Below are 57671 nucleotides of genomic sequence, written 5' to 3' on the forward strand. Positions count from 1 at the left end.
TGGGGGATCACCATGGCACCAATGCGTTGGAGCGGATTTGGCGGCTTTGCGCTGCTTACGGCGGCACTGTCGCTGAGTGCCTGCACGAACGCCCCAGGTAGTCGGGGGCCCACCGAAGGCACCGAATACTGCGACGTGATCCAGGACTATGTCCTGCCCGACGACTGCACGGAATTCGCCAAGCAGGCGGCGCGGCAAACCGACGGCACGGCGGCGTTCAACGCGCCCAATCCGCTCGAACGCGGCGAGAGTTTCACGGTGTGGCTGGCGGTCGCCGCCGATCCGCCGAAGCCTCATCCCACGCCTGCACCCTCCCCGACACCGGCTCCCAGCCCCAAACCAAGCCCTGCCCCCAGCGAGGACGCATCGGCCGCGCCCGTGGCTGAGGCGACCGACAATGCCGCGCTCGTCACCCCGGCCCCGCCGCCTGCGACCACTGCCGACCTTGCTCCAGCGCCCGAGCGGGTCGTCGCGCAGATGCCCGGCCATGTGCAGCACTTCAGCGTCACCGTGGGCGAATTCGTGGCGGCGGACCTGCAAGGCGACGACTCCTTCGAAATCAAGCCGCTGCGCGACCGCACCCAGCGCGTCCACCTCGGCAAGCCCTATCCTTCGACGGTCTGGGGCTGGCAGGTCACGCCCAAGCGCGGCGGCGACCACATGATGACGATCACTACCGTAGTGCAGGTCAAGGACCGGCAAGGCCAGTTCTGGGACGTGGTGAGCACGCCGCATTCCTATGGCTTCCACGTCAAGGTGGGCGTGGTCGGCTGGATTCAGGACACTTTGGAAAGCGCGCCGTTCTGGCTGAAGCTGGTCACCGGCGTGGTCGTCGCGCTGTCCGCGCTGATCGTGGCGGTGACCGATCTGCGCAAGAAAGTGCTGGCGCTGTTCGGCATCGGCTCAGGCAAGTCCGAGCCGCCCGATCAGCCTTCCGGCGGCAAGCCGTAACGGTTTTCCTTGGCCCGCCCCGGCTGCGCCAGCAACAGGACAAGCACGCCTACCGCGCCGAGAAAGAGCAGGCTGTTGAGCGCCAGCAGGCCGAACAGGCCCATGTCCGGCTGAGGCGCGGCGAAGATCGCGGGCATCCTTGCAAAGGAGAAGAACAGGAACGGCAGCGGCAGCAATCCCCATGCCCCGCCGCGCCCGGCGTCGTGCAGGCGACGGACGATAGCGGCGGCCAGCAGGACGATGGCCAGCGCGGCAATGCCCTCCATCGCCGCAAAGATCGGCGCCGGGTCCGGCATCAGTTCGGGGTGATTGCCCTCGATGCGGATCTGGTAGCTGCCCGGCCCCGACATGACAGTCGCCTGATCGGGATGCTCGTGAGCGAACTGCTGCATCCGGGTCATGGTGGAGAGCATCATCGGTGCCACCGCGATGACACCGATCACGAACGTCAGCCCGATCACCACGGCGACCCATGGCCAGAACTTCGCACGCGCTTCGCGGCCGGAAAATTTCGCCAGTCGCACCACATGATAGCCGATCATGACGTTCCCCCGATGCTTAGGTGCCGGAAGAGTATCGTGACGGCCCGCACTCCACAAGTCAGCCGAGACGAACCGCAACCTCCCGGCACACGCGCGTCATGCGATCGGCCCAGAGCGCCTGACCGGCCGCGTCCTCGATCTGATCCTGCCGGATCTCGATGCCGAGATAGGGGCGGCCATGCGCCTCGGCATGGCGGTTCATCGTCGCGTTGAGCACTTTGCCCGAATAGGGCAACTGGTCGCCCACCACGAGGCCTTCGGCCTCCAGCAGCGGAATCGCGATCCGCGCGGCGCGGTCATCCTCGTTGTAGAGCACGCCGACATGCCACGGGCGGGGATTGTCGCAAGTCGCCAGCGCGGGCGTGAAGCTGTGGAGCGAGAGGATCAGCGCCGGCTCGGCCGCCACCAGCCGGGCTTCGAGACCGTCGTGGTAGGCGTGGAAATACCGCGCAAGGCGGGCCGAGCGGCCTTCGGTGCACAGCACATTGCCGGGGATCGCATGGCCGTCCGACACTTCAGGCAGCAGCCCCGGCGCATCCAAGTCGCGGTTGAAGTCGCAGACAAGGCGGCTGACATTGGCGAGCCATGCGGCAATGCCGCCGTTTCCGCCCTGCTCGACCATCCGCTCCGCCACGCCGGCCACGCCGATGTCGATGGCGATGTGCCGCTCCATCAGTTCGGCGGGAATGCCAAGGTCGATCCCCTCCGGCACGCGGTTGGAGGCATGATCGCCAACGATCAGGATGCCGCCCGCTTGCGGCGTGCCCAGCAGGCGCCAGGCTTCGGTGATGCGCGCTTCGGTAATCAACGCAGGCTCCCGGACAATTGCCACCAATCGGGGCGGACCGCCGCCACCCTTGCCGCCGCTTCGCTTAAGGCTTGCTGACTCTCGTAGAGCGCGAAACAGGTCGCGCCCGAACCGGACATGCGGGCGAGGAAAGGCGCGGTCTCGCGCAGAGCCGCCAGCACGTCCGCCACCGCCGGGCAGATTTCGATGGCGGGAGCTTCCAGATCGTTGCGGCCGGACAGCGCGATGTCACGCAGTGTGCCGCCCGGCATGGGCCCCCGGTCGATCCGGTCCCAGGCCTTGAACACCGGGCCGGTCGGCACCGGAAGGCGCGGGTTGACCAGCAGCACCGGACAGCCTGCGAGGTCATTTTCGGAAACTTCAGTGAGGTCGGTGCCGGTGCCGGTGCCGATGCAGGGCCGCGAGAGCACGCAGGCGGGCACATCGGCGCCCAACTTGGCAGCATGGGCGTGCCAGTCCTCGGGCAATCCGTGCGCGCGCTCGACCATGCGGAACACCGCGCCCGCGTCGGCCGAGCCGCCGCCCAGCCCAGCGGCCACCGGCAGCCGCTTTTCGAGATCGACGGACCAGCCTTTGCCATGGGGCAATGCGGTGAGCGCCTTGGCGACGATATTGCCGAAAGGATCGTCGATCTTCGCCGCGAATTCGCCGTGGGTTGTCAGGCGGTCGGCTTCGGCGGGAACCGCCGTCAGTTCATCCCCGGCATCGACGAAGGCGAACAGCGTTTCCAGCTCATGATAGCCATCCTCGCGCCGTCTGCGGACGTGGAGCGCGAGGTTGATCTTGGCGTAGGCGGTTTCGGAAATCATCGCCTTGTCCATGCCGCTATGCGAACGGAGAGGCAAGGTGGCCCTCGTTTTCGGACTTCCGAATGTTTTTGAACACCCGAACATCCCGCCTTTTGTCATCCTGAACTTGTTTCAGGATCCATCTGGCCGCCTGCTCCGAAGCGTCGTGTCACCAGCGGAACTCTCGGCTGGCTATCTCCCGTTCCGCCCACGCTGCACGATGGACCCTGAAACAAGTTCAGGGTGACGATGAAGATGGGCCGCAAGAAAGATTCGCCGCAAATAGAAGCCGAAAAGGGGGAAGGCTCAGCCTTCCCCCCATCGCCGATTACATATTCGGGTAGTTCGGACCGCCGCCGCCTTCCGGCGTCACCCATTCGATGTTCTGCGTCGGGTCCTTGATGTCGCAGGTCTTGCAGTGGACGCAGTTCTGCGCGTTGATCTGCAGCTTCATGCCCGAACCGTCCGGATCGACGAATTCGTAGACGCCCGCCGGGCAATAGCGCGCCTCGGGACCGGCATAGACCGGCAGGTTGATCCGCGTGGGAACCGTGGGGTCCGTCAGCTTGAGGTGGACCGGCTGGTCTTCCTCGTGGTTGGTGAACGAATAGGACACGCTGGTCAGGCGGTCGAAGCTGATCACGCCGTCCGGCTTGGGATAGGCGACCGGCTTGTAGAGGTCCGCGCGCTGGAGGGTGGAAGCGTCGGTGTGGTGCTTCATCGGCTTGGCCACACCGAAGCCGAACAGCGTGCGCAGCCACATGTCCGCGCCTGCCAGCACCGTGCCGATCTCGCCGCCCCACTTGGCGACCAGCGGCTCCGCATTCTGGACGAGCTTCAGTTCCTTGGCGATCCAGCTTTCGCGCACGGCGGTATCGTATTCGCCCAGCGTATCCTGCTCGCGGCCCGCCTTAATCGCGGCGGCAATCGCCTCGCCCGCAAGGATGCCGCTCTTCATCGCGGTATGCGTGCCCTTGATGCGCGGCACGTTGACGAAGCCCGCCGAGCAACCCGCCAGCACGCCGCCCGGGAAGGCCAGCATCGGCACCGACTGCCAGCCGCCCTCGTTGATGGCGCGCGCGCCATAGGCCACGCGCTTGCCGCCTTCGAGAATCGCGCGGATTTCCGGGTGCTGCTTCCAACGCTGGAATTCCTCGAACGGATAGACGTAGGGATTCTTGTAATCGAGCGCGGTCACGAAGCCGAGCGCCACCTGGTTGTTCGCCTGGTGGTAGAGGAAGCCGCCGCCCCAGCTGTCGGTCTCGCTCATCGGCCAGCCCTGCGTGTGGATCACGCGGCCGGGGACGTGCTTGTCCGCCGGAATGTCCCAGAGCTCCTTGATGCCGATGCCGTAGATCTGCGGCTCGCAATCGGCCTCCAGATTGTACTTGGCCTTCAGGCGCTTGGTCAGGTGGCCGCGCGCGCCTTCACAGAACACGGTGTACTTGCCGAGCAGGTTCATGCCCGGCTGGAAGTCGTCCTTGGGATTGCCCTCGCGGTCCACACCCATGTCGCCGGTCTGCACGCCGATCACGGCGCCGGCATCGTCATAGAGGATCTCGGCAGCAGGGAAGCCCGGGAAGATCTCGATCTCCAGCGCTTCGGCCTGTTCGGCCAGCCAGCGGCAGAGGTTGCCCAGCGAGCCGGTGTAGCTGCCCTTGTTGGACATCAGCGGCGGCATCACCAGATGCGGCAGCGAGAACTTCTTCTTCTTGGTAAGGTGCCAGTGCCAGTTGTCCGTCACCGGGGTTTCGGCCAGCGGGCAGCCGTCTTCGCGCCAGGTGGGCAGCAGCTCGTCCAGCGCCTTGGGATCGATGGTGGCGCCCGAAAGGATGTGGGCGCCGATCTCCGAGCCCTTTTCAAGGACGCAGACGGAAAGTTCGGGATCGACCTGTTTCAGACGGATCGCCGTGGCAAGGCCGGCTGGCCCGCCGCCGACGATGACGACGTCGTAAGGCATCGATTCACGTTCAATCATGGCAACCCTCGTAGTCTGGCCCCGTAATCTGGCCCGGTTCTGGCCCCAACAGCCCCTGAAATTCACGATTCACGCACTTAAACGCGCGATTAATTCGTGTTGTGCCTTGATTGGTGGAATGCGACAGGTCAAGACCCACGCGATGGATCAGGCCCCAAATCGGCAATTTCTGGACGATATCAAATCCGATATCACCGCCGCGCTCGACTGGTGGCGCGAGGCGGGAGTCGATTGCGACTTCCTCGACGAACCGCGCGAATGGATCGTGCCCGAGGAAGAGCAGGCCGAAGACGGCAGTCGCCGCCCGCCGCGCCGCCGCCCGCAAGTGGTGGACGAAGCCCCCGCCGCGCCCACCAGCATCGACCCCAAGCTGCTGCCCGCCGACCTCGACGCCTTCCGCGCATGGTGGATGACCGAGACCCTGCTCGACGATGGCGGCCCTACCGGCCGCCTGATGCCCGAGGGTGAGGCAGGTGCCGAGCTGATGATCGTGGTGGAAACGCCCGAGGGCGAGGACCGCGAGCGGCTGCTCACCGGGCCGCAGGGCAGGCTGCTCGACGCGATGCTCAAGGCTTTCGGCATGCGGCGCGAGGATGTCTACCTGGCCAGTGCCCTGCCCCGCCCCGATCCGGTGCCCGACTGGCGCGCGGCGGCCTCTCGCGGGGTGGGCGACGCGCTGGCGCGGCACATCGCTTTGGCCGCTCCGAAGCGGCTGATTGTGCTCGGAGGCAACGTTCTGCCGCTGATCGGCCACGAATCACCGCAACGGGCTGCCGTTTTAAGACAATTTCACCATGAAGGAATGACTATACCTCTGTTGGCAGGATGGGGGCTTGCTGCGCTGCTGCAAAATCCGCGCGCGAAAGCAAGTATCTGGAGGGCCTGGCTGGAGTGGACGGCACCCTGAGGGAGCATCCATCCGGCCACGAAATTCGGGGTCAGGTCGCAGGATGCGGGGAATTGAAGTGAAACACATTGCCAAGGCAGCGCGCGCCGCGGGGGTGGCTGCGCTAGCTGTCGCCACGCTGGCAGCCACGCCGGCATTCGCCAACAGCGCAGCGGTGGAATACTTCCGCACCCGCGCAGACAACACGGCGGTCCCGTCACTGCTCAGCCAGGACGATCGGGATTACTACAAGCAGGCCTTCGCCGCAGTGGACGCCAAGGACTGGGCGACCGTTCAGAAGATGCTGACGGACCGTCCGGACGGCCCGCTCCACCAGCAGCTCCGCGCCGAATACTTCCTGGCCTCGGGCTCGCCCAAGATCGAGCTTAGCGACCTCCAGACCTGGCTGGCTCAGGGCACCGAGCTTCCCGGCGCCGACCAGATCAGCCGCCTGGCCCTGAAGCGCGGCGCCGCCAGCGTGCCCACCGTCCCCAGCGAACAGGCTTTCGCCCGTCTGCCGACGATGACCAAGCGCGTGCGCCCGGCCTCGATCGACGATGGCACGATGCCCGCCGCGATCTCGGCCAGCATCAACGAGCGCATCAAGAACGACGATCCGACCGGCGCGCGCACCCTGCTCGACGGTATCGACGCTTCGCTCAGCCCTTATGCGCAGGCCGAATGGCGCCAGAAGGTCGCCTGGGCCTATTATATCGAGAACCTTGACGCGCAGGCCTATCAGGTGGCGCAGCTGGGCGCGATGGGCGCCGGTCCGTGGGTGGGCGAATCGTGGTGGACCGCCGGACTTGCCGCCTGGCGTCTGGGCGACTGCGACGGCGCCGCCGACGCCTTCGACAAGACCGCGAAGAATTCCGAAAACGCCGAGCTCAGCAGCGCCGCGCACTATTGGCGCAGCCGCGCGCTGGTCCGCTGCCGCAAGCCGGAGATGGCTGCCACCGAACTGCGCCTTGCCGCCGCGCGTGACGAAACGCTCTACGGCATGCTCGCCGCCGAGCAGCTGGGCATGAAGCTGCCCGAACAGCACGCCGCCGCCGACTTCACGCAGGCCGACTGGCAGGCACTGCGCAATACCCCCAATATCCGCGCCGCCGTGGAACTCTCCGAAATCGGCGAGGACGGCCTTGCCGACGAAGTGCTGCGCCATCAGGCGCGCATCGGCGATGCCTCGCAATATGTGCAGATCACCCGCCTTGCCCGCGATCTCGGCCTGCCTTCGACCCAGCTGTGGATGGCCTACAATGCGCCGACCGGCGGCCGTCCGGAACCGGCCAGCCGCTTCCCGACGCCGAAGTGGACTCCGGCCGGTGGCTGGAAAGTCGATCCGGCGCTCGTCTATGCGCATACGCTGCAGGAATCGATCTTCCAGACCAGCGTCGTCAGCCCCGCCGGCGCGCGCGGGCTGATGCAGATCATGCCCGCCGCCGCGCGCGACCACGCCGCCGCGCTGGGCGTGTCCGGCACGCCGGGCGACCTCAACAAGCCCGAGGTCAACCTCGCCTTCGGCCAGCAGCACTTGCAGACGCTGCGCGACGCGCCGGGCACGCAGGGCCTGCTGCTCAAGGTCATGGCGGCCTATAACGCGGGCCTCGTGCCGATCACCCGCTGGAATACCGAAGTGAACTGCGGCGGCGATCCGCTGCTGTGGATGGAATCGCTGCCCTACTGGGAAACGCGCGGCTACGTGAACATAGTGCTGCGCAACTACTGGATGTATGAGCGTCAGGCCGGCGGCCCTTCGGAAAGCCGCATGGCGCTTGCACAGGACCTGTGGCCGACTTTCCCGGGCCTCACCGGCTCGCAGGGCGTCCACATGGCAGCGAACGGAGCGATTGTGCGTGGCCATTGATCCCGAACGTCAATTCAAGCCCATCAACATCGCCCTGCTCACCGTTTCCGACACCCGTGGCCCCGAGAATGACACCTCGGGCGACATTCTCGAACAGCGCATCCGCGATGCCGGCCACCGGCTCGTCACCCGCGCCATCGAGAAGGACGATGCCGCTCGCCTCGCCAGCCGCTTCAACAACTGGATCGACGACCGCGAGATCGACGCCATCGTGACCACCGGCGGCACCGGCCTGACCGGCCGCGATGTCACGCCCGAAGCGATCGACCGGGTGAAGGATCGGGACATTCCCGGCTTCGGCGAACTGTTCCGCTGGCTATCCTATCAGACCATCGGCACCTCGACCGTCCAGTCGCGCGCCTGCGCGGCGGTGGCGCGCGGAACCTACATCTTCGCCCTGCCCGGCTCCAACGGCGCGGTGAAGGACGGGTGGGACGGCATCCTTGCCGAACAGCTCGACAGCCGGAACCGCCCCTGCAATTTCGTCGAACTGATGCCGAGGCTCAGGGAAGTCTGAGACCCGCCTCCTTCAGGCAAACAGCGGCAGGCGTGCCGCTTCCTCGTCTGACAGGTCAATGCCCATGACTTCGCGCAGAGTGCGGGCGTAATCGGCCGCATCGGCAATGTCGCGCGTCTCGCTGGCGCCGTTCCGGTAGAGCGAAAGCTGGCGGTCCGTCATTGCCGCGAAGCCGTCTTCCAGCACCACACTGGCCACGCAAAGCGTGGTGAAGCGCGTGTTCGGGCGGGTCGAGGTCCAGTGGTTGCCCATCTCGAGATCGTCCTGCGCAACCTCGCTGAGGTCGAAGATGTATTGCGGCTGCCAGTCACCGTGCGGCGCGCTGCGTCCGTCGGTGGCGCTGGCCGGCCCCGCGCGTTCAAGCCGCCATTCGCCGCCAAGCGATCCGCGCTCGCCGCTGCGCAGCAGGCGATGCCAGGCACCGTCCGGCGTCTGCGCCTGCGCGCCGTCCTCCAGCGGCATCGGCGGCACGAAGCTGCCTCCGAAACCGGCATCGGCAATCCACGCCGCGCCCTGCATGTTCACCAGTAGCAACGTATGCGTGCGGGGCGGCGCGGCATGTTCAGCCAGCCCCAGCAACACGCGCGCCAGCAGCGGCCGGTTGACGAGACCGATGGCTGACAGAACGTCTGAAAACAGCCGGTTCTGCTCGAAACAATAGCCTCCTCGCCCACGCATGACGAGCTTGTCGAAAACGCTGGCGCTGTCGATGCGGATGCCCTCGCCCAGCGGGATGGCCAGGTTCTCGAAGCCGATGGCGAGGCGATGCGCCAGTTGCAGCGCTGCGAGGCCTTCGGGATCGGCGGCAGGTGCGGCGTCGAGGCCGATACGAGCGAGGTAGCGATCGAGGTTCATCATCGCTCTAGAGCACCTCGTTCCATTGCCGGGCAAGCCTGTTGATAAGTTTGTCGATATAGCAGGCATATCCTGTCGGGAAGCTGTCGGTAGATGGTGCACAAGCCGGGATAACTTTGCGCAGGTTTGTGGATATATCGGACATAATCGGTGGACTGGTTGTGGGTGTGTTGTGGGCGGCCGGTGGGTAAGTGCTCCGGAATGCGGATCGTTACTTCTCAAGAAAAGCGAGGTCCCCGCCTTCGCGGGGACGACGGGAATTGGGGTTGTAGCGCCAGGGTCCGTTGGGCTCGCCGGTATTGCGGCCCCCTTGCCCGTCATTCCGGCAAAGACCGAGAGCGGCGTCGGCAAACGCGCCATTCACTTAACGTGCTTTCGTTCAAGCGCCGTGGCGGTTGAAAGCGACCCCAGCTTTCTCTGAGACGACGGAGAATGAACAGCGAGCAAGTGCCCAACCACCATTCAACTAACCCCCGTCATCCCCGCGAAGGCGGGGATCCCGCTTCTTCTGTGCAAGGTGCAACCAGCGCCCCGAATACACTCCGGCGAAGACGACGTCCGTTACTGACTCGCAAGCTCAAGCAAGAACGGCACCAGCTTCGGCCAAGAACGGAACAGCGTGTGCCCGTTTCCGCCCGAATGCGTCTCGACCGAACGCTCGTTCCACTCGTCGTTGCCCCATGGCGGATCGATGAACCGCGAATGCGGGATCATGCGGTGCACCCATTCCGACGTGGCCCGCGTGTGCGAAAGATCGCTGGTGCCTGAGCGGAACACCAGCACCGGCATCGTCAGCCGCGCAAAGTCGCGCTGGGTCATGCCGGGGACCGGGCTCACCGGCGAAGGCACGTAGGCCGCCGCCCATTTCTGCATCACCGCGATGAACTTGTCCGGATCCTGCGACAGGATGAAATCGCGCGCCTGCGGGCTTTTGGCGAAGTTTTCCGCCCAGCTCGTTGCCGAAAGGACAGCCTCCATGCCGCCCCGGCTGGCCAGCGTCCCCGCCTCGCCGCAATAATAAGTGGCGAGCTGCATGAGCCCGATGGGATCGCCCGAGATCCACCAGAGCGCAAGGTGCGAGCAGATTTCGGGATCGCGCGCCGCCGCGAGCATCGAGACGCGGCTGCCGCCCGATCCGCCCGCAATCACCGTCGGGCCAAGGTCCAGCTTGCGGATCAGGCCAGCCAGCGCCTCTGCCTGCATCTCGGATTCGCTCTCGCCCAGCAGGCAGGCATCGGATGCGCCGCAGTTCGGGCGGTCGTAGATCAGGACCCGGCGGCCCGCCGCGACAAGGCCCTCGGCCATCTCGCGCAGGCCCGGTACCTCCATGGTGAAGCGCCCGCCCGGCGTCAGCGCAACTGCCGGGTCGCCCTCCTTGCCGAGCAATTCGTAGGCAATGCCGATTCCACCCACGTCGATCCGAGGCATCCGCGTTCTCCCCAATGCGCCCTTCGCGGGCGTCGCGAACGGGATGCTCTGCCGCCCCACCGACGCGCGCAAGACAGCCGCCGCGAAACCGCCACGGCGTTGCGCTGCGCGGGGCCGCGTGGACAGCCTTGTGGATAAGGTCGGCAGAAACCGGGCAAAGCCTGTGCATTCATCGGGATAAATGCGGTCGCAAGTGCACCGGATTTGCCATCAGCTGGCGCCCGAAAGCAGCCGCAATGTGTTGATTCTTCGGGATCTCACGGACCGCGCCGACACGCCGGAATGTCGCCATTCCAGCGTGTCGAAATTACATGGCGTTCGGGACTGAAAGCCCGGAACGCACCTGCTCAGGTAATGACGTCAGGCGCCGTGCGTCCGGTGTGGCGCGCGATCCCGGCGATGGCGTCGGCAGCGGCGATCTGATGCTCCAGCATCGCGGCGGTCTCGGCGTCGAGATGGCCGAGCGGCTGCTCGTAGCGTTCAAGGTAGACGCGCAACGTCGCCCCTTGAGTGCCCGTGCCCGAAAGGCGGAAGACCACGCGGCTGCCATCCTCGAAAAGCACGCGGATGCCCTGGTTTTCGCTGACCGAGTGATCGACCGGATCGGTATAGGCAAAGCTGTCGGCATGCGCGACGGTCAGCGGACCGAACGTCTTGCCCGGCAGCGCAGGCAGCGCGGCCTTGAGTTCGGCCATCAGAGCATCGGCGTTTGTCTTGTCGATGGCTTCGTAATCGTGCCGCGCGTAGTAATTGCGGCCAAAGCGCGCCCAGTGAGACTTCGCCAGTTCGTCCACGCTGATCCCGCGCACGGCGAGGATGTTGAGCCAGAGCAGCACGGCCCAGAGCCCGTCCTTCTCGCGCACGTGGTCGGAGCCCGTGCCCGCGCTTTCCTCGCCGCAGATCGTCGCCTTGCCGGCATCGAGCAGGTTGCCGAAGAACTTCCATCCGGTGGGCGTTTCGTAACACGGAATGCCGAAAGCCGTGGCCACGCGGTCGGCTGCGCCGCTGGTCGGCATCGAGCGGGCAATGCCGGTCAGGCGGCCGCGATAGGCGGGCGCGATCTCGATATTGGCGGCCAGCATGGCCAGCGAATCGGACGGCGTGACGAAGCGCCCGCGGCCGATGATGAGATTGCGATCGCCATCGCCGTCCGATGCCGCGCCGAGATCGGGCGCGTCGGGCCCCATCATCAGATCGTAGAGGTCTCGCGCGTGGATCAGGTTGGGATCGGGATGATGCCCGCCGAAGTCCTCCAGCGGCGTACCGTGCACCACCGTCCCCTGTTCAAAGCCGAGGCGTTTTTCGAGGATCTCGTGCGCATAGGGCCCGGTCACGGCCCCCATCGCGTCGAAGCGCATGGTGAAGCCGGAAGAGACCATCGCGCGGATCGCGTCGAAATCGAACAGCGTCTCCATCAGTTCCGCATAGTCGGCGACCGGGTCCAGAATGGCGACCGTGGTATCGGCCACGCGGACTTCGCCCAGCTTGTCGAGATCGATGTCGTCCGCCTTGACGGTCAGCCAGCGGTCGATCGTCTCGGTCCGCGCGTGGATCGCACCGGTCACGCTCTCCGGCGCGGGGCCGCCATTGGCGATGTTGTACTTGATGCCGAAATCCTCGTCCGGGCCGCCGGGATTGTGACTGGCCGAAAGGATTAGGCCGCCGCTGGCGCCGTACTTGCGGATCACGTGGCTGGCCGCGGGGGTCGAGAGAATGCCGCCGCGCCCGACCAGCACGCGCGCATAGCCATTGGCGGCGGCCATGCGGATCGCCTGCTGGATCACCTCGCGGTTGTGGAAGCGTCCGTCGCCGCCGATCACCAGCACTGCGCCCGGTGCGGGCCTCACCACATCGAACACCGACTGGATGAAGTTTTCCGCGTAATTGGGCTGTTGGAACACCCGCACTTTCTTGCGCAGGCCCGAGGTCCCGGGCGCCTGACCTTCATACGGAGTGGTGGGTACGGTCACGGTCCGGATCAAGGGCGTGTCTCCAATGCAGTGGGGGGGGGGAAGTGTGCGGCAGGAATGTGAAAGCCGTAGGAATGCCGGAAGCGGAGCCAAGCGATTTCGAAAGCTGGGCAATTCCGCCGGATAGAGAGTGTCTGGAAGTAACGGAAGACAGTCTGGTTCCATCGCCCACAATGTCAAATACCCGAACGGGGCATTTCGGCGGAATGATGGGTCCCGCGCGATAAACGCCTTTCAGATCAATCCTCTCTCGCGAAAACTCACGGTCCGGTTCCAGCCTATCACGACGTGATCGTCGAGTTCGAGGTCGAGCGCGCCCACAATCTCGCCGAAATGACGGGTTGCCCGGATGTCCGCCGCGCTGGGCTCGGGATTGCCCGAGGGGTGGTTGTGCGCGATCACCAGCCGCCGGGCGTCAAGGTCGAAGGCACGGCGTACCGTGCGGCGCAGCGGCAGCCTCGCCGTGTTGCAATGGGCCCCCGCATAGAAATCCTCGGCGATGAACAGACCCTCCGCCGTCAGGAACAGGACCAGCACGCATTCCTCGTGACGCGGGCCGAGCCTGCGGACGAGGTATTGGCGCAGTCGTGGATTTCCCGGCTCGGTAGGTTCGCCGTAGAGCGCTTCGCGGGCAGCCAGCATATTGATGTCACGCGCCACGATGATCGCTGCCACCAGCATATCCTCGTTGCAGTTGCCCCCCCTGATTGCGTCAGCGAGAGCCGTGGGCGACGCGCAGGTAATCCCGCGCAGCGACCCGAACGACTGGATCATGCGGCGGGCGATGTCCTCGGCCTGCCCTTTTGCAAAGGGCTGGAGGATGTGCGCCAGCAGCGATAGCTGCCCGCTGTCTTCTGCCGCCGCATGTGCGACGCAAGACCAATCCCCATCGCGATCGTCTGTGCGTAGGAGGGCATGATGCTCATCGCCAGATAGCCCGTCCCCGCCAAATCGTGGGCCAGCAGCGGATAGAAATGACTTGAGAGCGCCACCATCTGCGCGCCCCCTATCCACAGCGGGTAGCTCCGGTTGGCGCTGAGAGCGACAGTAACGAAGACTGCAAGGCCGATAACGTCGATCGCGAAATGACCAAGGTTCACTCCCATGACCATCACGGCATGCTGTCCGGTGATCAGGTGATAGATCCGGTCGAACACAAGCATGCCGAGAAGGGTTGTCGTCAGGATGCGTTCCGGCGCTGCACCACGGCGCAGCGCCAGAACGAACAATACCAGGAGCACGGCGTGAAGCACGTAGGCCCGCGCATCCCAGATCAGCATGGCAGCCCCCCGCCGCCATGCGAACCCGATCGCGCGGGCCTTGCGATCCCGCCGGACCTGATCAGGCGACCTGAAGCAGCGGCGCTTCTTCGACCAGAGTGCCCGATGCGGGGCAGGCTTCGGGCTCGTCGATGATTGCCTTGACCTCGCGGCCGGCGTCGAGAAGCGCACGGTGAACGCGGATCATGTCGTTCTGGCATTCGATCAGCGAGCGCTGCGACTTGGCAAGGCGCAGGATCGCGGTCTGGCCCGTGAAATTCGCCACGCCGTCCGCCTGGCGTGCCAGCAGCATCGATTCCATCAGGCGGGCAGAGGCAAGGAGCGCCGAATCGAGCGAAAGCTCGGCTTCGGGGAGCTGGCGGCTGATGCGGGCAGTGGCTGCGGAAATCGTCATCGACATAAGGACCCTCCATCGACGCCTTCGACCCGAACGAGACGCCTGACATTGTGAGCGATCGAGGCTGGCTCACGAGAGCCGGCTCAGCGCCGTGGCAAGATCCAGTCCAAACACCGCAACAAGCAGCAGGCCGCCGGCGATGAGGACCATGGCTGCCATGCGGTTGAGACCTGCATCGGGACCATCGAGCACCTCGGGAACAAGCCGGTCGACCGGTTCGGCGTGCCAGGGCGCCTCCACTCTGAAGGTCACTCCATCGGCAAGCCTGAGGCGGTCGCCCTGCTCGTCCTGCCCCCATTCTTCGGCGGCAACGTCGATTGGCGAAACCTGAGGATTCTTGTCTGGTAGAGGATTACAGGCTGCATCCGGCAGCTTCTGGTACTGGCGATAGACGCGCGCCAGCTCCGCGCGCGGCGGCGAGCCGGTGCGATTGCGAACGCCTTCGATGCGCTGATTCACCGCGCTTTCGGAAATCCCGAGTTCCCATGCGATTTCCTTGCTCGTGCGATTCTCCGCCACGAGGCTCAACACCTCATGCTGTTTCTCGGTCAACAGCGGCAAGACTTCCAAAATCCGCCGAAACTGCGCCGATTCCGGTTCGTGCGCCCAACAATCGATTTCCATCGAACCCGTACTTCCCCGTTCCAACGGGGCATCCCCCACCCCGCCGGTCCTTTCTTGCTACATATATGTCGGTAACCAATTGGTGTTCAACCCGGCGCACTGGCAAATGCCATCGAGCGAGCGGCTTTTCCGGCAGCTTAAATGGGACCTTTTCCAGACCAATCGCCGAAACGGCGCGCTCGGCCGCCAGAATTTCCTGCGCGGGCCTTAACTACGTTCGCAAACCCAATGCTTTAGCCGTGCCCGTGCACCGAATTCGTCAGTCTGTAACAACTGCGACGGGACCATTACAATTTCTTACCATTCGAGGATTTGCCGGGAGGCACTCTCCATCTAGCCCGGAAAACATGAGGACCTCCGCTATCGCCCGCACACGCGCCCTGCCCGCACACCACAGTGCGCTTTACCTTGCGCTGGCCTCCACGGCGCTGGCCGTGCCGGTGGAGACTCGCGCGCAGCAGGCTGCGACGGCCGCGCCCGCTGCGGCACCGAAGTCCTCCGCTGCCAAGAGCAATTCCGCCGCCAGCTCGAACGAGACTGTCAGCAATGACGAGATCATCGTCACCGGACAGGCGGTTCCCGGCGCGGTGATCGGCGACATTCCGCCGGAGAACCAGATCGGCCCGGGCGAAATCGCATCCTACGGCGTCGATTCGATCAGCGACCTGCTGAACGAGATCGCCGACCAGACCGCCAGCATTTCCGGCCGCGATTCGTCGAGCGGGCCGGTCGTGCTGGTCAACGGCAAGCGTGTCTCGGGCGTCAACGAAGTTGGCGACCTGCCGGTGGAATCGGTGCTCCGGGTGGACATCCTGCCCGAGGAAGTGGCCATCAAGTATGGCTACGACGCGCAGCAGAAGGTGGTGAACATCATCCTGAAGCGCCGCTTCCAGTCGCGCGTGGCCGATCTGGGCGGCGGCCTTTCGACCAAGGGCGGCGGCGGTCAGGGCTCGGGCGCGTTCACCTATACGCGCATCCACGACAACGACCGCGTGAACCTGACCGGCAAGATCAACACGCAGGCCGCGATTCTGGAAAGCGACCGCGATATCCAGCCCGATCCCAACAGCGGCATAACCCCGGCGGCCGGGCTTTCCGACGACCGGGCCTATCGCACGCTTCAGGCCTCGACGCGCAACTATGCGCTTGGCGCTAGCCTTGCGCACGATCTGGGCGGTTCCGCAAACCTCTCGTTCAACGTCAAGGGCACGTACAAGACCAGCCGCTCGCTGGGCGGGCTGGCCGACGGCGAACTGACGGTTCCCGCCGACAATCCCTTCTCGGACGGCACCGCAACCACGCTCAACCGCTATCTTTCGACCGATCCTTTGAACCGGTCGACCAATACCGGCGATGTCACGGCCGGATCGACTTTCAACGTCGACCTGTCCACCCGCTGGAAGCTCTCGGTCATCGCCAGCTACGAGCACACCGAGACGGATACCCGCACCGAGACGGGGTACGACACCGCCGCGCTGCAAGCCGCGCTCGATGCCGGGGATCCCACGGTCGATCCCTATGGCACGCTGTCACCCGGCCTGCTGGGGAATATGCTGACCAATCGCGCCAAGTCCAACAGCGACACCGGCAGTGCCAGCGCGCTGATCTTCGGCAAGCTGCTCAAGCTGCCAGCCGGCGACATGGGCGTGAGCCTGAAACTGGGCGGCGACTTCACCTCGCAATCCTCGACCACCATTCGCGAAGGCTCGACGATAGACGGCGACGCCAGCCGCACCAACGGCAGCGCCAAGCTCAGCGTCGATATTCCGCTGACCAGCCGCACCAAGGGCTTCCTCGGCGCGATCGGCACGCTCAGCCTCAATCTCAACGGCGGCATCACGCAAGTTTCGGACTACGGCACGCTCGGCACGTTCGGCTACGGGCTCAACTGGACGCCCGTGAAGAACGTGACGGTGATCGCCGCAGTCAACGAGGACCGCAGCGCGCCGACCGTGGCGCAGCTCAGCAACCCGGTGATCACCACCACCAACCAGCGCGTCTTCGACTATGTGACGGGCGAGTCGGTGCTGGTGACGACGATCACCGGCGGCAACCCGAACCTCAAGGCGGATGACCGCCACAGCTTCAAGCTGGGCATCAACACCCAGTTGACCAGCGAGCCCAAGCTCAACTTCAGCGCCAGCTATGTCGACAGCCGCAATCGCAACGCCATCATGAGCCTTGGCGGCGTGACCGAGCAAGTCGAGGACGCGTTCCCGGATCGCTTCATCCGCGACGATTCCGGCACGCTCACAAGCGTCGATTCCCGTCCTGTGAACGTTTATCGCCAGCGCACCGAGCAAGTGCGCTGGGGTTTCAACTTCTCGGCCCAACTCCGCAAGCCCAAGCGCCCCGAGCGGCGCCCCGGGGAGGGCCCATGGGGCGGCCGTCGGTTCGGTGAGCAGGGCGAGCGGCCTGCCGGTGGTCAAAGACCCGGGCAGACGCCGGGCCAGCAGGCCGGAGTGCCCCAGCCCGGTCAGCCCGGCGCCGACAACGAGATCACCGTCAACGGCCAGCGCGAGGGCGAAGGCCCCGGCGGCGGCTTCGGCCCTCCAGGTGGACCGCCGCCAGACGGTTTCGGCCCTCCCCGCGACGGTCCGCCGCCAGACGGCTTCGGACCGCCTCCCGGTGAAGGCGGTCCCGGTGGCCCGGGCGGCCCCGGCGGCGGCAGACCCGGCGGCTTCGGCGGCCCGGGTGGGCGCGGCGGACGCGGGTTCTCGGGCGGGAGCGACAACGGCATGCGCCTGCTCGCCTCGGTCTACCACACCTGGGTCCTGCGGCAGGACGTGCAGCTTACCGAGGACAGCGAGACGATCGACCTCCTTCACGGCGGCACGATCACCGGCAACGCGACGCCGCAGCACAAGGTCACCGCCAGCCTTGGCGTAATCGACAACGGCCTTGGCTTCCGGCTGGAGGGCAACTGGCAGAGCGCGACCCATGTCGAGGGCGACGGGCTCTCCTCGTCCACCGGCAACCTGCACTTCTCGTCGCTGTCCACGCTCGATCTCAGGCTTTTCGGGAACCTGCAAAACCGTTTCCGGGGCAAGGCCTGGGCGCGCGGCACCCGTGTCAGCCTCTCGATCGAGAACCTGTTCGACCAGCGCCAGCGCGTGACCGATGCCACCGGCGCCACGCCTTATGCCTATCAGAAGGACTATCTCGACCCGATGGGCCGGACTGTCCTGCTTTCGGTGCGGCGGATTTTCTGACGGTGTGATGGGCGGTGGGCTCTCGCCCGCCACCCATTTTCCGAACCCGACTTTAGTCATTGCGAGCGCAGCGAAGCAATCCAGGGGCGGTTTACGCCGCTCTGGATTGCTTCGTCGGCTTCGCCTCCTCGCAATGACGAAAGGCGGGGTGCGAGAATAAGGCGGGGCAAGAGGGATCCCGCTTCCTTCTTCCAACGCCACGGCAAAGAAAAAGGGCGGGAGAGCCTCGCTCCCCCGCCCTTTTCTCAATCCACTCGAAGCGAGCCTGAAGCAGGCCTCACTCCTCGCCCATGCGCAGCGCGGCGATGAAGGCTTCCTGCGGAATCTGCACGTTGCCGTACTCGCGCATACGCTTCTTGCCTTCCTTCTGCTTTTCCAGAAGCTTCTTCTTGCGCGTGATGTCGCCGCCATAGCACTTGGCGGTCACGTCCTTGCGCATGGCCGAAATCGTCTCGCGCGCGATCACCTTGGCGCCGATCGCCGCCTGGATCGGGATCTTGAACATGTGGCGTGGGATCAAATCTTTCAGACGCTCCACCAGCGCACGACCGCGCGGTTCGGCCTGGCTGCGGTGCACAACCATCGAAAGCGCATCGACCGGCTCGTTGTTCACAAGGATGTTCATCATCACGAGGTCACCCTCCTGAAGCCCGATCTGCTCATAGTCGAAGCTGGCATAGCCGCGGCTGATCGACTTCAGGCGGTCGTAGAAGTCGAACACCACTTCGTTGAGCGGCAGTTCGTAGGTCACCTGTGCGCGGCCACCGACGTAAGTCAGGTCCTTCTGGATACCGCGACGGTCCTGACAGAGCTTCAGGATCGAGCCGAGATATTCGTCCGGCGTGTAGATCACCGCCTTGATCCACGGCTCTTCCATGAAGTCGATCTTCACCGGATCGGGCATGTCGGAAGGATTGTGCAGTTCCTTCACGGTGCCGTCGGTCATCGTCAGCCGATAGACCACCGAAGGCGCCGTGGTAATGAGGTCAAGGTCGTATTCGCGGCTCAGTCGCTCCTGGATGATTTCCAGATGCAGCAGGCCGAGGAAGCCGCAGCGGAAGCCGAAGCCCAGCGCCGCGCTCGATTCCATCTCGAAGCTGAAGGAGGCATCGTTGAGGCGCAGCTTGCCGATCGATTCGCGCAGCTTCTCGAAGTCGTTGGCGTCGACCGGGAACAGGCCGCAGAACACCACCGGCTGCACTTCCTTGTAGCCCGGCAGAGCCTGCGTAGCGCCGCCCTTCACCGTGGTGATGGTGTCGCCGACCTTGGCCTGTTCCACTTCCTTGATCTGCGCGGTGATGAAGCCGATTTCGCCCGGGCCCAGTTCGGGCAGATCGATGCGCTTGGGCGTGAAGCAGCCGACGCGGTCGATCAGGTGCTCGGTGCCGCCCTGCATGAACTTGACCTGCAGGCCCTTCTTGATGACGCCGTCGATCACGCGCACCAGAATGACGACGCCGAGGTACGGATCGTACCACGAATCGACCAGCATGGCCTTGAGCGGTTGATTGCGCTCACCCTTCGGCGGCGGGATCTTGGCGACCACGGCTTCAAGGATCTCGGCAATGCCGATTCCCGACTTGGCGGAGGCGAGCACTGCTTCCGAGGCGTCGATGCCGATGATGTCTTCGATCTCAGTGCGAACCTTCTCGGGCTCGGCAGCGGGGAGATCGATCTTGTTGATGACGGGCACGATCTCGTGATCGTGCTCGATCGACTGATAGACGTTGGCCAGGGTCTGCGCTTCCACGCCCTGCGCCGCGTCCACCACCAGCAGCGCGCCTTCGCAGGCGGCAAGGCTGCGGCTGACTTCGTAGGCGAAGTCGACGTGGCCCGGGGTGTCCATCAGGTTGAACTCGTACGTGAGCCCGTCCTTGGCGGTGTAGTTCAGGCGCACGGTCTGCGCCTTGATGGTGATGCCGCGTTCCTTCTCGATGTCCATGTTGTCGAGCACCTGGGCGCTCATCTCACGTTCGGAGAGGCCACCGGTCGACTGGATCAGACGGTCGGCAAGCGTGGACTTGCCGTGGTCGATATGGGCAATGATCGAGAAATTTCGGATCTGGGCGAGTTCGGTCATGGAGCGCCGTTAGCAGCGCTTTTGGCCGCTGTCAGCCTGCCTTGCGCATTGGCCCCGAATCGCTTGCCTCGCGAAGGGTGCGCGGAGCGGTGAAAAGCACCGCTCCGTGGGCATCCAGCTCCAGCGGCGCCGCGAATTCGACGCCCATGTGATCTTCGCGGCACCAGCGCGCATGGGCCAGAACCACGTGATCGTCGGACAGATGCAGCGCGAAGCAAGTCTCGACCGGCACGTTCCACAGCCCTTCCACCAGCGCGCCGGTCTGCGACACATTGCGGATTGTGGCATGGTAGATATGGCCGCCGTGCTCCAGCATGACCTTGCGCAGCATGGTCTGGCGCGGCGCACGCGCCGAGCGCGGGCCCTGCGCGGTGGCGCCAAGGCCCAGCGCCAGCCGCGCCGCCACGCCGACGCCGTCCAGCGGCCGCTCGTAGATATAGCCCTGCACGTGGCTGCACCCGAGCAGGCGGACGAGGTCCAGCTCGTCCAGCGTTTCCACGCCCTCGGCCGTGGTCTCCATATTCAGCGCCTCGGCAAGGCTGACGATCGAGGAAATGATCGCGCCATTGCGGCTGCCTTCAATGGCGGCGCCGCGCACGAAGCTCTGGTCGAGCTTGATCTTGTCGAACGGCGCTTTCTTCAGATAGCCGAGCGAGGAATAGCCGGTGCCGAAATCGTCGAGCGCCAGACGCACGCCGATTGCCTTGAGCGCAGCGAACATCGCCTCGGTCGATTCGTCCTCCCCCAGGAAGACGCTCTCGGTGATCTCCAGTTCGAGCCGCGAGGGCGCGATTCCGGCGTCCGCGATGGCGCGGGTGACGATCGAGGGCAATGCCGGGTTGGAGAATTGCAGTGGCGAGACATTCACCGCCACGCGCACTTCGTCCGGCCACGCCGCAAGATGGCGGCAGGCAGTGCGCAGCGCCCATTCGCCGATCTCGGCAACCAGCCCGGTCTCTTCCGCCACCGGCACGAAGCGGGCGGGCGAAAGATAGCCGTGGCGCGGATGATTCCAGCGCAGCAGTGCCTCGAAACCGGTGATCCGCTCGGTCGTGGTGCGGATCTGCGGCTGGTAATGGAGTTCCAGCGTGCCCAGCGCGATGGCGTCGCGCAGGTCCTGTTCCAGTTGCTGGCGTTCCTTGACGTCAGAATGGAGATCGTCGTCGTAGAAGTAATGCCGCCCGCGCCCACCGCCCTTGGCCGCATAGAGCGCGAGGTCGGCATTGCGGATGATCTCCTCCGCCGTCACGCCGTTGTCGGGGCAGAGCGAGATGCCCACCGAGGCGCCGATGGTCACTTGCGCGCCGTCGATCGGATAGGCCTGCGACAGGTTCTCGATGATCCGCCGCGCCAGATGGGCAAGGCCCTCATGCTGGTGATGGCCGGGAAGCAGGACCTGGAACTCGTCACCACCAAGGCGCCCGACACGGCCCATGGCGCCGACGGTGCCGGTCAGCCGCTCGGCCACTTGCTTGAGCAGCGCGTCACCGGCCGGATGGCCCATGGTGTCGTTGACTTGTTTGAAGCGGTCGAGATCGAGCAGGAACACCGCGCAGGCGCGGCTTTCGAGGCGCGGCGAGGTGAGGATCTTCTCCAGCCATTCCGCCATCTGATAGCGGTTGGCGAGCGCGGTCAGCGAATCGAAACGCGCCAACTGCGTCACATGCTGCTGCGACTTGCGGGTCTCGGTCAGGTCGGTGCCCGAACCACGAAAACCCAGGAAATTGTGGAACTGGTCGAGCACCGGACGGCCCGAGATCGACCACCAGCGCTCATCCGCCTCGCCCGTCGCGGCGCGTACGGTCAGATCCTGGAACGAGGAGCGCGTGGCGAAGTGGAAGGCCAGCGTGCGCTCGCTCTCCTGCTGCCCGCCGGTCTCGACATGGAACAGGCTGGCGAACGTGCGCCCGGCCGCCTCTTCCTGCGTGCAGCCGAGAAGCTGGGCAATGCGCGGCGAGACGTACGTGACCAGCCCGCGCCGGTCGCTCTCCCAGAACCAGCCCTGCCCGGTGTCTTCATATTCGCCGAGCAGTTCCTCGGCGCGGTGCTGGCGCAGGGCCTGTTCGGCGCCGCGGGCCGATTCCGCCGCAGCCGTCCGCATCTGGCGTCTGGCGACGACGAGGCCCACGGCACTCCCCGCGACGATGAGGCCGAACGCATGAAACGAAGTCGACGGCAACGAAGCCCCACACCACAGGGCCACGGTCGCGGTCACGATGGACGTCTGCCGCCCTTCGAGCAGCACGGTCGCCAGCAGCACGGTCAGCACGAAGACCGAGATCGTCACGCTTCCGCCAAGCTCGGGAGAGGACAGGGTCCAGTCCGTCGCGGCGGTGCCGAAGAGTGCCATCGGCAATGCGATCGCCAGCAGCATCAGCGGGTAACGCTTCCAGCTATCGTGCGCGCAGCGTTCCTCGATACGGGCGAGCCACGGCGCGGCAAGGCAGCCAAGCGCCGCGAACAGCGTCAGCAACGAGGGCCCGGGCCCCGGCGCAGCCCGTGCCACCAGCCCCATAATGACCAGCGCGCAGATCATGCACGGCGCCATCAGTTCCCAGCGGCGGGCAATGAAATAGAACAGCGGGTCGCTGCTTCCCCCCTTGGGCCGCAGCAGCGCGAAATTCCCGGCGGCACTGCGCGGGGCAGTCGCTTCCAATACCGGCTCGTCGACGGCGAGAATGTCCGGAGCACTATCGTGTGAAACAGTCAGCTCCGATTCGCCGGCCGCATCGACGCGCAGCGGCGCAGAGGCGCGCGAATCCGGCACGCCCTCGCCAGCGGTCGGCCATCGCCGTCTGGAACCTGTTTTCGCCATGCCCTCGCTATTGCAGGCGGGGCCATTTCAAAAGGGTTAAGCCCGCGCCAATCGGTGACCGCAAAAATCCGAATTTGCTGCGCCTCACAGGGGATAACACTTATCCCCTGACGGGCCCGCGACGGGCACCCGCCCACTTGGGACAGAGCGCAGCCAAGTGGCCGTTTTCGCTTGCTCCGTTCCCTGCCCCATGCTTGCTTGCAAAGTGACGGGGCGCACGCCCGGTGCGCCCTCTCACGGGAGAGCAAGTCCATGCGGCATATCGCGATCGTGGGTTCGGGGCCGGCCGGCTACTACACCGCCGAAGCAGCGCTCAGGCAATGGGGCGACGGTGTGCGCGTCGATATCTTCGATGCCCTTCCGGTACCCTTCGGATTGATCCGCAGCGGCGTGGCCCCCGATCATCAGTCGATCAAGGGCGTCTCCCGCCGTTACGAAACGACCGCGCTTTCCGAAAATGTCCGCTTCGTCGGCAATGTCTATATCGGCCGTGACGTGACCGTGGCCGAACTGCGCGACCTTTACGATGCCGTCGTGCTCGCCACCGGCGCGCCCAACGACCGCAAGCTGGGCCTTCCCGGAGAGGATCTGGCCAATGTCTTCGGCTCGGCCGCCTTCGTCGGCTGGTACAACGGCCATCCGCAATTCTCCGGGCTCGCCCCGCAGCTTTCGAACGACACGGCGGTGGTGATCGGCAACGGCAATGTCGCGCTCGACGTGGCGCGCATCCTTGCCAAGTCGAAGGAGGAGTTCGCGGGCTCCGACATCGTCCGGCACGCACTCGATACCTTGCTGGGGTCGCAAGTCCGCCGCATCGTCATCCTCGGGCGGCGCGGGCCGCACCAGATCGCGATGACGCCCAAGGAACTGGGCGAGCTGACCCACCTCACCCGCGCCTGGCCGCATGTCGATCCCGCCGACTTGCCGCCCGCCGCCGAAGACGCCGCGCTCGAACCCGGCCAGCGCAAGGCGGTGAGCCATTTGCGCGCCTTCGCGGCGGTCGAATCGGAGGCCGAAACGGGCCCCGAGCCTGAAGGCGGCCGCGTCGTCATCGATTTCGACTTCTTCGCCGCCCCGCGCGCCATCCTGGGCGAAACCCGTGTCGAGGCGGTCGAGGTGGAGCGCACCCGGCTGGAAAACGGCAAGGCAGTCGGCACCGGAGAGACCTATCGCATTCCCGCCGGACTGGTGATCGCCTGCATCGGCTACCAGACCTCGCCGATTCCGGACGTGCCCTATGACGACAAGCTCGGCCGTTTCGCCAATGAGGACGGCCGGATCGCGCCGGGGCTCTATTGCGTCGGCTGGGCCCGGCGCGGCCCCACCGGCACGATCGGCACCAACCGGCCCGACGGCTTCGCCATCGTCGAGAAGATTTCCGACGACCTTGGCGGCTTCCGCGCCGATGGCGCCGGCAAGCCCGGCCGTCCCGGCTTCGACGCGCTCGCGGCCGAACGCGGGATCGACTACGTCAAATTCACCGACTGGCAGAAGATCGACGAGGCCGAGATCGCCAATGCCCGCGACGGCGCCCCGCGCGAGAAGTTCGTCGCGGTGGAACATATGATAGAGGCCGCCGGCAAGCACTGACGCGTTCTGCCGGTGGCTGCCGATCCAGCGGCCACCGGCAACAAATGCGTAATTTTCACTGGACCGTCCCGCCGCCGCAGCTATCCCCTGCCACTCTTGCGAACAGGGGGTTACGCACGATGACGATGAAGCATGTCCGCACCGCAATCGCGGCGACATTGATCCTGGCCATGTCTGTGGGGACAGTCGAGGCCAAGCCCGCGCCGGTGATCGGCCAGATGGCGCCGGACTTCGAAATCACCCTGATGGACGGCAGCAAGGTCACGCTCGCACAGCTTCGCGGGCAAGTCGTCGTGCTCAATTTCTGGGCGACGTGGTGCGTGCCCTGCCGCAAGGAACTGCCCACGCTCGATCACTACTACAAGATCCAGCACCAGCACGGCCTCAGCGTCTTCGCGATCACCACGGAAGACTCCGCGCCGCTCTATCTGCTGAAGGACCTGTTCAAGGCCATGGCGATCCCGGCCGCGCGCAAGATCAAGGGCCCGTATGGACCGCTCACCGGCGTTCCCACCAATTTCGTCATCGATAGGAACGGAAGGCTGCGTTACGCCAAGGCTGGCGCCTTCGATCTTGACGATCTGAACGCGGTTTTGGTGCCGCTGCTCCAAGAAAAGGCTGTCGTTACCGAAGCGAGAGCCGAAACCGCTGCAAAAGCCCGCCTGTAAAGCGCTTTAACATTGCATTTTGATGACAGCATTTGAAATTAAATAGTTGTTATTATTATGATTTCTTAGAACTTGTCGTCTACTTAGCCATCCGAAATCAACCGGGGCGATATCGAAACCCCGAAACTTCGGGTGCATGATGTCATCTTGGAAACCGGCGATCGGCCGGCTGCTTTCGTCGCTGGAAACGCGTCTTGTCGGCGCGCTTGCACTTATCGTCGTGGCGACCGTGCTGTTGCAGGTCGTCACCCAACGCGAAGCCTTCGGGCTGCGCCATGAGGGCGAGGCGCTTGTTCACGCATCGGCCATTGCCGAGAACGCGGACCAGTTCGCCGAAGCCGTGGGCAAGCTGCGCATGGCGACCAATCGCGGCCTTGTCGCCAGCGACGATACCGCCGACGAACTGACCGACGCAGCCATCGCCATCGGCGACCGGCTCGGCAAACTGCGCAACAGCGGCATGGCGCTCTATGACCTGCCGGAAGCCTCCGATCCTTTCGCAGATCTGGACAAGCACATCGCCGCCATTCTCGAAATCCAGTCCCGCCACAACGCCGGCCAAGGCCTGATCGACCGGATCGAGGCGCGCAACAATGCCATGGCCGGCCTTGCCGCCCGCATCGTCGAGCGCGCCCATGCCGAGCGCGAGGCCGCGCAGCGGCGGCTGGTCGCGTCGATCGGGCGCTGGCAGATGCTGGTGCTCGGCACCGGGCTGGTGACGATCCTGATCGTCTCGCTGGTGCTGTTCGACATCCTCCGGAACATCCTGCCCGCCGTGCGCCGCATGCACGGTTCGCTGCAACGCCTTGCCAATGGTGACCTCGATATCGAGATCGGCTCCTTCCGCCTCAAGGAACTGAAGGACCTGTCCGGCCCGCTCGAAACCTTCCGGCGCAATGCCAAGGCGGTCAAGAATCTGGCCTTCAGCGACCCGGCCACCGGCCTGCCCAACCGCCGCGCCTTCCAGGAAGACGTGACCTGGCTGTTCAGCGCCGCGCCGGACCGCCGCTTCGCCTGCATGCTGATCGACATCGACCGTTTCAAGCACATCAACGACGATTACGGCCACGCCGCCGGAGACGATCTGGTGCGGCTGATCGGCGCCCGGCTCAAGGCCAATCTCGGCGACGGCAGCATCGTCGCCCGCGTCGGCGGGGACGAGTTCGCCGTCTGCATCGAAATGGCAGAGGGCGAATCCGCCACAGTGCTGGCCTCGCGCCTCACCGATTCGGTGCGCACGCCCTTCAGCCTCGGCGAATATTCGGTGGCGATCACCGCTTCGATCGGCGTCGCCGAAGTGGAAGCCTCGGACGAGGCCGACATCGACGAGATCCTGCGCAATGCCGACATGGCGCTCTACGCCTCGAAGAAGAACGGCCGCAATTCCGCCACCGGCTTCGCGCCGCAAATGGCCGAGGAGCGCGCCGTCGACCGGGCCCTTGAAAAGGACCTCGAAACCGCCTTCGAAAGAGGCGAGTTGCGCATGGTCTACCAGCCGATTCACCCGGTTTCCGACACCGTGCAGGAAGTAGAGGCGCTGGTCCGCTGGAAGCATCCGGATCTGGGCGAAGTGCCGCCTTCCACATTCATCCCCGCCGCCGAGCGCAGCGGCCAGATGGTGCGGCTGGGCGAATGGATCATCCGCCGCGCGCTGGCCGATTTCGCGCGCTGGCCCGACATGACGATGAGCATCAACCTCTCGCCGCTGCAACTCCAGCATGACGGGTTCAGCGCCTTCCTGCTCGACGCCTGCGGCCGCCACGGCATCGCCCCGCAGCGCCTGTTCCTGGAAGTGACGGAATCGCTCTCCATCGAACGCAACACCCGCGCGCTGCTCACGCTCAATCTGCTGCGTAACCTCGGCTTCCGCATCGCGCTCGACGATTTCGGCACGGGCTATTCCTCGCTCTCGATGGTCAAGAGCTTCAAGTTCGACCGCATGAAGCTCGACCGCAGCCTGGTGATGGACCTTGGACAGGACCCGGCCTCGGTCGCGGTGCTGGAAGCGGCGGTGACGATGGCCCGGCATGTCGGCGCCGAAGTGGTGGCCGAAGGCATCAGCGAGGCCCACCTCATCGACGCCACCAAGGGCGCGGGCTGCACGCATCTGCAAGGCTACTTCTACAGCCAGCCGATCGAAGCGGACGAAGTGCCGCACTATTTCGCGGTAGAGCCCGATATGCGCAGCGAAGTAGCCTGAGCAAGACCATGGTCAATGGCCGGGGCGCCAACCCGCCCCGGCCCATTCCCGGTTTACGGGATCGATCGCGTTCGGTTACCTTCGTCGCAAGTACGGCCCCCTCAGAGAGGAAGCAGTCATGCTTGGTATTGCGATAGTCCTGCTTGCTCAATTGGCTACGCCGCCTGCCTCGCCTTCACCTCCCCCGCCGCTGCCACCTCCGCTGCATTCGGGCTCCCTCGCCATGACTTGTCCGGTGGGCGGCGAAAAGTTCACCGCCGCCACGGTTCCGGTCTATTCGATCATGGGTCGCCGCCCGGACGGACAGCCTTATTCGGAGGTGCCTTTCCCGCATCCGATACCCGAATGCCCTGGCAACGGCCTTGTCGTCTTTGCAGACTTCACGGCCGCCGAGACGCAGGACCTTGCCCGGTGGATCGCGACGCCGGTCTATCAGGCGATGCGCACCACCGAATCTCCTTTCTATCGCGCCTATTGGCTCGCCAGAAAGATAGGGCGGCCCGACGCCGATGCGCTGGAACTGCTGCTGCCGGCGATCTGGAGCGCCAAAGGGCAGGACCGCAACGATTCCCATCGCCCCTTTACCACGCGCTACCAGCAGGTTCTGGTCAACGCGGTGAACCAACTGCCTGCAAGCGTGCCTGCCGACGACCGGATCTGGCTACAGGCGCAGGCCGCGAATGCCCTGCGCGAAATGGGTGAATATGCGAAAGCCGAAAGAATGCGCGGGCTCGCTGCCTCTTCGCCAACGACGCGCCCTGCGCTCACCACTTACCTCCAGGACTTGCAGAAAGTCATCGCCCGGCATGACCGCTCGGATGAGCCGCTCGACATGATACCCGATGTGCAGGCCGCGATCCTCTGCAAGAACAGCCCGCCGAAAGACGCCTTCGGCCGGGCCTACTGCGCCCAACCCTCAATCGCGGGAATATTCAAGCAAAGCACGTAAAGCCCCTTTCCGCAGCCTCACCCCGCATTTCCGATCCGCAACGAAAAAGGCCGGAGCTTTCGCCCCGGCCCTCTTTTCCTTTGCGTGCCGATCGAAATCAGACGCGCATCGGCATCAGCACGTAGAGCGCGGGGCTCTTTTCATCCTGACGGATCAGCGTCGGCGCGCCGGCGTCGGCAAGGTGTAGTTCCACCGTGTCGCCATCGATCTGGCCGAGGATGTCCTTGAGATAATTGGCATTGAAGCCGATTTCGAAACCATCCGACGAATAGTCTGCCGGCACTTCTTCCGCCGCCGTGCCGTTGTCCGGCGAGGTGACCGAAAGCGTCACGCGGTCCTGCTCCAGCGCCATCTTCACAGCGCGGGTCTTTTCGGTGGCGATGGTCGCCACGCGGTCCACGCCTTCGAAGAAGCTCTTGGGATCGATGCGGAGCAGCTTGTCATTCCCGGTCGGGATGACGCGCGTGTAGTCCGGGAACGTGCCGTCGATCAGCTTGCTGGTCAGCACAACGCCATGCTCGCCGCCCAAGGTGAAGCGCACCTTGCTGGCCGAAAGATCGACCAGCACATTGGTATCGAGCGCTTCTTCGAGAAGCTTGCGCAGCTCGCCCACGCACTTGCGGGGCACGATCACGTCAGGCATGCCCTCGGCGCCGTCGGGACGGGCCAGAGTGAAGCGGGCGAGGCGGTGACCGTCGGTGGCGGCGGCCTTCAGTTCCTCGTCAGAGACGTGGAGGAAGATGCCGTTGAGATAGTAGCGCGTTTCCTCGGTCGAAATCGCGAAGCGCGTGCGGTCGATCAGCTGCGCCAGCGTTGCCGCCGGAATTTCGAAGCTGGTCGGCAGCTCGCCCTCGGCGATCATCGGGAAATCGTCGCGCGGCAGCGTCGGCAGCTGGAAGCGGCTGCGCCCGGCCTTCACCACCATGCGGTTATCGGCCGCATCGAGGCTGACCTGGCTACCGTCCGGCAGCTTGCGAGCGATGTCGAACAGGAGGTGCGCGGAAACCGTGATCGCGCCGGCCTGCTCTACCGAGACCGCGCCAAGGGTTTCCACCACCTGCAAGTCGAGGTCGGTCGCCATGATGCGCAACGACCCACTGCCCGAAGCCTCGATCAGTACGTTCGAGAGAATGGGAATGGTATTGCGCCGCTCGACGACGGACTGCACGTGACTGAGGCAGCGCAGGAGCGTGGAACGTTCGATGGTGGCCTTCATGTCAGCCTCAGGTCCCCCTTGGTCGGGCTTGGGACGCCCCCGCGAAGGCGGGAGATCCCGAATTTCAGGACGAATATCTCTAGCGTACGTAAGGCTTGCGGCAAGCGAGTAATGCCCCCCGAAAGGCGAAACTGGGGATAAATCGGGGGTTTCTCGTGACTTTTCGCCCCGGCGCCGCAGCCCGCCGCATTCCGGCGCCCCGATGACGCTCGCCGCTTGCCCCCAAGACGCGTTCGGAGCATGTTCACAAGTACCCCCAGCCACGCCGAAATCGTGGGAGACGAACCACTTGTCTGACCATCTGCGCATCGAACGCAAGGATGAGAGCGGCGAAATTCGCCCGATCACCCTGCCTGAATGGAAAGAAGCCGTGATCGGCATCGAGGGCGTGCGGCTTGCCGATGGTGACGCCAACGCGCTCAATCCGGTTACCCGCGAGTGGGTCGTCATGCCGAACCGTGGCGGCGATGTGGAAGTCTGGCGCGATGGCTATGGCGGCTGGCTGCGCGCGCTCTGGTGGTCGCCCAACGGCACCGTGAGCTTTGCAGCGCCCGATCCCGAACCGGACGGCCACTCGATCCTGGCCGTCGCGCGCGATCTCGCCGGAAAGCTGGGCGCGGATATCGTGAGCGCGGACCGCACCGTTCACGATTAGGATTCGAGCATTTTCCCGAGACAGATCGACTGCGGCCGATCCGCATAGCGGCCATACGGTGCGATCTCGACATAGCCGTGACGCTCGTAGAACGAGACCGCACGGGCGTTGACGCGCCGGGTGGAGAGCCATGCAGCGCCATAGCCATCGGCGCGCGCGGCAGCTTCGAGATGGGACAGAATCGCCGCGCCGCTACCGTGTTCGGCATACATCCGCTTGATCTCGGCGACATCGCCTTCGAGTGGCCGATAGGCGCCGCATCCGATCGCGGCGCCATGCTCATCCCGCGCCACCACGAAGAGCGCGCGGGACACGAGCACATCGGCCGGATCGAAGGAGGACGTACCGCCATCGCCGGTGATGGCGTTCAGCACCCGCGAGAGGCGCTCCATCACCGAAACGGCATGGGGATCGCGCGGATCGCAGGGCTCAACCCTGACCATCCGCGCCAATCCCAAGGTCATGTCAGACCATCACCATGCCGCCGTTGACGTGGATCGTCTGGCCGGTGACGTAGCCCGCTTCCTTCGAGGCGAGGAACACGGCGGCAGAGGCGATGTCCTCGCCCTCACCCATGCGGCCCATCGGGATGCGGCCGTTGAGCGCGTTCTTCTGCGCGTCGGGCAGCACGTCGGTCATCGCGGTGCGGATGAAGCCCGGGGCGATGCAGTTCACGGTGACGTTGCGGCTAGCGAGTTCCTGCGCGAGGCTCTTCGACATGGCGGTGATGCCGCCCTTCGCTGCGCAGTAGTTCATCTGGCCGGGATTGCCGGTGGTGCCGACAACCGAGGTGACGTTGATGATGCGGCCGAAGCGGGCCTTCATCATCGGCTTGGTCACGGCGCGCATCAGGCGGAAGGTCGATTCGAGGTTGATCTTGATGACCTGATCCCACTCCTCGTCCTTCATGCGCATGGCAAGGTTGTCGCGGGTGATGCCGGCGTTGTTGATCAGGATGTCGATCTTGCCCAGCGATTCGAGCGCGGCGGGAACCAGCTTCTCGACCTGCTCGGCATCGCCGAGGTTGCAGGCGATGGCAACGTGGTCGACGTCCTGCAGGTGCTGCGGGGTGTGCTCGTCCAGCTCGTCGCGGAAGGCGCGCAGCTTGTCGGCATTCGAGCCCGAGATGGCAAGGCGCGCACCCTGCGCGGCCAGCGCGCGAGCAACGGCAGAACCGATGCCGCCCGAGGCGCCAGTGACGAGGGCGGTCATTCCGTTGAGGTTGAACATCTTTTCAAAATCTCCGTGAATCGTCTGCCTGAGCGGCAGCGACGGCCCGCTGAACGGCGCCTTTCTTCAAACCTTCAGGGCCGCCGGGTCAAGCCCGGCGCGCCGATCAGAGCCCCGATCAGAGGCCCTTCGCCAGTTCCTCGATCTCGGCCATGGTCACGGCGGAGATCACCTCCACCTCACCGGCCGAACGCTTGATCATCGGACCGAGCACCTTGCCGCCGAGTTCGACGAAGGTCTCGACGCCCGCCTCGCGCATGGCAATCGCGCTTTCGCGCCAGCGGACGCGGCCGGTGACCTGCTCGACCAGCAAGCGCTGGACTTCGGCGGGATCGGTGACGACCGAGGCGGTGACATTCGCGAACAGCGGCACATGCAGGCTGCCCGGAGGGGTCTTGGCCAGCGCCTCCGCCATGGCATCGGCAGCGGGCTGCATCAGCGGGCAATGGAACGGCGCCGAAACCGGCAGCAGCACGCCGCGCTTGATGCCGTGGTCCTTCACCAGCGCGATGGCGCGCTCGATGGCTTCCTTGTGGCCGGAGATCACGACCTGCGTGGGGTCGTTGTCGTTGGCGACGGTGCAAACCTGACCTTCGGCAGCGGCTTCGGCCAGCGCCGTGGCCTTCTCGATATCCGCGCCCAGCAGCGCCGCCATGGCGCCAAGACCGACCGGAACGGCCGCCTGCATCGACTGGCCGCGCAGCTTCAGCAGGCGCGCGGTGTCGGCAAGGCTGAAAGCACCGGCGGCGCAAAGTGCGGTATATTCACCCAGCGAGTGACCGGCGACGAAGTCCGCCTTGTCGGCGAGCGTAATGCCGCCTTCCTTCTCCAGCACGCGCAGGACGGCGATGGCATTGGCCATGATCGCCGGCTGGGCGTTCTCGGTAAGGGTCAGTTCCTCTTCCGGGCCCTGCGTCATGATACGGAAGAGATTCTGGCCGAGCGCCTCGTCCACTTCCTGGAAGACTTCGCGCGCAATGGCGCTGGCTTCGGCGAGTTCGGCGCCCATGCCGACTTTCTGGCTGCCCTGTCCGGGGAATACGAATGCACGCATGTGGCGGCTCCTCCTGTCCGGCGGGTTAGCGGATGCGCCCTGCCGATTTGCGATTCGAACGTGGCGCGGCGGGTTATTGACCTTAGTGTCTCTCGGCAAGCCCGAAGGGAACGATGCGGTTCATGGCATCATGCCCGATATCGGCGCTGCCGAGGTAGGGGATCGAGTGATGCGCACACCAATGGCGCGCGATTTCCTCGGCTTCGATGCCGAACGGACGGTCGTTTTCGGGCACGTCGCTGACCCGGCCGAGGCGCAGGCCGGCCACGCCGCCGAGGTGCGCGGTCAGGTGAAAGAACAGCCGGTCCACCGCGTAGAGATACTCGGAGACTTCCTCCACCAGCACGACATGCTTGGCCAGCCCCGGCATCAGGCGGGTGCCGCAGAGCATCGACAGCGTCATCAGGTTGAAGGCGACGCGCGGATGATCGTCGCCGGTGGGTTCGACGCCGGAGGCATCGCCGGTCAGCCAGCGTAATGCGCGGCGCACTGCCCCTGCCCCGCCTTCGCGCCGGATATCGGCCAGCATCGGCCCGTGAACCGGCTTGCCGATCCGCGCACGATAAAGCCCGCCGAGCAGGTAGCCCGCATCGGAATAGCCAAGGAAAGTCTTCTTCTGTGCGTCATGCGTGAATTTCGCGATAGCGCTTTCGGCCACGCGGCAGGCTCCATAGCCGCCGCGCGCGAACCACACTGCATCCACCGACGGGTCGTTGGCGCATTCCACCAGGGCCGCGATCCGCCGCGCGTCGCTGCCGGCGAAATGGCCTTCCACTTCGAAGCACTGATCGTGGATCGCAAGCTCCACATCGGGGAACTCGGCAGCCGCCAGAGCGACGACGGCCTCCGCATCCTCGCGGGTGATCGGGGTGGACGGTGCACAAACTGCGATACGGGTCATGGCTCCTTCCTATCGAGGTTGTCAGGACGAACAAGGCCGCATACCGAAGCTTCATGACTTCCGAGCATCACGACCTCACTTCACATCCCTGGTTCTTCTGCGGCATCGGTGGATCGGGCATGTTGCCGCTCGCGCTGATCCTAAAGGGGCACGGCGCGAAAGTCGCAGGATCGGACCGCAGCCGCGATCAGGGCCGCACGCCCGAAAAGTTCGCCTGGCTGGAAAGCCTCGGCTTCGAGCTCCACCCGCAGGATGGCAGCGGCATTACCGGCGCGGCGCAGACCTTGGTCGCCTCGGCAGCGGTGGAAGACACCGTTCCCGAAGTGGTCCGCGCGAAAGAGTTCGGTTGCCTGCGCATGAGCCGCGCGCAGCTTCTGGCGACTTTGTTCAATGCTGCGCCTTTCGGCATTGCCATCGGCGGCACCTCCGGCAAGTCGACCGTCACCGGCATGACCGGCTGGATCATGACCCACGCGGGCCGCGATCCCACGATCATGAACGGCGCGGTGATGAAGAACTTCGCCTCGCCCGACGCGCCTTTCGCCAGTGCCCGGGTGGGTGAGGGCGAAGTCTTCGTGTCGGAAGTGGACGAGAGCGATGGGTCCATCGCACTCTACCGCCCGAAGGTCGCGGTGCTGGGCAACGTCAGCCTCGATCACAAAAGCCTTGAGGAACTCCGCCAGCTTTTCGGTGACTTCCTGAGCCGCGCGGAGATCTCCGCGATCAACCTCGACGATGCGGAAACGGCCGCCCTCGCCCCCCATGCGAAGGCGCTGGTGACGTTCGGGATTGTTTCGCCGGACGCGCAGATCACCGCGACGGATATTGTGGAAGAGCCGATTTCGCTGACCGCAACGGTCGTGGATCGCCGCGATGGCTCTTCGCATGCGCTGGCCCTCAAGGTGCCGGGACGCCACAATCTTTACAATGCGCTGGCCGCGATTGCCGCCGCCAATGCGGCCGGGGTTCCGGTGGCTGAGGCGGTCGAGGCGCTGGGCAGTTTCGTCGGCCTTGCGCGCCGATTTGATATCGTCGGCACCTCACCCTCAGGCGTGACGGTGATCGACGATTTCGGCCACAATCCGGACAAGGTTTCGGCCACGCTCGCCACGCTCAAGGCGCACGAAGGCCGGGTGATCGCCTTCTTCCAGCCGCACGGCTATGGCCCGCTGCGCCAGATGGGCCACGAACTCGCCGAAGTCTTCGCGGCGAAGCTCGGCCCGGATGACGTGACGATCCTGTGCGATCCGGTCTATTTCGGCGGCACGGTGGACCGCTCGCAGGGCAGCGAGCGCATCGTCGGCCTGATCGAAGCAGCGGGCGGAAAGGCGGAATATGTCGCCGCTCGCGAGGACTGCGCCCGCCGCATTGTCGAGATCGCCAAGCCCGGTGACCGCGTGGTGGTCATGGGCGCGCGAGACGACACGCTGACGGTATTCGCGAAAGAACTGCTCGCGGCGCTTCCCTGATCGAGGCCCTGATCGCCGATCAGTGCGCCTTGCCGCGCACTTTGGCGATCAGATGCACAATCAGCGCGATCACGCCGCCCAGCACGAGCCCGACCACGGCCGAAGCCAGCGCATAGCCCAGCCAGCCGAGCACACCGCCCAGCGGCCCGCCCAGTACCGTGAGCCAGTGCTGGAAGTCATGCGCCAGGTGCGCCGGAGCAGGAACGCCCAGTTGCTCAAGACCGTGGAGGATGATCCCGCCGCCGACCCACAACATCGCCACCGTGCCGACCGAAGCGAGCACGGTCAGCACATTGGGCATGCCCTGCACCAGCATGCGGCCCACGGCCTGCGTGCCCTTCCCTTCCTTCCGGGCGAGGTGGAGGCCGATGTCGTCCATCTTCACGATTAGCGCCACTGCGCCATAGACGCCCGCCGTGATCAGCACGCCCACCAGCGCCAGCGCCACCGCGCGCGTCACCAGCGAACTGTCGGCGACTTCGGCAAGAGCGATGGCCATGATCTCTGCCGAAAGGATCAGGTCTGTGCGGATGGCGCCGGAAACGCGCACCTGTTCGAATGTCGTCGCGTCCTGGACGGGGCTTTCCAGCGTTTCGCCGTGCTTGGCGCCGCCCAGCTTCTCGATCACTTTTTCCGCGCCCTCGAAAGCGAGGTAGCTGCCGCCCAGCATCAGGATCGGCGTGATGAGCCAGGGCAGAAACGCACTCAGCACCAGAGCAATCGGCAGCAGGATGAACAGCTTGTTGCGCAGCGATCCCTTGGTGATCTTCCAGATGATCGGCAGTTCCCGATCGGGCGTGAAATCGGTGACATAGCCCGGCGTCACCGCCGCATCGTCGATCACCACGCCGGCCGCCTTGCTCCCGGCCTTGGCCACACCCACCCCCACGTCATCGAGCGAGGCGGCGGCGGCACGCGCGATCACCGCAACGTCATCGAGCAGGGCAACGAGGCCGGAAGGCATTGGAAGAACAATCCTTGGTCGGTTGAACAGAATTCCCAAGCCATGCGGGGGAATTTTTCACCGATCAAGCAATTCCGGCAAAAACCTCGCCAATGAAGGGGTTTGTGGCCTTCTGTGGTGGCCGACGCCGCACTTCCGCAAGACCGATTGCCATTGCTCCCCTCACACTGCCCTTAACGGCGTTCAATGCGCACCGTTCTCTCCCCTGTCCGGAACGAGCCTCGACGGTGACTTCCAACATACTGAAACTGGGGAACAATCATGTCGGTCATCAACACGAACATCAGCGCCATCCGCGCCTCGAACGCATCGATTGCCGCCAACGCGGCGCTCGGCACCGCGATGGAGCGCCTCTCCACCGGCAAGCGCATCAATTCCGCCAAGGACGATGCCGCGGGCCTTGCCATCTCCACCTCGATGAGTTCGCAGATCCGCGGCATGAGCCAGGGCATCCGCAACGCCAACGACGACATCTCTCTGGCGCAGACCGCCGACGGCGCGCTGGACGAAGTGGCCAACATGCTCCAGCGGGTCCGCGAACTGGCGATCCAGTCGGCATCGGGCACCTATCAGGACACCGACCGCGACGCGATGCAGCAGGAAGTGTCCGCGCTGACCGACCAGATCGGCGACATCCTTTCCACCACCACGTTCAACGGCAACAAGCTGTTTTCCACCACCTCCGGCTCGGACGTGACATTCGACATCCAGACCGGTTCGAACTCCGGCGAAAAGGTTACTCTCACATCGGTCGCCATCGACGGCACCGATCTCGACGCCACGGCGCTGGACGTTTCGACCAGCACCGCCGCCTCGAACACGCTGGACCATGTCGACGATGCGCTGAAATCCCTGAACGTCAACCGCGCCTCGCTCGGCGCCGGGCAGAACCGGCTGGAATCGGCGATCAACAACCTGACCAGCAATGTGACCAACCTCTCCGACGCCCGCTCACGGATCGAGGACGCCGATTATTCGGTCGAAACCACGCAGATGGCCAAGGCGCAGATCCTTTCGCAAGCCTCCACCGCGATGATCGCGCAGGCCAATCAGGCCCAGCAGAACGTCCTTACGCTTCTGCGCTGAACGGTTCCCCAGCGGGATCCCTGAGGTCCCGAAAGCACCCGGCGGGCAGCGATGCCCGCCGGGTTGTCTTTGCTTTCAGAACTCGACGTCGAGTTCCTCGATATCCTCTGGCTCGGCCTTGGCGGCGGCCAGCCATTCGGCCATCGGCGCCCACACGGCAATGGTCTCGCAATAGGCGCGGCACAGGTCGTTCATCGGCACGGCATAGCTCAGGAAGCGGCGCGTAACCGGCGCATACATGGCATCGGCCACGGTCGGCTCGCTCCCGAACAGATAGGGGCCGCCGTAGATCTCGATGCATTCCTGCCAGATTGCCTCGATCCGCTCGATATCCGGGCGCGCCCCGGAAAAGATCGGAAAGCTTTCGTGTTCCACCTTGAGGTTCATCGGCAGCGCCGAGCGCAAGTTGGTGAAGCCGGAATGGATCTCGCCCGAGATCGAGCGGCAATGCGCCCGCGCGATCGGATCCTGCGGCAGCATTCCCGCGCCGGGGTATTTCTCGTTGAGATATTCGGCGATCGCCAGCGTGTCCCACACGCTGGCGCCCTCATGTTCGAGACGCGGCACCAGAACCGAGGGCGAGAGCAGCAGCAACTCCGCGCGATTGGCCGCATCGTTGGCGACTACTTTCTCCTCCACCTCGATCCCCGCAAGGCGGCACAGGAGCCAGCCGCGCAGCGACCAGGCCGAATAGGTCTTGCTCGAAATCGATAGCTGGGCGCTTCCCGACTCGCTCACCGCCGTCTCCGCATAATGTGCTTTTGCTTGCATCAGCTTATGATGCAGCGCAGCATGAATCCAGCACCGATTGCGCCTCGAAACGAATCGCGCGCGAAACCGCGGCAGGGAAAGACCACGCATGCTCTACCAGGCGTACCAGGCCTATTCGGACCTGCTCGAACTCCCCCGCTGGGCCGCGCGCAACACCGTCGAGATGCGGGACCGCTATTTTGGCGGAGCCCACGATCAGCCCTGGTTACGCCGCTTTTTCGCGCTTTCGGAGACATTCGAGAAGGCCACGATCACCCATGCGCGCCCAGCCTACAACATTACCTCGGTACTGAGCGGCAACCGCGAGGTCGCCGTGCGTGAGGAAGTGGTGGTGGACCTGCCGTTCGGCAACCTGCTGCACTTTGCCAAGGACGATGTTGCAGCGCCGCAACCGAAGATGCTGGTCGTCGCCCCGCTCTCCGGCCACTACGCGACCTTGCTGCGCGATACCGTGTTCACGCTGCTGAGCGATCACGACGTCTACATCACCGACTGGAAGAACGCGCGCGACATCCCGCTGAGCCAGGGTCACTTCGGCTTCGACGACTTCATCGACTATGTAATTCACTTCCTGCAGGAACTGGGTGACGCCGACGGCAAGCGCGGCGCGCATGTGCTTGCGGTGTGCCAGCCTTGCGTGCCGGTGCTGGCAGCCGTCGCGCTGATGGCGCAGGACGACGATCCCTGCCAACCCCGCTCGATGACGCTGATGGGCGGCCCTATCGACACCCGCGAAAGCCCCACCAGCGTCAACGAACTGGCGACCGAACACCCCTTCGCCTGGTTTCAGGACACGATGATCGAGACGGTGCCGTGGCGCCACAAGGGCGCCGGCCGCAAGGTCTATCCCGGCTTCATCCAGCTTTCCGCCTTCATGTCGATGAACCTCGGCCGCCACTTCGGCCAGTTCCGCAAGCTCTATCAGGCGCTGGCCGACGACCGGCAGGCCGATGCCGACAAGATCGAGACGTTCTACGAGGAATATCTCGCCGTGCTGGACCTCACGGCCGAATTCTATCTCGAAACGATCGACAAGGTGTTCCAGCGGGCGCTGCTGGCCAAGGGCGAACTGGAGCATCGGGGCCGCAAGGTGGACTGCGGTGCGATCCGCAAGACGGCCCTGCTCACTGTCGAGGGCGAGCGGGATGACATCTGCGCGGTGGGCCAGACGGCGGCGGCGCACTTCCTGTGTTCCAGCCTGCGGCCGCATCTGAAGCGGCACCACCTCCAGCCCGGCGTGGGCCATTATGGCCTGTTTGCCGGGTCGCGCTGGGAAACGCAGGTTTACCCGCAAGTGCGCAACCTTGTTCTGGCGGTGAGTTAGGGCGGTAGGGAGTAATTCGAGCGCTAAATCCATCTGTCGCTGCCTTTACCCGAGATATGCCTTTCCGGAACCGCCGCCATTGCAGCTATTCCCTCGCTGTTTATCGTCTCCCATAAGCCGACATTTGCCTTCAGTTATCGCGACAGAAAGCAATCCACCACGTCGCCCCTTACACCGCATGAAACTAAGTCCGCCGACCGGGTGGCGACAGGATCAACCTCACGATTGGCCAAGACAAACTCGTCGGCTTTGGGATCAAACGCGATGACCGTTCCCGCACTATCGTCCGCCACGACTATAACTGGCAGGACCACGAGACCATCACCAAAATCGTCCCGCATTTCCGCGAAAAATGGATGGACAATCGACGCTTTGAGGTCGTTCAATTGGTCGACGAACCATTCTCGACCCAACTCAATGCCGAATCCTACATGTTCAGCCGGAGGGGAAAAGCTTTCAATCGAGCGCTGAATTCGCACAGTGATTTGGTCAAAATCGGTAGCCATATTCGTCATCTGCCGCCCTTGAACGGCATGAGCAATAGAAGCCACTGCGTGCATCTTGCTGGAACGCAGAATCGACGCTGCAATGTCGTCCACCGTTAGCGCAGGCATCCACATTTCCTCATTCGACCAATTCCCCAACTCCGCTCAGGCTGAGCTTGTCGAAGCCCCCGCCGGCGTGGCGCCGGTGCTGCCATCCTTCGACAGGCTCAGGATGAGCGGTGTGGAGGGCGGTAGGTACGATTGGCCGATCAAAACACGGCGCAAGCGGCGCGATGGATCCTGAAACAAGTTCAGGATGACGGGGCGACCAAAGCTTTTTTCCGCTCATTCAACCATTTTCTCGATCCCGCTGAGGCTGAGCCTGTCGAAGCCCTCGGCGGCGTGGCGCGGTGCTGCCATCCTTCGACAAGCTCAGCATGATCCGTGTGGAGGGCACGCAGGCGCGATTGGCCGATCAAAACACGGTGCAAGCGGCCCTATGGATCCTGAAACAGGTTCAGGACGACGAGGGGTTTGGAGGCGGCCAAAGCTTTCCATCGGGCGCCCAGAAAGACGTGCCATTTCTCGCCCACCCTATTGCGCGGCAATGGCAATGGATTACACATTTGCGCCGTTCAATTGGGGGAAATTCAGGTGCATCTGGGCAAAGTCTCGCGGGCCGTTCTGGCCTGCGCCATCGTTGCGGCTATTCCGTCTCCGGCCTTTGCGGGCGAGACCGTTCTCTACCAGCCCTCGCCCGCCTGGGTGAAAGTCGCCGCTCTGCCTGCCGCCACCGGCTCCGACACGGCGCCCATCGCCATCTACGATTCGCAGCAGAAGGTCGAAGGCGGCCAGCTTTGGCGCTATAACGATACGGCGGTACGGATCGCTTCTGCCGAGATGCTCGCCCAGTTCTCTACCGTCGCCGCGCAGTGGTCGCCCGATCAGGGAGACCTCATCATTCACGAGATCTCGATCGTGCGCGATGGCGAGACTATCGACCTCCTCAAAGGCGGCATGAAGCTTGACGTGCTGCGCCGCGAGGAATTGCTCGAACAGCGCCAGCTCACCGGCGTACTTAGCGCCACGGCCGCGATTCAGGGCCTGCGCGTGGGCGATCTGTTCCGCCTGCGCTATTCCAGCACGCAGCATGACAAAGTGCTGGGCGATCACGTGCAGGCCATGGCCGTCCTCCCCGTTCGCCCCTTGCGGATCGGCACCGGGCGCCTGCGCGTGATCTGGCCGGTGGCAGAGAACGCCAAGTGGCAGATCCTCACCAAGGACAGCCCGGCAGCCCCGGTCCGCCATGGCGACACCATGGAACTGGAAGTGCCGCTGCCACTGGCCAAGCAGCCCGAAATGCCGGCCGACGTACCCGCGCGGTTCCGCCCTCTGCCGCTTTTCGAATTCTCCACGTTCCGCGACTGGCCCGAGGTTTCGCGCACGTTCGCCCCGCTCTATGCGGCGCACGGGCTGATTGCCGACGGCACGCCGCTGGCCGCCGAGGCGGACAAGATCGCCGCCGCCTCGACCGATCCGTTGACGCGTGCGCAGGCCGCGCTCCAGCTCGTGCAGGACAAAGTGCGCTATCTCGCGGTCCAGATGAACGGCGGCAACTATACGCCGCAGAAGCCGGAGGAGACCTGGCAACTGCGCTACGGCGATTGCAAGGCCAAGACCCTGCTCCTGCTGGCCCTGCTTGACCGGCTGGGCGTGGAGGCCGAGGCGGTGACCGCCAGCGCCACAGGCGGGGCTTTCGACCTGCCGCGCCGCCTGCCCAGCGCCGCCGTGTTCGACCACGTGCTGGTCCGGGCGAAAGTGGGCGGACAGAGCCTCTGGCTTGACGGTACCGGACTCGGTTCGCGGATCGAGGACATCCATGACACGCCCGATTTCGGCTACGTCCTGCCGCTGCGTACGGCCGGTGCCGAGCCCGAACTGATCGAGACCCACGCCAACGCGCGGCCGACGCTGGAACTGGAGGCGGACTATGACGAGAGCACCAGCCTCGATCTGCCGGCGGTCGTTACGGCCAAAGTCACGCTCCACGGCGCGCAGGCGCTCGGCATCGGGCTAGCCGCCAATTCGCTCGATCCCGAGCAGCGCGACGACATGGTCCGCAGCCAGCTTACGCGCGTGCTTGGCCAAGGCCAGTACCCCGAGGTTTCGATCGAAACCTCGACCGACAATGCCACTACCGTGCTCAAGGGGCGTGGCATCGTCACCACCGTGTGGAGGCCGCGCGACCGGCTGATGCAACGGCGGATGGAGAGCATGCTCGCCGACTTCTCCTTCATCCCCGACCGTGCCCGCGCCGAATGGCGGCAGCTTCCGGTCGCCACGACGCAGCCGGTCAGCATGGTCTATCATGTGCGGATCAAGCTGCCGGACGCCGGCAAGGGCTATACGCTCCAGGGCGCGAACGACATCGACGCCTCGGTCGGCGGATCGCGCTTCACCGGCCATGCGGCGCTCACTGGCGGCCTGTTCTCCTATGACGAGCGACAGGACGCTTCGGGGCAGGAAGTTCCCGCGGACCTGATCGCCGCCGACCGCGCGCAACTCGCCAAGGCGCAGGCACAAGTTCCGCAGATCGTCGCCCCCGCCAATGCCACGCGCCGCTGGGATCTCACTCCCGCCACCAAGGGCACGACACAGGCTGCCGCGATCGACGGCATCCTCACCAAAGCCATGGCGGCCAAGGAGCCCAAGCCGGATCCCTGGATCGCACGTGCCAGCGTGCGCCGGGGCATCGGTGACTACAAAGGTGCGCGCGAGGACCTGACCCACGCCATCGCCCTTTCGGCGGATGCGCCCTCCTATCTCGAACGCGCCGAGGTCAACCGCGCGCTGGGCGACGTGCCGGGCGCCATGGCCGATGCCCGCAAGGCGCAGGAACTCGATCCTTCGGACAGCGCCTCCGCCGATCTCGTGGCCACGCTGCTGGCACTGGAAGGCAAGACCGACGAAGTTCGCGAACTGATCGATGAGAAGATTGCGTTGGGCGGCGACGAACTGCGGTTCTGGCAAATGTCGAAAGTCGAGAAGCTGGGCCTCTATGCCGATGCAACCGAGGCGCTGTCGATGCTGGACACGCTGATGACGCAGAGGCCGCAGAGCCCGGACCTGCTCAACCTGGCCTGCTGGATCAAGGGCATGCGTGGGGTCGAGGTGGAAAGCGCGGTTCGCCAGTGCTCCAGCGCGGTCGAGCTGGCCGCCAGCCCGGTCGGCCCGCTCGACAGCCGGGCAGTGATCTGGTTCCGCCTTGGCCGCTATGACGATGCCCTGCACGATCTCGATGCCGTAATTCTGGAAGCACCGACGCAGGCCGAAAGCCGTTACATGCGCGGCATTGTCCTCGCCCGCCTTGGCCGCGCGGCCGAGAGCCGGGACGAAATCGCCGTTGCCCGCCGGCTGGATCCGGGCGTCGATACGCTCTACACAAAGCTCGGGATCAAGCCCTGAGCGCCCGTTTCGCTTCGCACGCCTCCGGCATCGGCCGGGGGCGTGCGGTCGGATAGAGCTTGCATTTCCCGGCCACCCCGCATAAGGGCGCGCCTTCCGACCGTGCCGTATGGCCGCTCGGAAAGGACGAAAGCCGGAGGGGCCCCGCAATCCCGCGGACAGCCAGCGATCGGTTAGATTAGAGAAAAGGAAGTGCCGTGGCTCTTTACGAGCACGTGTTCCTGGCACGCCAGGACCTCAGCCAGGCGCAAGTCGATACGCTTGCCGCCACCGCCACCGAGATCGTCGAGTCGAACCAGGGCAAGGTCACCAAGACCGAGACCTGGGGCCTCAAGAATCTCGCCTACAAGATCAAGCGCAACCGCAAGGCGCACTTCGTGATGCTGAACATCGAAGCTACCGGTGACGTTGTCGCCGAGCTCGAGCGTCAGACCGCGATCAACGAAGACATCATCCGCTGGATGACCGTCCGCGTCGACGAGCACGAAGGCGGCCCCTCGGTCATGATGCGCAAGAGCGATCGCGAGCGTACTCGCCGTCGCGAACGTGAAGGAGCCTGATCCATGGCACGTGCATTCTTCCGCCGCCGCAAGTCGTGCCCGTTCTCGGGCAAGAACGCTCCGGCCATCGACTACAAGGACGTGCGTCTGCTTCAGGGCTTCATGTCCGAGCGTGGCAAGATCGTTCCCAGCCGCATCACCGCGGTTTCCGCAAAGAAGCAGCGTGAGCTGAGCCAGGCGATCAAGCGCGCCCGGCACATCGGCCTCCTGCCCTACATCGTCAAGTAAGGGGGACGAACCTCATGGATATCATCCTCCTCGAACGCATCGAGAAGCTCGGCGCCATTGGTGACGTCGTTTCCGTCAAGGACGGTTACGCACGCAACTACCTGCTGCCGAACAAGAAGGCGCTCCGCGCCAACGAGCGTAACAAGCAGGTCTTCGAGACCAACCGTGCGAAGATCGAAGCCGAAAACGCTGAGCGTCGTTCGGCTGCCGAGCAGCACTCGGGCGACGTCGAAGGCAAGCAGGTCGTCCTGATCCGCGCTTCGTCGAACTCGGGCCAGCTCTACGGTTCGGTTTCGGTGCGTGACATCGTCGACGCCCTGAACGCCGATGGCGCCAAGGTTGCGAAGAACATGATCGTGCTCGAACGCCCGATCAAGACGATCGGCGTGTTCGACGTTCGCGTGAACCTGCACCCCGAAGTCGCCGTCACCGTCAAGGTGAACGTCGCTCGCTCGCCCGACGAAGCCGACCTGCAGTCGCAGGGCGTCGACGTCATGGCCGCGATGTTCGAACAGGACGTCTCGGGCTTCACCGAAGCCTACGACCCGAACGCCGAACCCGGCGAAATCGCGGTCGAAGAAGCTGCGGTAGAAGGCGAAGAGGAAGCCTGAGCTTCCCCTTCCGCTTGACCAAGCGTTTCGAAAGGCCCTCGCTCCTCACGGAGCGGGGGCCTTTCTCCTTTGTGCGGACCCGACGATGACCGATCCCACCGACCTGCGCCCCGGCTATGCCACCAATGCCGAATTGCGCGCGGCGCTGCTGGCGCTCAACAATGCCCATGCGGTCGAACTTTCGCTGGCCGACGCGGCGCGGATGGAGTTGCTGGTGGAGCGCGCCTTCGTGGCGGCGCGGATTGGCCGGAATGCCGGAACGCTGGACGCAGCGCTGATCGCTTTCGATCAGGATGCGGACTACGACAGCGCCAATTTCCAGTGGTTCCGCGCGCGTTACCGGCGCTTCGTCTATGTCGACCGGGTGGTCACAGCGCCCGAGGCACGCGGGCGCGGGTTTGCACGCAAGCTCTACGCTCATCTCTTCGAGCGGGCCCGCGCCGCCGGACATGAATGCGTGGTCTGCGAGGTCAATTCCGACCCGCCCAACCCGGCCAGCGAAGCCTTCCATCAGGCGCTCGGCTTCGAACCCGTGGGCGAGGCGCTGCTGGGAAATGGAAAAACTGTGACCTATCTGATGCGCATCATAGATTGATGCGCGCGGAGGCGCGGAGACGCGGAGGAATAGCGCCGGCGGCAAAGCCGCACTCATACTCGCGGCACGCGCAAAACGCTGACGACACATACTGAAGGCGCCCATGGCGCACCAGAAATCCTCCGCGTCTCCGCGCCTCCGCGTGAAACCTTCCCACGCAAACACCCCAATCCAATCGCCCGGCCCGACTATTGCACTGCAATACGAATCGCGTAAGTGTGGGCGATGGAAACGATCGAAAGCACGATCGCGGAACTGGTCCGCGTTTACGAAACCGCCGTCACCACTCTGAAGGCCGATATCGCCGCCTTTGTCGAGAACGGCACACTCCCCCCTGTCGAACGCCGCGAAGCACGCGCCTGGTGCTATCCCGAGCTGCGCATCACCTATCATGGCGTCGAGCGCGGTTCGCTCTACAGCCGCTCGTTCGGACGGCTGAACGACATCGGCACATACGTCACCACGATCACCCGCCCGCGGCTCTTCGCAGACTATCTGCACGAACAGCTCGGCCTGCTTCACGAAGACTATGAAATCGCCATCGAAGTGGGCCGCTCCACGCAGGAGATCCCCTTCCCTTACGTGCTCGACGGCATCGGCATGGGCAGCGTCACGCCGCAGGAACTGGCGGCGCACTTCCCGACCACCGAACTCGCCATGATCGGTGACGAGATCGCCGACGGCACCTTCATGCACCCGCAGGACGAGCCGCTGCCGCTAGCCCTGTTCGACGGGCTGCGCACCGACTTCAGCCTCGCACGCCTGCAACACTATACCGGCACCAGCGTCGAGCACTGCCAGCGCTTCATCCTCTTCACCAACTACCACCGCTACGTGGACGAGTTCGTGGACTGGGCGGGCCGGCAGATCGGCACCGATGGCTACACCGCGCTTTCTGGCGCGGGCGGGCTCTATCTCGACACGCCGGTCGACAATGCGCGTGAACGCCTGTCGGACACTGCGTGGCGCCGCCACCAGATGCCGGCCTATCACCTGATCCGGCCGGACAAGTCGGGCATCACGCTGGTCAATATCGGCGTCGGCCCCTCGAACGCCAAGACCATCACCGATCACCTCGCGGTCATCCGCCCCGAGGTCTGGCTGATGATCGGCCACTGCGGCGGCCTGCGCGAAGGCCAGCGCATCGGCGACTATGTGCTCGCCCATGCCTATCTGCGCGACGATCACGTGCTTGACCGCGTGCTGCCGCCTGAAATCCCGCTGCCTGCCATTGCCGAAGTGCAGCAGGCCCTTGCCAGCGCGGCCGAGGCGGTGAGCGGCGAAGGCGGCGCCAATCTCAAGAAGCGCATGCGTACGGGCACCGTTGTCACCACCGACGACCGCAACTGGGAACTGCGCTACACCGAATCCGCGCACCGTTTCAGCCTCAGCCGCGCCATCGCCATCGACATGGAAAGCGCCACGATCAGCGCGCAGGGCTACCGCTTCCGCGTTCCCTACGGCACCCTGCTCTGCGTTTCCGACAAGCCGATCCATGGCGAACTGAAGCTGCCGGGCCAGGCCAACCGGTTCTATGAGGAAGCCATCGCCAGCCATCTCAAGATCGGCCTCCAGGCCTGCGACTTGCTGCGCGCCGAGGGCGAGCGCCTGCACAGCCGCAAGCTGCGCGCATTCAACGAACCGCCGTTCCGTTAAACGGCGGCGGTTCGGCGCCGGTCCATCACCAAGACACGAATGAGCCGCCGTTTTCGTCATGAAAGCGGCGGCTTTTCGTTGCACGCCTCTCCGGCCGACCAGCGCAATCAACCATCGCGCCACCACAGGACGGTATAATTATATTCCACAATATACGATATTATCGACACTTTTTGACTTGATTGATACTCAAACAACCAATAATCGAGATATCACCCTTCAAGAAAAGAACATGAAATTCCATTTCAATTGTATTTCTTTTGAATTTCGAATTTTTCATCTTCTTTTCTTGATCTGAAATAGTTGTGGCAGTTCTACAACTGGCCCTGAATCAATCCAACACAACTACTGATCGTGCATGACAAGCGTGGGACTCCCGCGCAGACACCCTTTCCTGATTTCGACGCGCACACCCCTCTCCCGCGCCGAGATCCGCAATAGGGAGTAATCAATGACATCCGAGATGAAGCGCCTTCTTCTGGCGTCCACGCTCCTCATGGGCCTGCCGGTCGCAGCTCAGGCCCAAGACACCGCCGCCACTTCCGGCAATGAAACCGACGCCGGTGCCGATACGGGCGCCATCGTGGTCACCGGCTCGCGCCTGTCCAACGCCAATCTCGAACAGGCCGCGCCGATCATGGCGGTGAGCCGGGAAGAGATCAAACTGACCGGACAGGTCAATGTCGAGAACATCCTCAAGGACCTGCCGCAGGTGCTTCCGGGCGCAACCGCATCGTCGAACAACCCCGGCGGCGGTGTCGCCACGGCGGACTTGCGCGGCCTTGGCGCAGTGCGCACGCTGATCCTCGTCAACGGCCGTCGCTACGTTTCCTACGACACCAACCAGGTGGTCGACCTCAACACGATCCCGACCGCGCTGATCGAGCGCGTGGACGTGGTCACGGGCGGCAAGTCGGCAGTCTACGGCTCGGACGCGGTCAGCGGCGTGGTCAACTTCGTGACCAAGCAGGACTATGACGGCGTGCAGGCCAACGCCAACTACCGCCTGACCGGACAGGGCGACGGCGCGCAGTATGGCGGCGGCCTGCTGGTCGGCAAGAACTTCGCGGACGGGCGCGGCAACATCACGCTCTATGGCGATTACATGCGCCGCAATCCGATCCTTCAGTCGGCCCGCAAGTACACCGCGACGACCCAGACCGAAGACGGCGCGGGCGGCCTCACGGCCGGTGGTTCGAGCTACATCCCGCAGGGCGCGATCTCGCTCGACGGCAACCGTTACATGTTCAATCAGGACGGCAGCTACCGGGACTATACCTCGGCAGACGCCTATAACTACGCCTCGGAAAACTACCTTCAGGTCCCGCAGAAGCGCGAACTGCTGTTCGGTCAGGCCCACTTCGACGTTAGCGATCACCTGACGATCTATGGCGAGGGCCAGTACGTTCATAACCGCGTCGAGAACCAGCTGGCACCCACGCCGCTCTCGGGCACGTACGAGATCGACACCAACAGCTCGTTCCTCTCGGCTGACTCGCAGGCGCTGCTGAAAAGCTACGATACCGATGGCGACGGCTATACGTCCGCCTCGGTCTATCGCCGCCTCAACGAAGTGGGCAACCGCATTTCGGTGATGGACAGCAAGGCCGTTCGCGGCCTGATCGGCGCGCGCGGCAATATCTCGGGCGACTGGAACTACGACGCTTACTTCAGCTACGCCCGCACCCGGCAGGTGGAGCACCAGTACGGCAACGTCTCGGCCAGCCGCGTCCAGCAGGCGCTGATGACCACGCGTGACAGCGCGGGCAACCTTGTCTGCACCGATACGAGCAACGGCTGCGTCCCGCTCAACATCTTCGGCGCAGGCAACATCAGCCAGGCGGCGGCCGACTTCATCTCGATCGATACGGTCAACCGCTCGACCATCACCGAGAAGGTCGCCAGCGGTGCGATCACCAACAATTCGCTGTTCGACCTCGGTGCCGGGCCCGCGGGTCTGGCGTTCGGTGCCGAATACCGCAACGAACACGGCAAGTTCGAACCCGACGCGGCGCTCTCCTCGGGCGACGTGATCGGCTTCAACGCCTCCGGCCCGACCGCGGGTGGCTACAACGTCAAGGAACTCTTCGCGGAGATCGACGTGCCGCTGCTGGCGGACAAGCCGTTCATCGACCGTCTGGCATTCAACGGCGCCTATCGCTTCTCCGATTACTCGACCGCAGCGGGTCAGGTCGGCACATTCTCGGCCGGTCTTGTCTGGGCACCGGTCAAGGACATCAGCCTGCGCGGGCAATATTCGCGGGCCGTTCGCGCGCCGACGGTTGCCGATCTCTACAGCGGCAGCATCGGAAACTACGAGACCGCAAGCGACCCCTGCGCCACCAGCGCGGCGCTTTCCAATGCCACGCTCAATGCCAGCTGCATTGCCTCGGGCGTTCCGGCGGGCAAGATCGGCAACTTCACCACCGATCCGCAGATCCTCAGCTACAACGCAGGCAACAGCGCACTGCGTGAGGAAACCGCCAATACCTGGACGTTCGGCACGGTGATCCAGCCCCGCTTCATTCCGGGCTTCTCGCTGACGGTCGATTACTACAACATCAAGATCGACAACTTCATCACCACCGCCACCACCAACAACATCGTCGGTGCCTGCTACGGCACTGCCGCCAATGGCTGGACACCCTACAACACCGACTATTGCTCGCTGCTGCCGCGCGATCCGACGAGCTACAACATCAACGGCGCCATCGACAACCTGACCAACTCCGGCGGTGTGAAGACCGACGGCATCGACTTCGACGCACGTTACACGATCCCGCTCGCGTTCGGCGTCAATGACGAGAGCAAGCTGGACCTGCGCTTCTCGGGCACCCGCCTGATGAGCTGGAAGTTCACGCCGATCGCGACGATTTCGGACATGTCGTATGACTGCGCCGGCAAGTTCGGCCTGCTCTGCGGCAACGTCTACGCCAAGTGGCGCCTCAACAGCCGCGTGACCTGGTCGACCGAGGGCAAGACCCTGTCGCTTGCCTGGCGTCACCTGTCCCCGGTCAAGGACGACGATGTGTCGACCGACTACAGCGTCGAAAAGATCAAGGCGTTCGACTACTTCGACCTTGCCGCCTCGATCGACGTGGCCAAGCAGTTCACCTGGTCGGTGGGTATGAACAACATGTTCAACAAGAAGCCGCCGATCCTGGGCGACAACCAGGAGCAGGCGAATACTTATCCGTCCACGTACGATGTCTATGGCCGCACGCTCTTCATGAACGTGACTGTCGACTTCTAAACAGTGAAAAAAAGGGGAGCCGGGTCCGTCCGGCTCCCCGATTTCGCGGTCTTTCATGAACCGCAGATGACATCTTTCGTTGCACGACGGACAATGCCGCGTCATCCTCTCAAAAAAATGAAAAGAGAGAGGATGACAGCACCGATGAAGACGGCACACGTGCGACTATCGATTGCAGGCCTGCTTGCTCTGGCAGGCACAGGTTGTTCCGAACTCAAACCCGCTCACGAAATGGGCGCTTGCTGGAACGTCAACACCACCTCATCGGGTCCGGTGCAGGGCCAGGCCGTGCTGGTCGCGGGGGTGGACGGCTTCTCGCTTCAGGCGCCGGATTGCGACGACAAGACCGGGCGGAACCGCTTCGAACTCTCGCGCGATGCGTCCAGCCAGCTGAACACGCTGCTCGGCAAGCACCCGCGCGCCGTCACGTTCCGCTTCTCCGGCCATATCCTGCCCCGCTCGGGCCATCAGTCGCTGTGGATCGGCACGCTCAGCAACATCGCCGCGAACAGCAGCCCGCCGAAGTGGATGCCGGGAATGCAATGACGGCAGCGGCCCTGAAAGTCCGATAGATGCGCCGCGGGAGCCCAGGCTCCCGCGGCGCATTCGTATTACCAGCCGGCCTTTTCGCCCTTGTTCTGCTCGTCGAGCCACTTCTGGAGCGGCGCGAAGTAGGCAAGCATCGGCTTGGCACTCAGCTTGTCCGAACCCGTGAAGGCCTTGAGCGCCTCGGGCCAGGGCTTCGACATGCCCATCGCCAGCATGCGGTCGAGGTTCTCGCCCACCTTCTTGTTGCCGTAGAAGCTGCAACGGTGGAGCGGGCCCTTCCAGCCGGCCTGCTTGCACGCCGCTTCGTAGAACTGGAACTGGAGGATGCGCGCGAGGAAGTAGCGCGTGTAGGGCGTGTTGCCCGGCACGTGGAACTTGGCGCCTGCATCGAAACCGTCGTCGGGACGGGCCGAAGGCGGCACCACGCCCTGATAGTCGAGGCGCATCTTGGTCCACGCCTTGTTGTAGTCGGCCGGCTTGATCGAGCCGTCGAAGATGCCCCAGCGGTAGCGGTCGATCAGCAGGCCGAACGGCAGGAACGCCACCTTGTCCATCGCCTGACGCAGCAGCAGGCCGATGTCCTTGTCGGCGCTCGGCACCTTGTCCTTGTCGAGCAGGCCGATCTGGACGAGGTACTGCGGCGTGATCGACAGCGCGATAAAGTCGCCGATCGCCTCATGGAAACCGTCGTTGGCGCCATTGAGGTAGAGGTAGGGCTGCTTGTTGTAGGCGCGCTGGTAGTAGTTGTGGCCCAGCTCGTGGTGAATGGTGACAAAGTCTTCCGAATTCACCTTGGTGCACATCTTGATGCGCACATCGTCCTTGTTGTCGATATCCCAGGCCGACGCGTGGCAGATCACCTCGCGGTCGGCGGGTTTCACGAACATCGAACGCTTCCAGAACGTCTCCGGCAGCGGCGCGAAGCCGAGCGAGGAATAGAAGCCCTCCCCATACTTCACCATGTCGAGCGGGGTCTTGCCCTTGGCCTTCAGCAGCGCGCCGATGTCATAGCCAAGATCGCCAGCGCCGGCCGGAGCCACCAGCGGATAGACATTGCCCCATTCTTGCGACCACATGTTGCCCAGCAGATCGGCGCGGATCGGGCCGGTCTTGGGCTGCACGGCATCGCCGTACTTCTCGTTCAGCTTGTGGCGGACGTAAGTGTGCAGCGCGAGGTAGAGCGGCTTCACTTCTTCCCACAGGCGCTGCGTCTCGGCGGAGAACTGCTCCGGCGTCATGTCGTAGCCCGAACGCCACATGGCGCCGACGTCGGCATAGCCGAGTTCCTTGGCACCCTGGTTGGCGATGCCGACCATCTTGACGTAGTCGCCCTTCATCGGCGCGCCGACGTTGTCGTGCCAGCTCGTCCACATCTCGGCGAATTCCGCCGGGGTGTGCGAAAGATCGCCCATGGCGGCCTCGATGTCCGAACCGTTGATTTCCTTGCCGTCGAGCGTACCGCGGCCCTTGCCATATGTGGAGGCAAGGCGCGTGGAGATCGTGCTCAGTTCGTCCGCCGCGCCCGGCGTGGTCGGCGCGGGCAGGACGATGCCCTGACGCAGGATGCCCAGCTTGCGGGCAACGTCGGGATCGAGGCCCGGGACGTTCGCGAACTTCGCGGCCTCGATCGCATAGGCGACCTGCTTCTCGGTGATCGCCGCGTTCGACTGCGCCGCCAGCGCGTCGGTATCGTCGGTGATGTAGGTGTAGTTCACCCAGCTGATGCGCGCATTGTCGACCGAGGCGGGGAACAGGTCCTTCTCGGCATCGGCGATGAACTGTGCCGCACCGGCAGCGGTGGTGGGATAGTCGGCCTTGGCTTCTTCGGCGAAAGCGGGAACGGCAAGTCCGAAGCAAAGCCCGGCGGCCAGCGCCGCGCGTGCGGTGGATGCGAATTTCATGGGTGCGCCCTCTTGGTATGTTCTGATGGCGCGGGAGACTAACCGGGCTTGGCGCAAGATCAACCGTATCGGGAGGGCGATGGCCGATATATGCCCGATGACATAAAGGTGATGAGCCCCGGGCTAAGTGAATTACGCAAAAAAGACGGGTTTTCGCGCAAAGGCGCGAAGGCGCAAAGTGGCCGGGCAAGGCGCCAAAGGCTTCTTACCCTCTGCCATCTATCGAAATGCGCAGAGGGTATTCGCTCAAAACGGCGATGCCACAATCACACCGCCCCTTGGCGCCTTTGCGCCTTTGCGCGAACTCATGTCCTTCCTTCTCGTCGCGCGAACCTCAATCGAGCAGAAACGCCGCCATAGCCCGGCCCATATCCTTGAACGTCACCGAAGACATGTGATTCCCCGGCGTCTCGACATAGCGCCCGTCCGGCAGCGCCGCCGCCAGTTCGACAGCCGAACCGTTATCATGGTCATCCTTGCCGCTCACGCAGAGCGTCGGCATCGAGACCTGCGCGATGGCATCGGCAGGCGTATCGTCCACCGACTGGAGCAGAAGACGCGCCGCCACGCGGTCGATGTTCATGGACTTCATGAAGGCCTGCGCGATGAAAGCCTTGTCCCCGCGCTCGATCGTGCCGAAGCGATCGATGGCATCCACGAAATGCGCCGAGCGCCGCGCCCAGCCCGAAAGGCCAGTGAGCCCCATGCCGCCAAGGATCAACTTACGCGGCGCCAGCCCCGCCAGCACGCCGCGCACCGAAGTCCGCGCACCCAGCGAAAAGCCGCCAAGGTCGAAGTCGCCAAGGCCAAGCTGCTCCACCGTCGCCTTGAGATCGCGCACCAGCACGTCGCCCGGATAGGCATCGGCTTCGTGCGGCGCCCCGCTCTGCCCATGGGCGCGCAAGTCGGGCATGAAGACCTCGAACCCGGCATCGGCAAGTATCCGCGCGTTGCCGTACTTGATCCAGTTCACATCCGCGCTGGAAAACAGCCCGTGGAGCAGCAGGAGCGGCCGCGCGCCGTGATCGCCCATGACATGCACGGCCAGCCGGGTGCCGGCATAGCCTTCGAGATATTCGGTCTTAGCGTCGCTCACTGCCAATTCGCCTGCTCTACGGGAGGATCGATCACTCGGGCGGTGCCATTCCGGCCGCCTTCCAGCGCTCGATCACATTGGGATTCTCGGCGCTCGTGTAGCCGGGCAAATGCGTCACGTCAGCCCATGCCGGAAGCATCGATTCAGTGGCATAGTTGTGCTCGGGCCGGAACGGCGTGGGATCGTCGAAGCTGCCGACGGTAAGGTCGATATTCGTCGCCCCCTCGCTAAATTCGAAACCCAGCGGCGTACCGCACTGCGAACAGAACGGCCGCCGCGCGATGGGCGAGGATTGGTACCAGTCCGGCTCGGTATGCCAGACCACCTTGTCGCGCAGCGGATTGACGAAGGCAGTGGAGACGCCCCCGGTCGCCCGACGGCACATCTTGCAATGGCACAGATAGGCCGTCTCGGGATCGACTTCGGCCGTGTAGCGGATGCGGCCGCACTGGCAGCCGCCGGTCATCCGCACCGTCATACCGGCGTGGGTGCAATCGGCCGGATGTCCCCGGCAAGGTGCGCCATGAAATCGGCCTTGCCGAACTCCAGCCCCTGCATCCTCAGGATCGCGTAGGCCGTGATCAGGTGGAAATAGAGATTGGGCAGGATCCAGTCGTCCAGATAGCGCTGGCCGGAGAGATCGAGGCACATGCCGATCGGCTCCAGACGAATGTGCTTCGTCTCCGGCAGTGCCGCAGCCTCAGCCGCCGCTGCCTGTACCTTGGCCAGCACCTCGCGCAGCAACGCCTTCGCATCATGCCAGCCGGTGGGCGGAGTGACGGTGTTCGGCTGCTCCTTGCCCCGGCTCCATGCGAGAAACTGCTCGGCCTGCGTTGCGGTGGCCGCCACTTGCCAGGACAGCGGATGCATGTCGATCGCCAGCCGCGCGGCGGCCAGCGTGTCGAGATCCCTGCCCACCCAAAGCCCCTCGGCCTTGTCGAGCAATGCGGAAAGAGTGTTGAGCCGGCTGGCGATGAGCGCCAGACCGGATGCGGCGTCGGGTTGTTGCACGAAAAGCCTCCCTCGCTTTCAGGAAGCCCCTAGATGGAACCGCCGCGCCGCCGGGACAAGAGTCATGCGGCGGGTGGTCGGCGCCGTATGTAATGGATGGCCAGTGCCGCGATCAGTGCCACCGCCACGACTCCGGCCAGCAAGTGCTCGATCGACCGGATGCGCCCGAAAAGCGTATCGATCGCCTCCCCGCACCAATAGCCGAGCGAAACGAAAATGAACGCCCAGACCAGCGCCGCCACGGCATTCACCGCCACGAACGTCCGTGTCGCCAGCCGCGTGGTGCCGATGGCAACGGGGCTCACCGTGCGCAGGCCGTAAATGAAGCGGAACGCAAAGGTGAAGGTGAGTGGATGGCGCTCGAACGCTGCCAATGCCCGCGCAAAGGCAGGTCGGGCGTGCATACGGCGAACGAAACCATGATCGCGAAAGCGCCGTCCCAGCTGGAAGAACAGCTGATCGGCAAAGAACGACCCTCCCGCCGCAACCAGCACCGCCGGCCAATAGGGCAACAATCCCCGATGCGCCATGAGCCCGCCCAGAACGGTCATGGTCTCCCCTTCGAAACCCGCGCCGAGGAACAGTCCGAAAAGGCCGTATTGGGCAATGATCTGCTCGATCGTCACGGCGCAACCACCCGCACTGCACTCAGACGGGTGCCATCACCCTGCTCGACGATGCGTGAGGTCACTCGATGGCCTTCCCTGTTAGGCGTACCCGAAGGTGCATGCATGAAGCGTGGCGGAACCGTCCAAGACAAACGCACTATACAGAATTTCGCTGCGATGGGTTCCCCAAAGACCCCCGCGCGTGCGCACAAAAAAGGCCCGCGAAGCATCTGCCTCGCGGACCTTTTTGTCTGTCAGGTCGGGCCGTGAAGCCCACCCGTCACCGGAGCCGAAATCAGCCCTTCTTGAGGTGGCGGCGGCCCAGCAGTTCGGCGATCTGTACCGCGTTCAGGGCAGCGCCCTTGCGCAGGTTGTCCGATACGCACCACAGCGCCAGGCCGTTCTCGACGGTCGGGTCCTCGCGGACGCGGCTGACGTACGTGGCGCTGTCGCCAACGGCTTCGATCGGGGTGACGTAACCACCGTCCTCGCGCTTGTCGACGAGCATGATGCCCGGCGCCTCGCGCAGGATGTCCTGTGCTTCCTCGGCCGAGATTTCGTTCTCGAACTCGATGTTCAGCGATTCCGAGTGGCCCACGAAGACCGGCACGCGCACGCAGGTGGCCTGGATCTTGATCTTGGGATCGAGGATCTTCTTGGTCTCGACGATCATCTTCCACTCTTCCTTGGTGGAACCGTCGTCGAGGAAGACGTCGATGTGCGGGATCACGTTGAAGGCGATCTGCTTGGTGAACTTGCGCGGTTCGACCTGATCGCCGACGAAGATCGCGCGGCTCTGTTCGAACAGCTCATCAAGGCCCGCCTTGCCCGCGCCGGAAACCGACTGGTAGGTCGAAACGACGACGCGCTTGATCTTCGCCTTGTCGTGCAGCGGCTTCAGCGCCACGACCATCTGCGCCGTGGAGCAGTTGGGATTGGCGATGATGTTGCGAGCCTTGTAGCCGTCGATGGCGTCCGGGTTCACTTCCGGCACGATCAGCGGCACGTCCGGGTCCATGCGGTAGAGCGACGAGTTGTCGATCACCACGCAGCCCGCAGCGGCGGCCTTCGGCGCGTAAATCTTCGTCGGCTCCGAGCCGACGGCGAAGAGCGCAATATCCCAGCCGGTGAAATCGAAGTGCTCGATGTTCTTTACTTTGAGCATTTTGCCGGTTTCGCCGAATTCAATCTCGGTCCCGATCGAACGCGACGAAGCCACCGCTGCGATCTCATCGCAGGGGAATTCGCGCTCGGCGAGGATGTTGAGCATTTCGCGGCCGACATTTCCGGTCGCGCCGACGACGGCAACCCGGTAACCCATTTCAAGATCCTTCATGCAAATCCCCGCACGGCAAGGACGCGGCGCGGGAAGCGGCCCGTTACAGGCACAGCGCGGGGATGGCAAGAGACTGCGCAAACCGCTTGCGCATAGAGATTGCATTTCGACCAAAAATTACTCTTTTAGCGCCATGTGGGAAACGGAATAACCGTTATGCGGCGACAACGCCTCACCTCGCGGGCCCTGCCAAACTCTGCCGGAACCCGCGCATCCGCCGCTGCCGTCATGCGACGCCGGGGTGGCGCGCTTCTATTCGCGGCCACCGACAGTCATTTCCGGGTTTACCCCGATAGCCAATGAAATCGCCGCCAATTACGCTCGATCCATTCCCGAATATTATCGACCAATTTGGAGAACACGACATGAGCGCGCCTGTAACTGTCGAGAATTTCGCGCGGGCGGAGACGGACAATTACCTTGCCATCAATGAAAAGCAGGCCGGGATCGGCAAACTGAAACACAACCGAGAACCAGCCGATATCGACAACCAGACGGTTATCCGCCTCAATCGCGACACGCTTTACTCTTTCGGGGTCTTCGATCTGCAAGCAGCGCCGGTCACGATCACCCTGCCGGACACCGGCCAGCGCTTCATGTCGATGCAGATTATCAACGAAGATCACTTCGCGCCCTTCGTGTTCTATGGTCACGAGCCTCGCACGCTGACTCAGGAGAACGTCGGCACCCGTTATGTGATGGTGGCGATCCGCACGCTCGCCGACCCCAACGACCCTGATGATCTTGCCGAGGTTCATAAGTTACAGGACGCGATCCAGGTATCGCAGGCCTCGCCCGGCAAGCTGGAACTGCCCGACTGGGACCCTGCCAGCTTGAAGGAAATTCGCGAAAGCCTGCTGGTTCTTGCCAGCCATGCCGATGGCTTCGTGCATGCCTTCGGCCCCAAGGGCGAGGTCGACCCCGTCAAGCACCTGATCGGCACCGCTGCCGGCTGGGGCGGCAATCCCGACAAGGACGCGACCTATCTTGGCAAGAACGTGCCGAACAACGACGGCAAGGCCGCCTATACGGTGACAGTCAGGGACGTGCCGGTCGACGCGTTCTGGTCGATCAGCGTCTATAACGAAGGCGGATTTTTCGAAAAGAATCCGCAGAATGCCTATTCGCTCAACAGCCTGACCGCAAAGAAGAACGAGGACGGCTCCATCACCATCCGGTTCGGCGGAGACGCCGGAAATCTGCCGAACGTGCTACCGATCGTGCCGGGCTGGAACTACACGG

The 57671-nt window shown here is 64.3% G+C and carries 49 protein-coding genes (1 of these 49 only partly in view); 22 read left to right on the forward strand and 27 right to left on the reverse strand.

From position 1 onward, the window contains the following. The first annotated feature begins 12 nt into the window (after positions 1-12). A complete protein-coding gene (locus tag EDF56_RS05350) occupies positions 13-951 on the forward strand; it encodes a hypothetical protein (RefSeq protein WP_132385631.1) in 939 nt (312 codons plus the stop codon). On the opposite strand, the gene EDF56_RS05355 is transcribed toward EDF56_RS05350, so the two are convergent. The 4 genes from EDF56_RS05355 to EDF56_RS05370 all read right to left on the reverse strand — a co-directional run bounded on the left by EDF56_RS05355 (position 927) and on the right by EDF56_RS05370 (position 5067). After that, complete coding sequence (locus tag EDF56_RS05355; RefSeq protein WP_132385632.1) at positions 927-1493, reverse strand: DUF805 domain-containing protein; 567 nt, start codon at positions 1491-1493, stop codon at positions 927-929. The two genes, EDF56_RS05350 and EDF56_RS05355, sit on opposite strands and share 25 nt — an antisense overlap. 58 nt (positions 1494-1551) lie before the next feature. Then, the gene (locus EDF56_RS05360; RefSeq protein ID WP_243652396.1) at positions 1552-2301 is read right to left on the reverse strand and encodes an N-formylglutamate amidohydrolase; all 750 of its coding nucleotides are present in this window, start codon (positions 2299-2301) and stop codon (positions 1552-1554) included. Further along, complete coding sequence (locus EDF56_RS05365) at positions 2298-3110, reverse strand: 4-(cytidine 5'-diphospho)-2-C-methyl-D-erythritol kinase (protein WP_132385813.1); 813 nt, start codon at positions 3108-3110, stop codon at positions 2298-2300. The genes EDF56_RS05360 and EDF56_RS05365 overlap by 4 nt, the downstream gene beginning before the upstream one ends. A gap of 307 nt (positions 3111-3417) precedes the next feature. Further along, complete coding sequence (locus EDF56_RS05370) at positions 3418-5067, reverse strand: electron transfer flavoprotein-ubiquinone oxidoreductase (protein WP_132385633.1); 1650 nt, start codon at positions 5065-5067, stop codon at positions 3418-3420. Positions 5068-5209: 142 nt separating this feature from the next. Here EDF56_RS05370 and EDF56_RS05375 point away from each other — a divergent pair, with 142 nt between their 5' ends. Genes EDF56_RS05375 through moaB form a run of 3 tightly spaced genes read left to right on the forward strand, consistent with a single transcriptional unit; the run spans position 5210 to position 8337 of the window. Beyond that, on the forward strand, positions 5210-5974 hold the full coding sequence (locus EDF56_RS05375; protein WP_132385634.1) for a uracil-DNA glycosylase family protein: 765 nt from the start codon (positions 5210-5212) through the stop codon (positions 5972-5974). Between the two features lie 43 nt (positions 5975-6017). Continuing rightward, complete coding sequence (locus EDF56_RS05380; RefSeq protein ID WP_132385635.1) at positions 6018-7820, forward strand: lytic transglycosylase domain-containing protein; 1803 nt, start codon at positions 6018-6020, stop codon at positions 7818-7820. Further along, entirely contained in the window at positions 7810-8337 is a 528-nt protein-coding gene (gene moaB, locus EDF56_RS05385; protein ID WP_132385636.1) for a molybdenum cofactor biosynthesis protein B, read from the forward strand. Before EDF56_RS05380 ends, moaB begins: the two co-directional genes overlap by 11 nt. Positions 8338-8349: 12 nt before the next feature. Here moaB and EDF56_RS05390 read toward each other — a convergent pair whose 3' ends face one another. From EDF56_RS05390 to EDF56_RS05420, 7 genes are all read right to left on the reverse strand, one after another. Next, on the reverse strand, positions 8350-9192 hold the full coding sequence (locus tag EDF56_RS05390) for an arylamine N-acetyltransferase (RefSeq protein WP_207904617.1): 843 nt from the start codon (positions 9190-9192) through the stop codon (positions 8350-8352). 561 nt (positions 9193-9753) lie between these two features. Beyond that, the gene (locus EDF56_RS05395; protein ID WP_132385638.1) at positions 9754-10620 is read right to left on the reverse strand and encodes an alpha/beta hydrolase; all 867 of its coding nucleotides are present in this window, start codon (positions 10618-10620) and stop codon (positions 9754-9756) included. A 347-nt stretch (positions 10621-10967) separates the two neighbouring features. Then, a complete protein-coding gene (locus tag EDF56_RS05400; RefSeq protein WP_132385639.1) occupies positions 10968-12602 on the reverse strand; it encodes an alpha-D-glucose phosphate-specific phosphoglucomutase in 1635 nt (544 codons plus the stop codon). 222 nt (positions 12603-12824) lie between these two features. After that, entirely contained in the window at positions 12825-13364 is a 540-nt protein-coding gene (locus tag EDF56_RS05405; protein ID WP_132385640.1) for a JAB domain-containing protein, read from the reverse strand. Then, positions 13361-13870: a hypothetical protein gene (locus tag EDF56_RS05410; protein WP_132385641.1), complete on the reverse strand. Its 510-nt coding sequence runs from the start codon at positions 13868-13870 to the stop codon at positions 13361-13363. Before EDF56_RS05410 ends, EDF56_RS05405 begins: the two co-directional genes overlap by 4 nt. A 61-nt stretch (positions 13871-13931) precedes the next feature. After that, positions 13932-14264, reverse strand: coding sequence for a hypothetical protein (locus EDF56_RS05415; RefSeq protein ID WP_243652397.1), 333 nt, complete (start codon positions 14262-14264; stop codon positions 13932-13934). 72 nt (positions 14265-14336) lie between these two features. Beyond that, positions 14337-14891, reverse strand: coding sequence for a helix-turn-helix transcriptional regulator (locus EDF56_RS05420; protein WP_132385814.1), 555 nt, complete (start codon positions 14889-14891; stop codon positions 14337-14339). Positions 14892-15238: 347 nt separating this feature from the next. On the opposite strand from EDF56_RS05420, the gene EDF56_RS05425 reads away from it, so the two are divergent. After that, positions 15239-18103: a TonB-dependent receptor gene (locus EDF56_RS05425; RefSeq protein ID WP_132385643.1), complete on the forward strand. Its 2865-nt coding sequence runs from the start codon at positions 15239-15241 to the stop codon at positions 18101-18103. Positions 18104-18380: 277 nt separating this feature from the next. Here the strand turns inward: EDF56_RS05425 and lepA are convergent, their stop codons facing one another. Further along, entirely contained in the window at positions 18381-20183 is a 1803-nt protein-coding gene (lepA, locus tag EDF56_RS05430; protein ID WP_132385644.1) for a translation elongation factor 4, read from the reverse strand. Positions 20184-20214: 31 nt separating this feature from the next. Then, positions 20215-22998 carry an EAL domain-containing protein gene (locus tag EDF56_RS05435; protein WP_132385645.1) on the reverse strand — a complete coding sequence of 928 codons (2784 nt, stop codon included), beginning with the start codon at positions 22996-22998 and terminating at the stop codon, positions 20215-20217. Positions 22999-23250: 252 nt separating this feature from the next. On the opposite strand from EDF56_RS05435, the gene EDF56_RS05440 reads away from it, so the two are divergent. The 4 genes from EDF56_RS05440 to EDF56_RS05455 all read left to right on the forward strand — a co-directional run bounded on the left by EDF56_RS05440 (position 23251) and on the right by EDF56_RS05455 (position 28405). Further along, positions 23251-24588: an FAD-dependent oxidoreductase gene (locus EDF56_RS05440; protein ID WP_132385646.1), complete on the forward strand. Its 1338-nt coding sequence runs from the start codon at positions 23251-23253 to the stop codon at positions 24586-24588. Positions 24589-24707: 119 nt separating this feature from the next. Continuing rightward, entirely contained in the window at positions 24708-25256 is a 549-nt protein-coding gene (locus tag EDF56_RS05445; protein ID WP_132385647.1) for a TlpA disulfide reductase family protein, read from the forward strand. A 139-nt stretch (positions 25257-25395) separates the two neighbouring features. Further along, a complete protein-coding gene (locus EDF56_RS05450) occupies positions 25396-27456 on the forward strand; it encodes an EAL domain-containing protein (RefSeq protein ID WP_132385815.1) in 2061 nt (686 codons plus the stop codon). A gap of 223 nt (positions 27457-27679) precedes the next feature. After that, complete coding sequence (locus EDF56_RS05455; RefSeq protein WP_132385648.1) at positions 27680-28405, forward strand: hypothetical protein; 726 nt, start codon at positions 27680-27682, stop codon at positions 28403-28405. A gap of 97 nt (positions 28406-28502) precedes the next feature. Here the strand turns inward: EDF56_RS05455 and dnaN are convergent, their stop codons facing one another. After that, positions 28503-29621, reverse strand: a complete 1119-nt coding sequence (dnaN, locus tag EDF56_RS05460; protein ID WP_132385649.1) for a DNA polymerase III subunit beta — start codon at positions 29619-29621, stop codon at positions 28503-28505. A 289-nt stretch (positions 29622-29910) separates the two neighbouring features. Here dnaN and EDF56_RS05465 point away from each other — a divergent pair, with 289 nt between their 5' ends. Further along, entirely contained in the window at positions 29911-30276 is a 366-nt protein-coding gene (locus EDF56_RS05465; protein WP_132385650.1) for a hypothetical protein, read from the forward strand. On the opposite strand, the gene EDF56_RS05470 is transcribed toward EDF56_RS05465, so the two are convergent. From EDF56_RS05470 to EDF56_RS05485, 4 genes are all read right to left on the reverse strand, one after another. Continuing rightward, positions 30273-30740, reverse strand: coding sequence for a GNAT family N-acetyltransferase (locus EDF56_RS05470; protein ID WP_207904618.1), 468 nt, complete (start codon positions 30738-30740; stop codon positions 30273-30275). The genes EDF56_RS05465 and EDF56_RS05470 overlap by 4 nt on opposite strands. 1 nt (position 30741) lies before the next feature. Beyond that, positions 30742-31506 carry a 3-oxoacyl-[acyl-carrier-protein] reductase gene (gene fabG, locus EDF56_RS05475; RefSeq protein WP_132385651.1) on the reverse strand — a complete coding sequence of 255 codons (765 nt, stop codon included), beginning with the start codon at positions 31504-31506 and terminating at the stop codon, positions 30742-30744. Between the two features lie 118 nt (positions 31507-31624). Further along, positions 31625-32560 carry an ACP S-malonyltransferase gene (gene fabD / locus EDF56_RS05480; RefSeq protein ID WP_132385652.1) on the reverse strand — a complete coding sequence of 312 codons (936 nt, stop codon included), beginning with the start codon at positions 32558-32560 and terminating at the stop codon, positions 31625-31627. An 82-nt stretch (positions 32561-32642) separates the two neighbouring features. Continuing rightward, on the reverse strand, positions 32643-33461 hold the full coding sequence (locus EDF56_RS05485; protein WP_132385653.1) for an LD-carboxypeptidase: 819 nt from the start codon (positions 33459-33461) through the stop codon (positions 32643-32645). A 53-nt stretch (positions 33462-33514) separates the two neighbouring features. Between EDF56_RS05485 and EDF56_RS05490 the strand changes: the two genes are divergently transcribed. Next, complete coding sequence (locus tag EDF56_RS05490) at positions 33515-34930, forward strand: Mur ligase family protein (protein WP_132385654.1); 1416 nt, start codon at positions 33515-33517, stop codon at positions 34928-34930. 19 nt (positions 34931-34949) lie between these two features. Here EDF56_RS05490 and EDF56_RS05495 read toward each other — a convergent pair whose 3' ends face one another. Then, complete coding sequence (locus EDF56_RS05495; RefSeq protein ID WP_132385655.1) at positions 34950-35894, reverse strand: DUF808 domain-containing protein; 945 nt, start codon at positions 35892-35894, stop codon at positions 34950-34952. Positions 35895-36155: 261 nt separating this feature from the next. Here EDF56_RS05495 and EDF56_RS05500 point away from each other — a divergent pair, with 261 nt between their 5' ends. Beyond that, positions 36156-36980 (forward strand): flagellin, encoded by an 825-nt coding sequence (locus EDF56_RS05500; protein ID WP_132385656.1) that lies wholly within the window; start codon positions 36156-36158, stop codon positions 36978-36980. A 75-nt stretch (positions 36981-37055) separates the two neighbouring features. On the opposite strand, the gene EDF56_RS05505 is transcribed toward EDF56_RS05500, so the two are convergent. Further along, positions 37056-37751, reverse strand: a complete 696-nt coding sequence (locus tag EDF56_RS05505; protein WP_132385657.1) for a glutathione S-transferase — start codon at positions 37749-37751, stop codon at positions 37056-37058. A gap of 88 nt (positions 37752-37839) precedes the next feature. On the opposite strand from EDF56_RS05505, the gene phaZ reads away from it, so the two are divergent. After that, on the forward strand, positions 37840-39075 hold the full coding sequence (gene phaZ / locus EDF56_RS05510) for a polyhydroxyalkanoate depolymerase (RefSeq protein WP_132385658.1): 1236 nt from the start codon (positions 37840-37842) through the stop codon (positions 39073-39075). A gap of 134 nt (positions 39076-39209) precedes the next feature. Here the strand turns inward: phaZ and EDF56_RS05515 are convergent, their stop codons facing one another. Next, positions 39210-39689, reverse strand: a complete 480-nt coding sequence (locus EDF56_RS05515) for a hypothetical protein (protein WP_132385659.1) — start codon at positions 39687-39689, stop codon at positions 39210-39212. 525 nt (positions 39690-40214) lie between these two features. On the opposite strand from EDF56_RS05515, the gene EDF56_RS05520 reads away from it, so the two are divergent. The 8 genes from EDF56_RS05520 to EDF56_RS05555 all read left to right on the forward strand — a co-directional run bounded on the left by EDF56_RS05520 (position 40215) and on the right by EDF56_RS05555 (position 50474). After that, positions 40215-43025, forward strand: coding sequence for a tetratricopeptide repeat protein (locus EDF56_RS05520; protein ID WP_132385660.1), 2811 nt, complete (start codon positions 40215-40217; stop codon positions 43023-43025). A 197-nt stretch (positions 43026-43222) separates the two neighbouring features. Further along, positions 43223-43585 carry a 30S ribosomal protein S6 gene (gene rpsF, locus EDF56_RS05525; protein ID WP_132385661.1) on the forward strand — a complete coding sequence of 121 codons (363 nt, stop codon included), beginning with the start codon at positions 43223-43225 and terminating at the stop codon, positions 43583-43585. Between the two features lie 3 nt (positions 43586-43588). Continuing rightward, on the forward strand, positions 43589-43813 hold the full coding sequence (gene rpsR, locus EDF56_RS05530; RefSeq protein ID WP_021232952.1) for a 30S ribosomal protein S18: 225 nt from the start codon (positions 43589-43591) through the stop codon (positions 43811-43813). A gap of 14 nt (positions 43814-43827) precedes the next feature. Next, positions 43828-44424 (forward strand): 50S ribosomal protein L9, encoded by a 597-nt coding sequence (rplI, locus tag EDF56_RS05535; RefSeq protein ID WP_132385662.1) that lies wholly within the window; start codon positions 43828-43830, stop codon positions 44422-44424. Between the two features lie 85 nt (positions 44425-44509). Further along, positions 44510-45019 carry a GNAT family N-acetyltransferase gene (locus EDF56_RS05540; RefSeq protein WP_132385663.1) on the forward strand — a complete coding sequence of 170 codons (510 nt, stop codon included), beginning with the start codon at positions 44510-44512 and terminating at the stop codon, positions 45017-45019. 225 nt (positions 45020-45244) lie between these two features. Beyond that, entirely contained in the window at positions 45245-46675 is a 1431-nt protein-coding gene (locus tag EDF56_RS05545) for an AMP nucleosidase (RefSeq protein ID WP_132385664.1), read from the forward strand. Between the two features lie 451 nt (positions 46676-47126). Beyond that, positions 47127-49928, forward strand: coding sequence for a TonB-dependent receptor (locus tag EDF56_RS05550; RefSeq protein WP_132385665.1), 2802 nt, complete (start codon positions 47127-47129; stop codon positions 49926-49928). 144 nt (positions 49929-50072) lie between these two features. Next, a complete protein-coding gene (locus EDF56_RS05555; RefSeq protein WP_132385666.1) occupies positions 50073-50474 on the forward strand; it encodes a hypothetical protein in 402 nt (133 codons plus the stop codon). 65 nt (positions 50475-50539) lie between these two features. Here the strand turns inward: EDF56_RS05555 and EDF56_RS05560 are convergent, their stop codons facing one another. From EDF56_RS05560 to EDF56_RS05585, 6 genes are all read right to left on the reverse strand, one after another. After that, positions 50540-52378 (reverse strand): M2 family metallopeptidase, encoded by a 1839-nt coding sequence (locus EDF56_RS05560; protein ID WP_132385667.1) that lies wholly within the window; start codon positions 52376-52378, stop codon positions 50540-50542. A 334-nt stretch (positions 52379-52712) separates the two neighbouring features. Further along, positions 52713-53474, reverse strand: coding sequence for an alpha/beta fold hydrolase (locus EDF56_RS05565; protein WP_132385668.1), 762 nt, complete (start codon positions 53472-53474; stop codon positions 52713-52715). Positions 53475-53505: 31 nt separating this feature from the next. After that, the gene (locus tag EDF56_RS05570) at positions 53506-53952 is read right to left on the reverse strand and encodes a GFA family protein (protein ID WP_132385669.1); all 447 of its coding nucleotides are present in this window, start codon (positions 53950-53952) and stop codon (positions 53506-53508) included. After that, complete coding sequence (locus EDF56_RS05575; protein ID WP_132385670.1) at positions 53949-54485, reverse strand: DUF1993 family protein; 537 nt, start codon at positions 54483-54485, stop codon at positions 53949-53951. The genes EDF56_RS05570 and EDF56_RS05575 overlap by 4 nt, the downstream gene beginning before the upstream one ends. 62 nt (positions 54486-54547) lie before the next feature. Beyond that, a complete protein-coding gene (locus EDF56_RS05580; protein WP_132385671.1) occupies positions 54548-55111 on the reverse strand; it encodes a DedA family protein in 564 nt (187 codons plus the stop codon). A 277-nt stretch (positions 55112-55388) separates the two neighbouring features. Next, complete coding sequence (locus EDF56_RS05585) at positions 55389-56414, reverse strand: aspartate-semialdehyde dehydrogenase (RefSeq protein ID WP_132385817.1); 1026 nt, start codon at positions 56412-56414, stop codon at positions 55389-55391. A 380-nt stretch (positions 56415-56794) separates the two neighbouring features. On the opposite strand from EDF56_RS05585, the gene EDF56_RS05590 reads away from it, so the two are divergent. Then, positions 56795-57671 carry the 5' portion of a DUF1214 domain-containing protein gene (locus EDF56_RS05590; protein ID WP_207904619.1) on the forward strand. The gene runs 74 nt beyond the window's last position, so 877 of the gene's 951 nt are visible here — the first part of the coding sequence; its start codon is at positions 56795-56797; its stop codon lies beyond the right edge, outside the window.

This window comes from Novosphingobium sp. PhB165 (assembly GCF_004341845.1).
GTDB lineage: Bacteria > Pseudomonadota > Alphaproteobacteria > Sphingomonadales > Sphingomonadaceae > Novosphingobium.

What these genes read in the sequence shown, in the direction of transcription:
- EDF56_RS05350 (WP_132385631.1), top strand. Translation starts at nt 13, where the DNA reads ATGGCACCAATGCGTTGGAGCGGATTTGGCGGCTTTGCGCTGCTTACG.
- EDF56_RS05355 (WP_132385632.1), bottom strand. Translation starts at nt 1,493, where the DNA reads ATGATCGGCTATCATGTGGTGCGACTGGCGAAATTTTCCGGCCGCGAA.
- EDF56_RS05365 (WP_132385813.1), bottom strand. Translation starts at nt 3,110, where the DNA reads ATGATTTCCGAAACCGCCTACGCCAAGATCAACCTCGCGCTCCACGTC.
- EDF56_RS05370 (WP_132385633.1), bottom strand. Translation starts at nt 5,067, where the DNA reads ATGATTGAACGTGAATCGATGCCTTACGACGTCGTCATCGTCGGCGGC.
- EDF56_RS05375 (WP_132385634.1), top strand. Translation starts at nt 5,210, where the DNA reads ATGGATCAGGCCCCAAATCGGCAATTTCTGGACGATATCAAATCCGAT.
- EDF56_RS05380 (WP_132385635.1), top strand. Translation starts at nt 6,018, where the DNA reads ATGCGGGGAATTGAAGTGAAACACATTGCCAAGGCAGCGCGCGCCGCG.
- EDF56_RS05390 (WP_207904617.1), bottom strand. Translation starts at nt 9,192, where the DNA reads ATGAACCTCGATCGCTACCTCGCTCGTATCGGCCTCGACGCCGCACCT.
- EDF56_RS05395 (WP_132385638.1), bottom strand. Translation starts at nt 10,620, where the DNA reads ATGCCTCGGATCGACGTGGGTGGAATCGGCATTGCCTACGAATTGCTC.
- EDF56_RS05405 (WP_132385640.1), bottom strand. Translation starts at nt 13,364, where the DNA reads ATGATCCAGTCGTTCGGGTCGCTGCGCGGGATTACCTGCGCGTCGCCC.
- EDF56_RS05410 (WP_132385641.1), bottom strand. Translation starts at nt 13,870, where the DNA reads ATGCTGATCTGGGATGCGCGGGCCTACGTGCTTCACGCCGTGCTCCTG.
- EDF56_RS05415 (WP_243652397.1), bottom strand. Translation starts at nt 14,264, where the DNA reads ATGACGATTTCCGCAGCCACTGCCCGCATCAGCCGCCAGCTCCCCGAA.
- EDF56_RS05420 (WP_132385814.1), bottom strand. Translation starts at nt 14,891, where the DNA reads ATGGAAATCGATTGTTGGGCGCACGAACCGGAATCGGCGCAGTTTCGG.
- EDF56_RS05425 (WP_132385643.1), top strand. Translation starts at nt 15,239, where the DNA reads ATGAGGACCTCCGCTATCGCCCGCACACGCGCCCTGCCCGCACACCAC.
- lepA (WP_132385644.1), bottom strand. Translation starts at nt 20,183, where the DNA reads ATGACCGAACTCGCCCAGATCCGAAATTTCTCGATCATTGCCCATATC.
- EDF56_RS05435 (WP_132385645.1), bottom strand. Translation starts at nt 22,998, where the DNA reads ATGGCGAAAACAGGTTCCAGACGGCGATGGCCGACCGCTGGCGAGGGC.
- EDF56_RS05440 (WP_132385646.1), top strand. Translation starts at nt 23,251, where the DNA reads ATGCGGCATATCGCGATCGTGGGTTCGGGGCCGGCCGGCTACTACACC.
- EDF56_RS05445 (WP_132385647.1), top strand. Translation starts at nt 24,708, where the DNA reads ATGACGATGAAGCATGTCCGCACCGCAATCGCGGCGACATTGATCCTG.
- EDF56_RS05450 (WP_132385815.1), top strand. Translation starts at nt 25,396, where the DNA reads ATGTCATCTTGGAAACCGGCGATCGGCCGGCTGCTTTCGTCGCTGGAA.
- EDF56_RS05455 (WP_132385648.1), top strand. Translation starts at nt 27,680, where the DNA reads ATGACTTGTCCGGTGGGCGGCGAAAAGTTCACCGCCGCCACGGTTCCG.
- dnaN (WP_132385649.1), bottom strand. Translation starts at nt 29,621, where the DNA reads ATGAAGGCCACCATCGAACGTTCCACGCTCCTGCGCTGCCTCAGTCAC.
- EDF56_RS05470 (WP_207904618.1), bottom strand. Translation starts at nt 30,740, where the DNA reads ATGACCTTGGGATTGGCGCGGATGGTCAGGGTTGAGCCCTGCGATCCG.
- fabG (WP_132385651.1), bottom strand. Translation starts at nt 31,506, where the DNA reads ATGTTCAACCTCAACGGAATGACCGCCCTCGTCACTGGCGCCTCGGGC.
- fabD (WP_132385652.1), bottom strand. Translation starts at nt 32,560, where the DNA reads ATGCGTGCATTCGTATTCCCCGGACAGGGCAGCCAGAAAGTCGGCATG.
- EDF56_RS05485 (WP_132385653.1), bottom strand. Translation starts at nt 33,461, where the DNA reads ATGACCCGTATCGCAGTTTGTGCACCGTCCACCCCGATCACCCGCGAG.
- EDF56_RS05490 (WP_132385654.1), top strand. Translation starts at nt 33,515, where the DNA reads ATGACTTCCGAGCATCACGACCTCACTTCACATCCCTGGTTCTTCTGC.
- EDF56_RS05495 (WP_132385655.1), bottom strand. Translation starts at nt 35,894, where the DNA reads ATGCCTTCCGGCCTCGTTGCCCTGCTCGATGACGTTGCGGTGATCGCG.
- EDF56_RS05500 (WP_132385656.1), top strand. Translation starts at nt 36,156, where the DNA reads ATGTCGGTCATCAACACGAACATCAGCGCCATCCGCGCCTCGAACGCA.
- EDF56_RS05505 (WP_132385657.1), bottom strand. Translation starts at nt 37,751, where the DNA reads ATGCAAGCAAAAGCACATTATGCGGAGACGGCGGTGAGCGAGTCGGGA.
- phaZ (WP_132385658.1), top strand. Translation starts at nt 37,840, where the DNA reads ATGCTCTACCAGGCGTACCAGGCCTATTCGGACCTGCTCGAACTCCCC.
- EDF56_RS05515 (WP_132385659.1), bottom strand. Translation starts at nt 39,689, where the DNA reads ATGCCTGCGCTAACGGTGGACGACATTGCAGCGTCGATTCTGCGTTCC.
- rpsR (WP_021232952.1), top strand. Translation starts at nt 43,589, where the DNA reads ATGGCACGTGCATTCTTCCGCCGCCGCAAGTCGTGCCCGTTCTCGGGC.
- rplI (WP_132385662.1), top strand. Translation starts at nt 43,828, where the DNA reads ATGGATATCATCCTCCTCGAACGCATCGAGAAGCTCGGCGCCATTGGT.
- EDF56_RS05540 (WP_132385663.1), top strand. Translation starts at nt 44,510, where the DNA reads ATGACCGATCCCACCGACCTGCGCCCCGGCTATGCCACCAATGCCGAA.
- EDF56_RS05545 (WP_132385664.1), top strand. Translation starts at nt 45,245, where the DNA reads ATGGAAACGATCGAAAGCACGATCGCGGAACTGGTCCGCGTTTACGAA.
- EDF56_RS05550 (WP_132385665.1), top strand. Translation starts at nt 47,127, where the DNA reads ATGACATCCGAGATGAAGCGCCTTCTTCTGGCGTCCACGCTCCTCATG.
- EDF56_RS05555 (WP_132385666.1), top strand. Translation starts at nt 50,073, where the DNA reads ATGAAGACGGCACACGTGCGACTATCGATTGCAGGCCTGCTTGCTCTG.
- EDF56_RS05560 (WP_132385667.1), bottom strand. Translation starts at nt 52,378, where the DNA reads ATGAAATTCGCATCCACCGCACGCGCGGCGCTGGCCGCCGGGCTTTGC.
- EDF56_RS05570 (WP_132385669.1), bottom strand. Translation starts at nt 53,952, where the DNA reads ATGACGGTGCGGATGACCGGCGGCTGCCAGTGCGGCCGCATCCGCTAC.
- EDF56_RS05585 (WP_132385817.1), bottom strand. Translation starts at nt 56,414, where the DNA reads ATGGGTTACCGGGTTGCCGTCGTCGGCGCGACCGGAAATGTCGGCCGC.